The sequence below is a fragment of the Catellatospora bangladeshensis genome (assembly GCF_016862575.1).
Taxonomy (GTDB): Bacteria; Actinomycetota; Actinomycetes; order Mycobacteriales; family Micromonosporaceae; genus Catellatospora; species Catellatospora bangladeshensis.
The window spans coordinates 112,646-168,392 of sequence record NZ_BONF01000030.1; the positions used below are offsets into that span (position 1 = coordinate 112,646).

At 74.2% G+C, this 55,747-nt stretch carries 41 protein-coding genes and 1 tRNA gene (1 of these 42 only partly in view); 17 read left to right on the forward strand and 25 right to left on the reverse strand.

Translation table 11 applies throughout. The annotated features are described in order from the left end of the window. Both larAH and Cba03nite_RS24950 read left to right on the forward strand, forming a co-directional pair. Positions 1 to 1,353: the 3' portion of an NPN-dependent hydroxyacid isomerase, LarAH14/15/16 family gene (gene larAH, locus Cba03nite_RS24945; RefSeq protein ID WP_203750832.1), read on the forward strand. 225 nt of this gene lie to the left of the window's left edge; the window shows 1,353 of its 1,578 coding nt (coding positions 226-1,578); its start codon lies beyond the left edge, outside the window; the stop codon is at positions 1,351 to 1,353. Positions 1,354 to 1,363: 10 nt separating this feature from the next. Beyond that, positions 1,364 to 2,281 carry a lysophospholipid acyltransferase family protein gene (locus tag Cba03nite_RS24950; RefSeq protein WP_203750833.1) on the forward strand — a complete coding sequence of 306 codons (918 nt, stop codon included), beginning with the start codon at positions 1,364 to 1,366 and terminating at the stop codon, positions 2,279 to 2,281. Positions 2,282 to 2,509: 228 nt separating this feature from the next. On the opposite strand, the gene larE is transcribed toward Cba03nite_RS24950, so the two are convergent. Beyond that, positions 2,510 to 3,343 (reverse strand): ATP-dependent sacrificial sulfur transferase LarE, encoded by an 834-nt coding sequence (gene larE / locus Cba03nite_RS24955; RefSeq protein WP_203750834.1) that lies wholly within the window; start codon positions 3,341 to 3,343, stop codon positions 2,510 to 2,512. Positions 3,344 to 3,419: 76 nt separating this feature from the next. Between larE and larB the strand changes: the two genes are divergently transcribed. The 5 genes from larB to Cba03nite_RS24980 all read left to right on the forward strand — a co-directional run bounded on the left by larB (position 3,420) and on the right by Cba03nite_RS24980 (position 6,793). Further along, the gene (gene larB / locus Cba03nite_RS24960; RefSeq protein WP_203750835.1) at positions 3,420 to 4,088 is read left to right on the forward strand and encodes a nickel pincer cofactor biosynthesis protein LarB; all 669 of its coding nucleotides are present in this window, start codon (positions 3,420 to 3,422) and stop codon (positions 4,086 to 4,088) included. Next, positions 4,085 to 5,323 (forward strand): nickel pincer cofactor biosynthesis protein LarC, encoded by a 1,239-nt coding sequence (gene larC / locus Cba03nite_RS24965; protein ID WP_203750836.1) that lies wholly within the window; start codon positions 4,085 to 4,087, stop codon positions 5,321 to 5,323. The genes larB and larC overlap by 4 nt, the downstream gene beginning before the upstream one ends. 56 nt (positions 5,324 to 5,379) lie before the next feature. Beyond that, positions 5,380 to 5,526 (forward strand): hypothetical protein, encoded by a 147-nt coding sequence (locus Cba03nite_RS24970; RefSeq protein WP_203750837.1) that lies wholly within the window; start codon positions 5,380 to 5,382, stop codon positions 5,524 to 5,526. Then, positions 5,523 to 5,993, forward strand: a complete 471-nt coding sequence (locus Cba03nite_RS24975; protein WP_203750838.1) for a MaoC family dehydratase — start codon at positions 5,523 to 5,525, stop codon at positions 5,991 to 5,993. The genes Cba03nite_RS24970 and Cba03nite_RS24975 overlap by 4 nt, the downstream gene beginning before the upstream one ends. Before the next feature lie 188 nt (positions 5,994 to 6,181). Next, positions 6,182 to 6,793 (forward strand): TetR/AcrR family transcriptional regulator, encoded by a 612-nt coding sequence (locus Cba03nite_RS24980; RefSeq protein WP_203750841.1) that lies wholly within the window; start codon positions 6,182 to 6,184, stop codon positions 6,791 to 6,793. Here Cba03nite_RS24980 and Cba03nite_RS24985 read toward each other — a convergent pair. Continuing rightward, a complete protein-coding gene (locus Cba03nite_RS24985; RefSeq protein WP_203750842.1) occupies positions 6,790 to 7,401 on the reverse strand; it encodes a TetR/AcrR family transcriptional regulator in 612 nt (203 codons plus the stop codon). The two genes, Cba03nite_RS24980 and Cba03nite_RS24985, sit on opposite strands and share 4 nt — an antisense overlap. A 67-nt stretch (positions 7,402 to 7,468) precedes the next feature. Between Cba03nite_RS24985 and Cba03nite_RS24990 the strand changes: the two genes are divergently transcribed. Beyond that, entirely contained in the window at positions 7,469 to 7,993 is a 525-nt protein-coding gene (locus Cba03nite_RS24990; RefSeq protein ID WP_203750843.1) for a methyltransferase family protein, read from the forward strand. A 2-nt stretch (positions 7,994 to 7,995) separates the two neighbouring features. Here Cba03nite_RS24990 and Cba03nite_RS24995 read toward each other — a convergent pair whose 3' ends face one another. The 7 genes from Cba03nite_RS24995 to Cba03nite_RS25025 form a co-directional block, all read right to left on the reverse strand. Further along, complete coding sequence (locus Cba03nite_RS24995; protein WP_203750844.1) at positions 7,996 to 8,466, reverse strand: hypothetical protein; 471 nt, start codon at positions 8,464 to 8,466, stop codon at positions 7,996 to 7,998. A gap of 170 nt (positions 8,467 to 8,636) precedes the next feature. Beyond that, positions 8,637 to 10,085 (reverse strand): DHA2 family efflux MFS transporter permease subunit, encoded by a 1,449-nt coding sequence (locus Cba03nite_RS25000; protein WP_203750845.1) that lies wholly within the window; start codon positions 10,083 to 10,085, stop codon positions 8,637 to 8,639. A 125-nt stretch (positions 10,086 to 10,210) separates the two neighbouring features. Next, complete coding sequence (locus Cba03nite_RS25005; RefSeq protein ID WP_203750846.1) at positions 10,211 to 10,858, reverse strand: TetR/AcrR family transcriptional regulator; 648 nt, start codon at positions 10,856 to 10,858, stop codon at positions 10,211 to 10,213. Then, the gene (locus tag Cba03nite_RS25010) at positions 10,855 to 11,736 is read right to left on the reverse strand and encodes a bifunctional riboflavin kinase/FAD synthetase (RefSeq protein ID WP_203750847.1); all 882 of its coding nucleotides are present in this window, start codon (positions 11,734 to 11,736) and stop codon (positions 10,855 to 10,857) included. Before Cba03nite_RS25010 ends, Cba03nite_RS25005 begins: the two co-directional genes overlap by 4 nt. Before the next feature lie 6 nt (positions 11,737 to 11,742). Next, positions 11,743 to 13,335 carry an FAD-dependent monooxygenase gene (locus tag Cba03nite_RS25015; RefSeq protein WP_203750848.1) on the reverse strand — a complete coding sequence of 531 codons (1,593 nt, stop codon included), beginning with the start codon at positions 13,333 to 13,335 and terminating at the stop codon, positions 11,743 to 11,745. Between the two features lie 20 nt (positions 13,336 to 13,355). Continuing rightward, positions 13,356 to 20,006, reverse strand: a complete 6,651-nt coding sequence (locus Cba03nite_RS25020) for a type I polyketide synthase (protein WP_203750850.1) — start codon at positions 20,004 to 20,006, stop codon at positions 13,356 to 13,358. Beyond that, positions 20,003 to 28,069, reverse strand: a complete 8,067-nt coding sequence (locus Cba03nite_RS25025) for a type I polyketide synthase (RefSeq protein WP_203750852.1) — start codon at positions 28,067 to 28,069, stop codon at positions 20,003 to 20,005. The genes Cba03nite_RS25020 and Cba03nite_RS25025 overlap by 4 nt, the downstream gene beginning before the upstream one ends. A 190-nt stretch (positions 28,070 to 28,259) precedes the next feature. On the opposite strand from Cba03nite_RS25025, the gene Cba03nite_RS25030 reads away from it, so the two are divergent. The 3 genes from Cba03nite_RS25030 to Cba03nite_RS25040 all read left to right on the forward strand — a co-directional run bounded on the left by Cba03nite_RS25030 (position 28,260) and on the right by Cba03nite_RS25040 (position 32,157). Next, entirely contained in the window at positions 28,260 to 29,039 is a 780-nt protein-coding gene (locus Cba03nite_RS25030; protein ID WP_203750854.1) for a thioesterase II family protein, read from the forward strand. Positions 29,040 to 29,076: 37 nt separating this feature from the next. Next, complete coding sequence (locus Cba03nite_RS25035) at positions 29,077 to 31,428, forward strand: beta-ketoacyl synthase N-terminal-like domain-containing protein (RefSeq protein WP_203750856.1); 2,352 nt, start codon at positions 29,077 to 29,079, stop codon at positions 31,426 to 31,428. A 192-nt stretch (positions 31,429 to 31,620) separates the two neighbouring features. After that, positions 31,621 to 32,157: a TetR/AcrR family transcriptional regulator gene (locus Cba03nite_RS25040; protein WP_203750858.1), complete on the forward strand. Its 537-nt coding sequence runs from the start codon at positions 31,621 to 31,623 to the stop codon at positions 32,155 to 32,157. Positions 32,158 to 32,229: 72 nt separating this feature from the next. On the opposite strand, the gene Cba03nite_RS25045 is transcribed toward Cba03nite_RS25040, so the two are convergent. The 4 genes from Cba03nite_RS25045 to Cba03nite_RS25060 are packed head-to-tail and all read right to left on the reverse strand — an operon-like array spanning position 32,230 to position 36,775. Further along, positions 32,230 to 32,742, reverse strand: coding sequence for a flavin reductase family protein (locus Cba03nite_RS25045; RefSeq protein ID WP_203750861.1), 513 nt, complete (start codon positions 32,740 to 32,742; stop codon positions 32,230 to 32,232). Continuing rightward, a complete protein-coding gene (locus Cba03nite_RS25050; RefSeq protein ID WP_239126000.1) occupies positions 32,742 to 34,196 on the reverse strand; it encodes an amino acid adenylation domain-containing protein in 1,455 nt (484 codons plus the stop codon). Before Cba03nite_RS25050 ends, Cba03nite_RS25045 begins: the two co-directional genes overlap by 1 nt. Beyond that, positions 34,196 to 35,332 carry an acyl-CoA dehydrogenase family protein gene (locus Cba03nite_RS25055; protein WP_203750866.1) on the reverse strand — a complete coding sequence of 379 codons (1,137 nt, stop codon included), beginning with the start codon at positions 35,330 to 35,332 and terminating at the stop codon, positions 34,196 to 34,198. The genes Cba03nite_RS25050 and Cba03nite_RS25055 overlap by 1 nt, the downstream gene beginning before the upstream one ends. A gap of 24 nt (positions 35,333 to 35,356) precedes the next feature. Then, a complete protein-coding gene (locus tag Cba03nite_RS25060) occupies positions 35,357 to 36,775 on the reverse strand; it encodes an acyl-CoA carboxylase subunit beta (RefSeq protein ID WP_444542257.1) in 1,419 nt (472 codons plus the stop codon). A 119-nt stretch (positions 36,776 to 36,894) separates the two neighbouring features. On the opposite strand from Cba03nite_RS25060, the gene Cba03nite_RS25065 reads away from it, so the two are divergent. Next, on the forward strand, positions 36,895 to 37,455 hold the full coding sequence (locus Cba03nite_RS25065) for a TetR/AcrR family transcriptional regulator (RefSeq protein WP_203750870.1): 561 nt from the start codon (positions 36,895 to 36,897) through the stop codon (positions 37,453 to 37,455). A gap of 74 nt (positions 37,456 to 37,529) precedes the next feature. Here Cba03nite_RS25065 and Cba03nite_RS25070 read toward each other — a convergent pair whose 3' ends face one another. From Cba03nite_RS25070 to Cba03nite_RS25125, 12 genes are all read right to left on the reverse strand, one after another. Then, positions 37,530 to 38,879, reverse strand: coding sequence for a cation:proton antiporter (locus Cba03nite_RS25070; protein WP_239125999.1), 1,350 nt, complete (start codon positions 38,877 to 38,879; stop codon positions 37,530 to 37,532). Positions 38,880 to 38,957: 78 nt separating this feature from the next. Continuing rightward, the gene (locus tag Cba03nite_RS25075) at positions 38,958 to 40,301 is read right to left on the reverse strand and encodes an NAD(P)/FAD-dependent oxidoreductase (protein ID WP_203750871.1); all 1,344 of its coding nucleotides are present in this window, start codon (positions 40,299 to 40,301) and stop codon (positions 38,958 to 38,960) included. Between the two features lie 29 nt (positions 40,302 to 40,330). Further along, positions 40,331 to 40,612, reverse strand: coding sequence for an acyl carrier protein (locus Cba03nite_RS25080; RefSeq protein ID WP_203750872.1), 282 nt, complete (start codon positions 40,610 to 40,612; stop codon positions 40,331 to 40,333). Positions 40,613 to 40,854: 242 nt separating this feature from the next. Next, positions 40,855 to 41,655, reverse strand: a complete 801-nt coding sequence (locus Cba03nite_RS25085; RefSeq protein WP_203750873.1) for an alpha/beta fold hydrolase — start codon at positions 41,653 to 41,655, stop codon at positions 40,855 to 40,857. A gap of 89 nt (positions 41,656 to 41,744) precedes the next feature. Then, a complete protein-coding gene (locus tag Cba03nite_RS25090; protein WP_203750874.1) occupies positions 41,745 to 43,352 on the reverse strand; it encodes an AMP-binding protein in 1,608 nt (535 codons plus the stop codon). 9 nt (positions 43,353 to 43,361) lie between these two features. Beyond that, positions 43,362 to 44,276, reverse strand: a complete 915-nt coding sequence (locus Cba03nite_RS25095; protein WP_203750875.1) for a serine aminopeptidase domain-containing protein — start codon at positions 44,274 to 44,276, stop codon at positions 43,362 to 43,364. 30 nt (positions 44,277 to 44,306) lie between these two features. After that, the gene (locus Cba03nite_RS25100) at positions 44,307 to 44,660 is read right to left on the reverse strand and encodes an acyl-CoA thioesterase (RefSeq protein WP_203750877.1); all 354 of its coding nucleotides are present in this window, start codon (positions 44,658 to 44,660) and stop codon (positions 44,307 to 44,309) included. A 19-nt stretch (positions 44,661 to 44,679) separates the two neighbouring features. Then, positions 44,680 to 45,156: a holo-ACP synthase gene (locus tag Cba03nite_RS25105; protein WP_203750880.1), complete on the reverse strand. Its 477-nt coding sequence runs from the start codon at positions 45,154 to 45,156 to the stop codon at positions 44,680 to 44,682. Continuing rightward, positions 45,132 to 46,070 (reverse strand): acyl-ACP desaturase, encoded by a 939-nt coding sequence (locus tag Cba03nite_RS25110; protein ID WP_203750883.1) that lies wholly within the window; start codon positions 46,068 to 46,070, stop codon positions 45,132 to 45,134. Before Cba03nite_RS25110 ends, Cba03nite_RS25105 begins: the two co-directional genes overlap by 25 nt. Further along, positions 46,067 to 46,360 carry a hypothetical protein gene (locus Cba03nite_RS25115; protein ID WP_203750884.1) on the reverse strand — a complete coding sequence of 98 codons (294 nt, stop codon included), beginning with the start codon at positions 46,358 to 46,360 and terminating at the stop codon, positions 46,067 to 46,069. Before Cba03nite_RS25115 ends, Cba03nite_RS25110 begins: the two co-directional genes overlap by 4 nt. Before the next feature lie 177 nt (positions 46,361 to 46,537). Beyond that, positions 46,538 to 46,609 (reverse strand) — tRNA-Lys (locus Cba03nite_RS25120). Positions 46,610 to 46,629: 20 nt separating this feature from the next. Next, positions 46,630 to 47,121 carry a helix-turn-helix transcriptional regulator gene (locus tag Cba03nite_RS25125; RefSeq protein ID WP_203750885.1) on the reverse strand — a complete coding sequence of 164 codons (492 nt, stop codon included), beginning with the start codon at positions 47,119 to 47,121 and terminating at the stop codon, positions 46,630 to 46,632. A 342-nt stretch (positions 47,122 to 47,463) separates the two neighbouring features. Between Cba03nite_RS25125 and Cba03nite_RS25130 the strand changes: the two genes are divergently transcribed. The 5 genes from Cba03nite_RS25130 to Cba03nite_RS25150 all read left to right on the forward strand — a co-directional run. Beyond that, the gene (locus Cba03nite_RS25130; RefSeq protein WP_203750886.1) at positions 47,464 to 48,462 is read left to right on the forward strand and encodes a hypothetical protein; all 999 of its coding nucleotides are present in this window, start codon (positions 47,464 to 47,466) and stop codon (positions 48,460 to 48,462) included. Positions 48,463 to 48,771: 309 nt separating this feature from the next. Continuing rightward, positions 48,772 to 51,684, forward strand: a complete 2,913-nt coding sequence (locus Cba03nite_RS25135; RefSeq protein WP_203750887.1) for a helix-turn-helix transcriptional regulator — start codon at positions 48,772 to 48,774, stop codon at positions 51,682 to 51,684. Positions 51,685 to 51,787: 103 nt separating this feature from the next. Next, entirely contained in the window at positions 51,788 to 54,376 is a 2,589-nt protein-coding gene (locus Cba03nite_RS25140; protein ID WP_203750888.1) for a caspase family protein, read from the forward strand. Continuing rightward, positions 54,373 to 54,603 carry a hypothetical protein gene (locus Cba03nite_RS25145; RefSeq protein WP_203750890.1) on the forward strand — a complete coding sequence of 77 codons (231 nt, stop codon included), beginning with the start codon at positions 54,373 to 54,375 and terminating at the stop codon, positions 54,601 to 54,603. Before Cba03nite_RS25140 ends, Cba03nite_RS25145 begins: the two co-directional genes overlap by 4 nt. A gap of 382 nt (positions 54,604 to 54,985) precedes the next feature. Then, the coding region (locus Cba03nite_RS25150; RefSeq protein ID WP_203750893.1) for a cellulose binding domain-containing protein at positions 54,986 to 55,747 on the forward strand (762 nt) is incomplete at its 3' end.

Consider the following 55,747-nt stretch of genomic DNA (forward strand, 5'->3'; position numbering starts at 1 on the left):
CTGACCATCGTGTTCGACGACATCTCGCTGCCGCTGCCGCAGATGCGCCCGCCGGACATCCGCGGCCGCATCATCGAGCACGTGCTGGAGCTCGCGGCGGCGGCCGGGGTCGACGACGTCGAGCTGCTCGCGGCCAACGCACTGCACCGGCGGATGACCCCGGCCGAGCTGAAGCGGGCCGTCGGCGACCGGGTGTTCCGTGCCTTCTTCCCCAAGCACCTGCGCAACCACGACGCCGAGGACCCGGACGGCATGACCCACCTGGGCCTGACCCGGCACGGCGAGGACGTCGAGATCAACAAGCGGGCGGCCGAGAGCGACCTGCTGGTGTACGTCAACATCACGCTCACCGCGATGAGCGGCGGGCCGAAGTCGGTGGCGGTCGGGCTGGGCTCGTACAAGAGCCTGAAGCACCACCACAACGTGCACACGCTGCGGCACTCGACGTCGTTCAACGACCCGCCGAACTCGGCGATGCACCACTCCTACCACCGCATGGCGAAGGTGGTGGAGGACCACGTCAAGGTCTTCACCATCGAGACCACGCTGAACGGCGACAACTTCCCCGAGGCGACGAAGTTCCTGCAGAAGCGCGAGTGGGAGTGGAACCTGCGCGACCAGGCGTCGCTGCTGGCCTTCAAGAAGGCCAACGAGATGACGCCGCTGAAACTGCGCCGCGAGATCTGGCAGCGCAACGACGCGCCGTTCGGGGTGACCGGCATCCACGCCGGCGACCCGAAGGAGGTGCACCCGCTGACCCTGGCCAACGTGCACCGGCAGCAGCTGACCGAGATCGACGGGCAGGCCGACATCGGGGTGTGGGGGCTGCCGTTCCTGTGCCCGTACAACGTGAACTCGATCATGAACCCGATCCTGGTGATGAGCCTGGGCCTGGGTTACTTCTTCAACCTGTACCGCAACAAGCCGATCGTGCGGCAGGGCGGGGTGGCGATCTTCTACCACCCGATGCAGAACGACTTCCACCAGATCCACCACCCGAGCTACATCGACTTCTTCGAGGAGGTGCTGACCCAGACCACGGACCAGCAGGCCATCGAGTCGAAGTTCGAGAAGCAGTTCGCCGAGGACCCCTGGTACACCCACCTCTACCGCAACAGCTACGCCTACCACGGCGTGCACCCGCTCTACATGTGGTACTGGGGCGCGCACGCCATGGAGCACCTGGGCGACGTCATCTTCGTCGGCGCGGACCGCAAGGCCGCCGCGCGGATGGGCTTCCGCAGCGCGTCCACGCTGGCCGACGCGCTGGAGATGGCCAAGGACACGGTGGGCGGCAGCCCGTCGATCACCTACCAGCACACGCCGCCGGCCACGCTGGCCGACGTGCGGTGAGGGGGAGACGATGAGCCTCAAGAGCGACTTCCGGGAGCTGGTGTCCGGGCGGGACTGGCGGGGGCGCTCGCGTACGCCGCGCTCGGCCGTGCAGTATCGCGAGCCCAGCCCCGGGCTGACCTTCCCGACGGCGTGGACGCGCAGCAAGCCCGCCCGCACCGTGCGGCGCGGCCTGCACAGCGGCGTGCTCAAGCCGCTGGTGTGGGCGCAGACCCGGCCCACCGTCGAGGGCACCGAGTACCTCGACGGGCTGACCGGCCCGGTGATCTTCGCGGCCAACCACGCCAGCCACCTGGACGCCCCGCTGATCCTCAACACGCTGCCCAAGCACTTCGCGGGCCGGGTCGCGGTCGGCGCCGCCGCCGACTACTTCTTCACCGCCCGCTGGCGTGCGGTGCTCACCACGCTGGCGTTCAACGCGTTCCCGGTGGAGCGCTTCGGCGGCTCGTCGAAGCAGAAGCAGGCCAGCCTCGCCCCGGAGCTGCTCGACCGGGGCTGGAGCCTGCTGCTGTTCCCGGAGGCGAGCCGGTCGCAGGACGGCTGGATGTCGCCGTTCCGCATCGGCGCGGCGTTCCTGGCCTGGTCGCGCAAGGTGCCGGTGGTGCCGGTGGCCATGCGCGGCACGTACGCGGCGATGCCGCGCGGCGAGTGGGCGATCACCCGCGGCCGCCCGTCGCTGGTCGTCCGCTACGGCCGCCCGATGTTGCCGCACGAGGGCGAGCCGGCCCGGGACTTCAACGTCCGCGTCGCCGACGCCGTCCACCGGCTCTGGGCCGAGGAGGACCTGGGCTGGTACCGCGCGCTGCGCGAATCCCACGCCGGGCGCATCGAACGCCCCGCCGGCCCCCAGGGCGCCCCCTGGCGCCGCCTCTGGGAGGCCACCCGCCCGCTCCGCTCCTCCTCCCGCCCGAACCGCATCTGGTCCTGACCCGCTTTCCGCGAAGCTCCCGCCCCGCTGTTCCGGCAGCGTGACGGGAGCTTCGATCGTGGCGGGCGAGCGGGCGGGCGGGGCGTGCGGGCGCGGCGGGGGCCCGCAGTTTCCCCGAAACTGCAGCCTGCGGCCCCGACCGGCCTGCAGTTTCCCCGAAGCTGCAGCCTGCGACCCCGACCGGGGTGCAGTTTCGGGGAATCTGCAGGCGACCGCCCGGGAGCGCGGTCAGGCGGCGACCGGGAGTTCGTTGAGGGAGCCGGAGCGGAAGGGGGTGACCTCGACGGGGAGGTCGCCGAAGCCGGATTCGCGGACCAGGTTGCGGACCTCGACGTCGCGCTCGATCCAGAAGAGGGCGTCCGCGTCGACCTCCACCCGCACGGACTCGCCGAGGTCGCGTACCCGCAGGTCGCGGTTGCCCAGGCCGCTCAGGTGGCGGCGCAGCACGGCCTCGGCCCGCTCGACCCGGGCCAGCCGGGCGGGAGTGATGGTGATGCCGTACGCGATCCGGCTGGACAGGCACGCCGCGGCCGGCTTGTCCCAGGTGCGCAGGCCCCAGTGGCGGGCTACGGCGCGCACCTCGTCCTTGGTGATGCCGAGGTCGGCCAGCGGGGTGCGCGCGCCGCGCTCGCGGGCGGCGGCGATGCCCGGGCGGAACCGGTCGCCCAGGTCGGTGGCGTTGGTGCCGGTGGCGATCGTGGTGTAACCCTCGGCGGCCGCCGTCTCCAGGGCCGCCTCCAGCAGCGTGCTCTTGCAGAAGTAGCAGCGCTGTCTGCCGTTGGCCGCGTACTCCGGCAGGTCGAGCTCGCGGGTCGCCGGGGTGTGGTGGACCACGCCCAGCTCGGCGGCGATCCGGCGGATCTCGACCAGCTCGTCGCCGGGCAGTGACGCCGAGACGGCGGTGAGCAGCCCGACGCGGTCCGGGCCGAGGGCCCGCACGGCCGCCGCGGCGACGACCGTCGAGTCGATGCCGCCGGAGGCCGCGACCAGGGTCCGCCCGTATTCGGCGATCTCCTGGACGAGCAGGTAGGCGAGTTCCTCCTCGGTGCGAATTCCGTTCATGCGAATCAGATCTCCCTTGCTGACGCATAGCCATGTATGGTTTGAGCATAAACTCAACAGACGAGGAAATCATCAGATGAAGCTGGGTTATGCGACGCTTGACGTCGACCGCCGGGCCCGCACCGGTGACGCGGAGGTCGTCTTCGGACACGGCAAGACGCCTGAGCAGGTGGTCGGCGCGCTGCGCGGCCTGCACGCGGCCAATCCCGACGGACCGGTGCTCGCCACCCGGGTCGACGAAGCGGGTCGCGAGCACTGCCGCCGCAACCTGCCACGTGCCGTGATCGACGACATCGGACGGACGGTGGTGCTCGGCCCGCCGCGACCGGCGCGCGGCCGGGTCGCCGTGGTCAGCGCGGGCACCTGTGACCTGCCGGTGGTGCGCGAGTGCGCCACCACCATCGCCGTCTTCGGCTCCGCCGCCGACCAGATCGTCGATGTCGGGGTGGCTGGAATTCACCGCCTGTTCGACCAGCTCGACCGGATCAAGGCGGCCGACGTGGTCGTGGTCGTCGCCGGGATGGAGGCAGCGCTGCCGTCCGTGGTCGGCGGCCTGATCGGCACGCCGATCGTCGCGGTGCCGACCAGCGTCGGCTACGGCTGGCACCTGGAGGGCGTCACCGCCTGGCTGGCCATGGTGAACACCTGCGCGCCCGGGATCACCACGGTTAACGTGGACAACGGCTTCGGCGCCGGGGTGGCCGCCGCCCGGATCGCGCGGGCGACCGCGAGGGCCGCCGGATGAGGACACTGTGGATCGACCCGGGCCAGGGCTGCGCGGGCGACATGCTGCTCGCGGCGCTGCTGGACGCGGGCGCGTCGGTCGACGCGGTGCGCAAGGGGCTCGCCTCGCTGCGGGTGGAGCCGGTCACCGTGGACCCGGTGCAGGTGCGCCGGCACGGCCTGCGGGCGACGTACGCCCAGGTCCAGGCGCCGGAGACGGAGACCGAGCGGCACCTGTCCGACGTGCTGGCCGTCATCGGCGGGGCCGAGCTGCCGCCCCCGGTGGCCGCCTTCGCCACCGCGGTCTTCCAGCGGCTGGGCGAGGCCGAGGCGCGGGTGCATGGCGTCGCGATCGAGCGGATCCACTTCCACGAGGTGGGCGCGCTCGACGCGATCGCGGACATCGTGGGCTGCGGGCTGGCGTTGCACGACCTGGACCTGCTGGGCGACGGCGTGGTCCGGGTGGTCGGGCCGATCGCGCTGGGCTCGGGCACCGTACGCGCGGCGCACGGGCTGATCCCGGTGCCGGTGCCCGCGGTGCTGGAGCTGGTCGCGGCCGCGAAGGCGCCGGTGGCCGAGCACCCCGCCCGGATGGAGCTGTGCACGCCGACCGGGGCCGCCCTGCTGGCCGCCCTCGCCACCACCTGGGGTCCGCCGCCCGCGGGCACCCCGGTCGCGGTGGGCGTCGGCGCGGGCACCCGCGATCCGCAGACCCACCCCAACGTGGTCCGCATCGTGCTCGGCGACGCGGCGGAGGGGGCCGCGCAGGACGGCGGCTGGCTGGACGCGCGGCTGCACCGGGTCGACGCGACGGTCGACGACCTGGACCCCCGGGTCTGGCCCACCCTGCTGGACCACCTGCGCGCGGTGGGCGCGGCGGACGCCTGGTGCACCCCCGCGCTCGGCCACAAGGGCCGCCCGGCGCACGTGCTGAGCGTGCTCGTCGACGCCGACCGGCTGGACGCGCTGTGCCGGGCCGTCTTCGAGCACACCACCACGCTCGGCGTGCGGGTCTCCCCGGTGGAGCGCCGCAGCCTGCGCCGCGACCAGGTGCGGGTGCGGGTGGGCGCGGCCGAGGTCGGGGTGAAGCGCGGCTTCCTGGACGGCCGGGTGGTCACCGCGCAGCCGGAGTACGACGACGTCGTCGCCGCGGCCCGCGCGAACGGGCTGCCGGTGACCCGGGTGCTGGCCGCGCTGCACGGCTTCGCGGCCGCTCAGGGCATCGACGGCCTTGACCAGGCACTGCGTCCGGAATAGAATTCATCAAAAGAGGAGTTATTCCGTTCCGCGAACCCCCGGAGAGGGTGGATACCGTGCTCAAGCGGTTGGTCATCGGCGCGATCCTGGTCGGCGCCGTGTACACAGTGGTGCGCACGATCAGCGGCCGGCAGGAGGCCGCGGCGCCGCAGATCGAGGGCTGGCGCATCAAGGCGTTCGGGCCCGAGGGCGGTGGGCGATGAGGGTCATCGAGGACGTGGCGACCCTGCCGGACACGATCGGCGAGGTCTGGGGCCCGACCGACTGGCAGACCGTCGACCAGGACCGGGTGACGTCCTTCGCCGACGTCACCAACGACCACCAGTGGATCCACGTGGACACCGAGCGCGCCGCGGCGGACAGCCCGTTCGGCGGCACCATCGCGCACGGCGCGCTCACCCTGTCCCTGTGCACCGCGATGGTCGCCGACCTGGTGCGGGTGCGCAACGCCAAGAGCGTCATCAACCTGGGCTTCGACCGGGTCCGCTTCAGCGGCACCGTGCCCACCGGCTCGCGCCTGCGCGGCAGCGCCGAGGTGCGCGACGTGCGCCGCATCCCCGGTGGCTACCGGGTGGTGGCCCGCATGACGATGTCCTCGGACCGCAGCGTCCGCCCGGTCTGCGTGGCCGATCAGATCTTCGCGGTCTTCCCCGACGAGGCGGCCGCCTGACCCGCGCGCTCGGCGTCGAAGCTCCCACCTCGCGGCACGAGGTGGGAGCTTCGACTATCAGGGCGACGAAGCGCGTGAATCGCGCATTCGCTCCACTTCGGACTCGATGTGGCACAGACTTGTTACACCCTCGCTGCGCTATGATGACGGCGGTGTCATCGTTGACGACCGGGATGAGGGTGTGCCCCATGGTTGCGCGAGTGCAGACGGTGGCAGACGCCGGCGAGACGGCTCCCGGGGGTGTGCGCCAGGCGATCCTGGAAATGGCCCGCCGCGAGATCGCCGAGCACGGCTGCAGCGGCGCCAGCGTACGCAGCATCGCCCGTGCCGCCGAGGTCGATCCGCGGCTGGTCCGCCACTACTACGGATCCCGCGAGAACCTGCTCTGGAACGCGCTGTCCGGCGACCGCGACCCGCTGGAGCTGGCCGCGCGGCTGCTGCGGCAGAGCGCGTCCACCATCGGCCGCCGGGCCGCGGCGGCCGTGTTCGCGCCGTGGGAGGACCCGGCCACCGCCGACCTGCAGCGGGCGCGGATGGCCGCGTCCCTGGAGGGCACGGAGGCGGTGGGCCGGCTGGAGTCGGAGTTCCTCAGCCAGCTGTTCGGGACCATCGCGGCGAGCGTCAGCCCGGACCGGCCGCGGCTGCGCGCCGCGCTCGCGGCGACCCACCTGACCGGGGTGACCGTCTGCCGCTACCTGGTCGGCGGCCCGCTGGCGGAGACGGACCTCGGCGAGCTGGTCCGGGGCACCGGGGCGGCGCTGCAGCGCCTGCTCACCGGGCCGCTGCCCGAGCAGGCCTAGAGGCGGCCCACCAGCAGCCGCTGGAACACCTCGCCGAGCAGCACCGCGGCCTGCTGCGGGTCCAGCGACGCGACCGGCTCCAGCCGGTACACGTAGCGCACCGTGGCCAGGCCGACCAGCTGCGCGCCGACCAGCGCCGCGCGCCGCTCCACCGAGGCCACGCCGAGCTGCCGGATCACCGGCGCCAGCACGCCCTCGCCGAGCAGGTCCCGCACCGCGTCCGCGGCCAGCGCGGAGGTGTGCACCGAGCGCAGCACGCCGCGCAGGCAGTCGTTGACCTCTGGCTGCGCCCAGTGCCGCAGGAACGCCGCGACCAGCCGCTCACCGAGCTGCGCCCGGTCGCCGTCGATCTGGGCGGGCAGGTCGTCGCAGCGGAACGCCTGGCCGACGGCGGCCTCGAAGAGCCCGTCCTTGGTGAGGAAGAAGTGGTGGATCAGGGCGGTGTCCACACCCGCCGCGGTCGCGATGCCGCGCGTGGTGGTGCCCTGGTAGCCGTGTGTGCCGAACTCCCGCCGGGCGGCCGCCAGGACCGCCTGATAGCTGGAGACCGGGCCGGGGCGGCGTCCCGTCTGCTTCGGCGCCGGGCCCTCGCCCCGCTGCTCGGACATCGCTCCTCCTCGTCCGGTAGCTTCGACATCCATTGACGCTTGAAGATCTCTATGTAGAATGATCCGAATGCGGAAAGCGAAGGCGGTCCTCGGTAGCCTGGTGTTTCTCTGTGTCGCTCCGGGGACGGTGGTCGGTCTGCTGCCGTGGTGGATCAGCCACTGGCGACCGGGCCCGGCTGTGCCGGCTCAGGGCCTGCTCACCGCGGTGGGCTGGGTCCTCATCGTCGTCGGCGTGGCTACCCTACTGCACTCCTTCCTGCGCTTCATCGTCGAAGGGCTCGGCACGCCGGCCCCGGTCGCCGAGACCGAGCACCTGGTCGTCGGCGGGCTCTACCGCTTCGTCCGCAACCCGATGTACGTCGCGGTGGACATGGCCATCCTGGGCCAGGCGGCCGTGCTGCGCAGCACCTCGCTGCTGGTCTACTGGGTCGTTGTGTCGCTGGGCCAGGCGGCGTTCGTGCACTTCTACGAGGAGCCCCGGCTGCTCGCGCGCTACGGCGAGTCGTACGCGGAGTACCGGCGCCAGGTGCCGGCCTGGTTCCCGCGGTGGGGCCGCCGCGAGCGGTCGGCGGCCGACGAGAGCGCGAGCTGAGCTCATAGCAGGTCGGTGGCGCACGAGGAGACCGGCCGCAGCCGGGCCAGCGGCAGCTCGGAACGGGTGAACGCGGCGCGGGTGGTCACCGTCATCTCGGCCGGGGTGCCCTCGATCGTGATGGACAGCTCGCCGCGCGCGTCGTCCTCGCCGCCCGGCATGCCCCAGATGGTGACCGTGCGCTGCGAGACGCCCTCGGGCAGGTCGAAGCGCACCATCCGGACGTCCGGCCGGGTCCGGTCGCTGCGCCCGCCCAGCGTGGTCAGCTCCATGGACGCGTCGCCCTGCCCGCCCCCGCCGCCGGTCTGCACGTACGTGAGCACGCCGCCGGTGCCGAGGTAGGAGATCTGCAGGGTCAGCGCGTGCCATACGTGCTGCGCTCCCAGCGGGAGCATGCTCGCGGTGACGAGCAGGCCGTCGGGCTCGAAGTGGACGATGCTGGCTCCGTTGCAGGACAGGCGGACCGCGTTCATGGTTGAGGGGACCCTTCCATCGATCGATGGCCGTAGCTCGACCCGTTACACAGTAGGTCCATTTAAGACCTACGCGGGATGTCCGATCGGCCAAAGAGCGGATATGCGACGGTCGCCGGGGAAGGCACCCATAGGGGGCAACCAGGAGTGCCTCCCCGGCGTACCGGGCCTCAGCCCTTGACTCCGGCCAGCTCCGGCGCGGGGGCCGTGCTCTGCTCGCCGGCGCCGTGCCCGTGACCATGCCCCTGGGGGCGCGAACGCGGGATGAAGATGGCCACCAGCAGGCCGATCGCCAGGGCGACCGCGGCGACCTTGTGCGCCGCGACCAGGCCGTCGACGAACGACTGCGGGCTGCTGAAGCCGCCGTACTCGGCGAACATCACGCCCGCGACCGCCACGCCGAGCACCGTGCCGACCTGGCGCACCGCGTTGGTGACGCCGGAGGCGACACCGTCGAGGTTCGCCGGCGCGAAGTTGATCGCCAGCGCGGCCACGGCCGGCATGAACAGGCCCAGGCCGAAGCCGGCCAGGATGAACGGCGGCACCAGGTCGCCGTAGGGCAGGTCCGGCGTCGCGATGAGGCCGATCCAGCCGATGCCGGACGACAGCAGCGCGAGGCCGAGCACGACCAGCGGCTTGCCGCCGATCTTGTCGCTGAGCCGGCCCGACAGCGGGGCGGCGATCAGCGGCATCGCGGTCATCGGCAGGGTGCGCACCCCGGCCTCCAGCGGCGAGTACCCCATGATGGTCTGCAGGTACTGCGCGCCGAGGAAGACGGCCGCGAACGCGCCGAACGGCATGATCATGGCGATCACCGTGGTCAGCGTGAACCCGCGGCTGCGGAACAGGCTCGGCAGCACCATCGGCGCCGCCGCGTACCGCTCCCAGACGGCGAAGGCGAGCACCAGCACGCCGCCGCCGATCAGGCCGGTCAGGATGGTCGGGTCGTCCCAGCCCAGCTCCGCGCCGCGGATGAGGCCGTACACCACGCCGAACAGGCCGACCGTGATGAGCAGCGTGCCCAGCGGGTCGAGGCGGCCCGCGCCGCCCCGGCTCTCCCGCACCAGCGGCATGATCAGCAGCAGCAGCACGCCGATCGGCACGTTGATCCAGAAGATCCACTGCCAGGACAGCGCCTCGGTGATGGAGCCGCCGACGACCGGGCCGAGCGCGATGCCCAGACCCACCATCGCGCCCCACAGGCCGAACGCGTGCCCGCGCTTCTCCGCCGGCACGACGCTGGCCAGCAGCGTCATGGTCAGCGGCATGATGATCGCGGCGCCGAAGCCCTGCAGCGCGCGCGAGCCGGCCAGCGTGCCGAGGTTCGGCGCGGCGGCGGCGAGGGCGGAGGCCCCGGTGAAGATGACCAGGCCCAGCCCGAGCAGCAGGCGGCGGCCGAACCGGTCGCCCAGTGCCGCGCCGACCAGCAGGAACACGGCGAACGTCAGCGTGTACGAGTTGACGATCCATTCCAGGCCGGAGATGCCGACGTTCAGGTGACGCTGCATCTCCGGGAGCGCGGTCGTCACCACCAGCGTGTCGACGGCCACCATGAAGACGCCGACGAGTGCCGCAACCCAGGTCCAGGCGGTACTGGGTTGCCTCCTTCCAGTTTCCACGTGACTACTCCCATCGGTCCGTGGCGATGGCTTCGACCGAAGTCATCGAGTGACGAAATCATCGTACGTTCAATTAGGCCGGTCGGTCCAGCGTGATCCATGCCAAAGGGTCGATATGGCGTGGCTCACCCCGGTCTGCGCAGCCGGGCGACCGGTCCGGCCAGGTACATCTCGGTCACCGGTCCCGCCGCGGCGGCCGCCCGCTCCACCGGCAGGCTCGCCAGCGGCTCGGAGCGCAGCACGTACCGGACGATCGCCAGGCCGATGAGCTGCGTGCCGATCAGCGCGGCGCGCTCGGCGGCCCGGTCCGCGCCCGCCCCGGCCAGCGCCGCCGTCAGGTGCTGGTCCAGGCAGTCCCGCATCAGCCCCGCCGCGACGGGGCTGGACGGCACCGAGCGCAGCACGGCCAGCAGGCGGGGCCGCACCTCCGGCAGCTCCCAGTGCGCGAGGAACAGCGCGACCAGGGACCCTCCCGCCCCCGCCAGCGGCTCGTGGAGCAGCTCGGCCAGGCCGGGCGGCACCGCCGCGCCGTCCACCGCGGCGGTGAACAGCCCCTCCTTCGACCGGTAGAAGTGGTGCACCAGGGCGGCGTCGACGTCGGCACGGGCCGCGATGCCCCGCACCGTCACCGAGTCCAGCCCGGACTCCGCGAACATGGCGAGCGCGGTGTCCAGGATGCGGTCGGCGGTGTGGTGCGCGCCGGGACGCCGGCCCGGCCGCCGCCAGCCCGGGGCGACCGGCAGGTCGGACACGGCCTGCCCCTGTGCGCTCACGGCAGGATCCCGGCCGGCCGCAGCGAGCCGGCCGCGGGCGCGGCGATGCGGGCCAGCAGGTCCAGCGCCACCTCGCCCGCCGCGGCCAGGCCCGCGCCCTCGTCGGATACCTCGACCTGCACCTCGCCGGGCTCGCCCGCGTCCGGCCGCACCAGGATCCGGGCGGGCAGCGCGACGTCGTCGAGGTGCAGCGTGCCGCGGTAGGTGCCGGGCGTGGGCAGCGCCGCGTACGGCGCCACCCGCACCGTGAACCGTCCCCGGCCCGCCGACGGGTGTCCGGCCCGGCCGGCCACCCCGGTCACCCGGTGCGGCCGGCCCAGCACCTCACGGGCGCCGGTCAGATCGCCGGCCGCGATCAGGCCGCGGGCCAGCGTCGAGGAGTACGCCGCACCGGCGTACCCGCCGGCTGCCTGCAACTCCAGCACCTCGACCGAGAAGCCGTGGATGATGCCCATGGCCGCCAGGTCGTCGACCCCGCCCGCCGCGAAGCGGCCGAACCGGAAGTCGGCCCCCTCCACGACGAGGCTCGCGTTCAGGCCGTCGACCAGCACCGACTGCACGAAGTCGCCCGGCGCCAGCGCCGCGAAGCGCTCCGTGAACGGCTGGGTGACCAGGTAGTCCACGCCCAGCCCGGCGATCAGGCGGGCCCGTTCCGCCGGGGTGGTGAGCTGCGCGGGCGCCTGGTCGGCACGGACCACCGCGCGCGGGTGCCGGTCGAAGGTGTACACCACGACCGGCAGGCCCAGGCTGCGGCCGCGGGCCACGGCCAGGCGGAGCACCGCCTGGTGGCCGCGGTGCACGCCGTCGAACGAGCCGATCGTGACCACGCAGCCCGTCCAGCCCTCCGGCGGCCGCGCCGCCGACTGCCAGTGCTCCATGGCCGCTCACCGCTCCGGGACGGTGATCGCGAGATCCGCTTCGAGCACCGCGGACGGCGCCTCCGCCGGGAAGTCGTGCGGCCAGCCCTCGGGCACCCGCCGCCCCGGGTACGGCGTGCCGCACCAGGTGGTGATCGCGGCGGCGGTCTCGGCCGCCCGGTCCTCGTCGTCCACGGTCGTCGTCGACCACGCCACGTGGCCGTCGGGCCGGATCAGCACCGCGGTCGCCGCGCCCCAGGGGCCGGGCGCGACGAGGCGGCCCGCCACCGGCGTCACCAGCTCGCCCCAGTCGGCGGTGTCGGCCGGCTCGGTGCCGCGCAGTTCCAGGTGCACGAAGGTGCCGTTGCGCAGCAGCTCGTGCACCTGCACCGGGATGCCGCCGATGGTGTGCAGGGTCAGGCCCGGTGTCCGGGTGCCGGCCAGCGGGCCCTCCCCGGGCCCGTCGACGTAGCTGTTGCTCAGACCCGCGATGCGCGCGGCGACCGCCCGCTGCATCCGCGGGCTGCGCAGCACACCGCCGGTGACGAGCTGGCGCATGCCGCGCACCCGCGACGACGCGCTGGTGACCATCTGCGTGGCGCGCTCGGTCATCCGGATGGTGGCCGCCGCGACCGGCCGCCGCTCGACCTCGTACGAGTCCAGCAGGCCGGGCGGCGCCCAGCCGGCGATCTCGGCGGCCAGCTTCCAGCCCAGGTTGAACGCGTCGTGGATGCCGAGGTTCATGCCCTGGCCGCCGAGCGGCGAGTGCAGGTGCGCGGCGTCCCCGGCGATCAGCACCCGGCCCACCCGGTAGCGGTCGGCCAGCCGCTCGTGCACCTTGAACCGGGCCAGCCAGCGAGGCGAGTGCAGGCCCGCGTCGTAGCCGACGATGCGCGCGAACGTCTGCTGCAGCACCTCCATGGTCAGCGGCTCGTCGCTCCACGGCTGCGACCGGTCCAGGCAGGCCAGCCGGTACCACCCGTCGCCGTAGGCGATGCTGACGCCGACGGCGCCCGCGGCGGGCGTCAGCCGGACCTTCTCCAGCGGCGCCTTGGCCAGCCGCACGTCGGCCAGCATCGCCGCGTACTGGTGGGTGCTGCCGCCGAAGTCGATGCCGAGCTGCTCGCGCACCACGCTGTGCGAGCCGTCGCAGCCCACCAGGTACGCGCAGCGCTCCTGCCGCTGCACGCCGTCGGTGCGCAGGGTGACGGTCACCCCGGTCTCGTCCTGGGCGAACTCGACCACCTCGGTGCGCCGGACGATCTCGACCCCCAGCTCGCGGGCGCGGGTCTCCAGGATCTCCTCGATCACGCTCTGCGGGATGACGTTGAGGTACGCGTACCGCGACGGCAGCGCGGACAGCTCGACCGAGCCGCCGGTGCTCAGCGTGATCCGGTCGGCCGGGTTGCCGAACTCGGCGAAGGTCTCGGCCAGGCCCCGCGAGTCGAACAGCTCCATGCTGCCCGGGTAGAGGCCCATGGCCCGCGACTCCTTGGTGCGCCAGGCCCGCCGCTCGATCACACGCGTGGGCACCCCGGACAGGGCCAGCTCGCACGCGAGCGTCAGGCCGACCGGTCCCGCGCCGACGATGATGACCTGCTGTGACAGTCCGTTGGACATCTCGACCTCCGTAGCCGTTCTCAACGTGTCCGGCGCGACCGGGACCGCGCCGGCGGGGTGGACTGGGGTGCGGGCTCCGGCGCGGGCAGGTAGCCGCTGTCCCGGAGCCAGACCAGGTAGGTGTGCAGCAGCTCGGCGTCCAGCGGCGGGCAGCTGATGCCGGTGCCGGCCAGGGCGGCCTCGGCCTGCGCGGTGCCGTAGTCGATGGCCTCCTCGCCGCCGACCACGAACTCCTCGACCACGCCCATCACCGCGTGCAGCTCGTTGGGGCGGTTGCCGTACGAGTCGCGCAGCACCGACCACCAGCGCTCGACCGGGACCACCTCGACCGGCCAGCCGTGCTCGCGGATGATCCGGATCAGGTCTAGGAAGCGCATCTTCACCGGGTTGATCAGGTGGTACGTGTCGCCGAAGGACTGCTTGCCCAGGGCGATCGCGACCATGGCCCGCGCCGTGTAGTCGACCGGCGTCATCTCGATGTCGATGTCGATGTCCGGGGCCAGGCCGAGCTGCACGCAGCCCTTGATGACCCGGGTGGTGAAGTGCGTGGTCAGGCACGCGCCGGTGCGCGAGTCGCCGAGCACCCGGCCCAGCCGGTGCACGTCCACCGGCAGGCCGCGCTCGCGGGCCTGCTCGACCAGCCGCTCGGCCGCCCACTTCGTCTGCACGTAGCCGGTGACCAGGCGGCCGGCCGTGCTGATCGGCTCGTCCTCGGCGATCGCGTGGCGGCCCTCGGCGGGCACGCCCCAGATGCCGTACGTCGACACGTGGTGCACCGGGATCGTCCGGCCCCCGTGCACCGCCAGGCGCAGCAGTTCCTCGGTGCCGGTCAGGTTCGCCGGGCGCAGCTGGTCGTAGGTGTAGCTGAAGTGGACCCAGGCGCCCGCGTGGTAGATCCCGTCGCAGTCCGCGGCGAGCGCCGCGAAGCGCTCCTCGCCCAGCCCCAGCAGCGGCGCGGCCAGGTCACCGGGCACGATCACCACCCGGGCGTCCGCCTCCGGCCGCCACGGCAGGTACTGCTCGACGTTGGCGCGCACCCGGGCCAGGCCCTCGGCGGCGTCGTCGCAGCGCACCAGCGTGTGCACCGTCGCGTCCGTCCGGGCCAGCAGCTCGTCCAGCAGGTACGCCCCGACGAAGCCGGTCGCCCCGGTGAGCAGCACGTGCCGGGGCTGCTCCGTGACGACCACCGGCCCTTGCGGCACGATCGCCGGGTCGAGCCGCACGTCGGCGTCGATCCAGGCCGGATCGGTCTGGTCCGCCCGCTCCGCCGTCTCGGCCGGGCCCTCGCCGCCCCAGTGCGCCCGCGCGAACTCGTCGCGCACCAGCACCGCCCAGTCGGTGACCGTGGGGTGCTCGAACAGCGCGCTGGCCTTGACGCTCACCCGCAGCTCGCGCTTGAGGGCCCGGACGACCTCCATCGCCATCAGCGAGTCCAGCCCGCAGCGCACGATGTCGTCGTCCGGCCCGATCGAGGTGCCGCCGAGCACCCCCGCCAGCACGTCCTCCAGCAGCGGGGTGATGAGGTCACGCGCGGCGTCGGCGGCGTCCGGGGCACCGGCCAGCGCGGCAAGGTCGGCGTACGCGCCGCGCTCGGCGGAGTCCGCCTCGTCGTCGTCGACGTGCACCGTACGCAGCACCGGCCGGTCGGTGCGGGCCTCCATCACCGACTTGTAGACCGACCAGTCCGCGGCGCAGACCACCGCGGTCGGGCGCTCGCTCGCCAGCAGCGGCCCGAGCAGCCGCAGCGACTGCGCCGCGTCCAGCGAGCGCAGCCCGGTGGCGTGCAGGAACGCCATCACCTCGGCGTCGAACAGCGCCGAGGGCAGATCCCACGGTCCCCACGCGACGGTCAGCGCGGGCAGCCCCTGCCCCTTGCGCAGGTGCGCCAGCCCGTCCAGGAACGCGTTGCCCGCCGAGTAGCTGGCCAGGTGCTGCGACCCCCAGGTCGCGGCGACCGACGAGAACGACAGGAACAGCTCCAGCTCGGCCGAGGCCCCGCTGAGCTGGTGCAGCAGTGCGCCGCCGACCACCTTCGGGGCCCAGACCGCGCGATACTCCGCCGGGGTGACGTCGCGGACGAACGCGGGGCCGGAGACGCCCGCGGCGTGCACGATGCCGCGCAGCGGCAGCCGGTCCTCGGCCAGCTCGGTGAACAGCCGGGCCATGCCGGTGTCGTCCACCACGTCGACGGCGGCCGTGGTCACCTGCGCGCCCAGCCGCTCCAGCCGCCGCACCAGGTCCACCCGGGCGCGGTCCGCCGCGGACAGCTCGCCGTCCCAGGTCTCGCGCGGGGGCAGCGGGGAGCGGGCGGACAGCACGATCCGTCCCGCGCCGGCCACCGCCAGCCAGACCGCGATCTCCTGGCCGATGCCGCCGAAGCCGCCGGTGATCAGGTAGCTGCCGTCGGCCCGCACGGGCGGCTCGCGGTCGGCCTCACCGGGGTGCAGCGGGCGCGACATCAGGCGGGCCACCAGCGCGTTCGTGCCGCGTACCGCCTGCTGGTCCTCGGCCGCGGTGCGGCCCAGCGCCTCGATCAGGCGGCCGCACTCGCCGCGCCGGTCGTGCGGGTCCAGGTCGATCGCGCCCGCCCAGCGCTCCGGATGCTCCAGCGCCACCACCCGGCCCAGACCCCACAGGGTCTGGCTCACCGCGTCCACCTCGGACCCCTCGAACCCGGTCGCCGCCGCGCCGCGGGTGACCAGGACCAGCCGGACCCCCGGCAGGCTCTCTCCGAGCACCTGCACCAGCGCGGTGACCAGCAGATCGGAGACGGCCAGGTGCTCGTGCAGGCCGCGGGAGTCGGTGTGGCTGAGCCGCGGCGCGGCGAGCCCGGTGAGCAGCACGATCCGGGACGGCGCGGCGGTGGTGGCGGCCCACGCGGCGAGCAGTTCGCGCAGCGCGTTCAGGTCGGGCTCGCAGTCCGCGCCGACGCCCCGCACCGGGGGCGCGGCGACGACCGCGTGGGCGCCGCGGGCGCGCAGCTCCTCGGCGAGCTGGTCGGCGAAGGCCAGCTCGGTGGCGAGCAACAGGTGCCCGGCGCCGGCCACGGGGGCGGGAGCCGGGGTGCCGGGCGGCAGCGGCTGCCAGACCAGGTCGTAGAGCAGGCTCGCCGGGTCCTGCCAGGCGGTGCGGACCAGCCCGGCGGGCAGCGGGGCGGGCGCCGCGACGGTCGCCGCGCCGCCGATCCAGGCCCCGCCCTCGGCGTACAGGCGCACGCTGCCGGTGACGGCCCCGGCCGCGTCGCGGCTGCCGGTGGCATACACATAGCGCACCCGGGCCGGGTCGGCGCAGACCAGCCCGCCCAGCCGGGTCCCGTCCACGGGGGCGGCACCCTCGGTCCGGCCCGCGGCCCAGTGCACCGCGGCCAGGGTGGCGTCGACGACCCGCGCGGCGGTGATGTCCGCGGCCGGATCGAGCGCGAACAGCACGCCGTCGCCCTCGCGGCGCACGTGCGCGACCACGTCGCAGTCCAGCACCCGGCGCGCGTTGGCCGCCGCCGCCGCATCGAAGTCGTGGGTGACCAGGCGATCCGCCTCGATCGCCATGTGCTGCTCGGCGGTGGGCCGGGTGCGCACCACGGCCTCGGCGAGCAGCCGCCACGGCGCGCCCGCGGACTCGGCCGCCGGGTCGGCCGCGTGTACCGCGAACCGCACCCCGGCCTCGTCCACCCGGGACAGCGTCACCTGCGCGCCCCGGGCCAGCTCGGCCGCGCCGAGCTGCTCGTGCACCACCAGCTCCTCCAGCACGGTGCACCGGCGGCCGTACCCGTCGCGGGCCAGCTCCAGCGCGAGCCCGGCCAGCGCGCCGAGCGGCAGCGCCACGTCCGTGCCGTCGGCCGGGGGGCGCAGCTGGTAGACGGGGTGCGCGCCGGGCACTCGCAGCACGGTGACCGGGTCGGTGAGCACCGTCTCGCCGGCCGGGGCCGCGGCCACGGCCGCCACCGGCGCCGCCTCGCGGAACCAGTACGACTCGCCGTGCCACGGTGTCGTGGGCAGCGCCACCCGCCGCACGTCCCGGCCGGCGTGCACGGCGGCCCAGTCGATCGCGGCGCCGCGCAGGTGCAGCGTGGCCAGGGCGCGGGGCAGCTGCTGGCGGTCGCCGCCGCGGCGCAGCGAGGCGGTGAACACGGCCTGCTCGTCGTCGACGCAGCGCGCGCCGAGCGTGGACAGCACCGGCTGCGGTCCCAGCTCCAGGAACGTGCGGAAGCCGTCGGCGTGCAGCGTGCGTACGCCGTCGAGGAAGCGCACCGCGCCCAGCGCGTGGTCGATCCAGTACTGCGGGCCCGCGTCGGCCGGGGTCCACCAGGTGCCGGTGACGTTGGAGACGATCGGCACCCGGGGCGCGTGGAAGGTCAGCCCGTCCAGCACCCGGCGGAACTCGTCCACCATCGGCCGCATCAGCGGCGAGTGGAAGGCGTGCGAGACGGTGAGCAGGGTGCCCGCGATGCCCTCGGCGGCCATCGCCTGCTGCACGGCGGCCACGTCGTCCGCCGCCCCCGCGACGACCACGTCGTTGGGGCTGTTCACCGCGGCCAGCGACACGGTGTCCGGGTAGGGCGTGATGAACCGGCGCGCGGTCTGCTCGTCGCAGCGCACGGCGAGCATCACGCCGCCCGCGGGCAGCGCCGACATCAGCCGGGCGCGCGCCACCACCAGCCGGGCCGCGTCGGGCAGCGAGAGCACCCCGGCGACGACCGCGGCGGTGATCTCGCCGATGCTGTGCCCGGCCACCGCGGCGGGCTTCACGCCCCACGAGCGCCACAGCGCGGACAGCGCGTACTCGATCGCGAACAGCGCGGGCTGGGTGTAGCGGGTGTCGTCGAGCGGGGTGGGGGTGCCCGCGGCGGGCCAGACCACCTCGCGCAGCGGCCGGTCCAGCCCCTCGTCGAGCAGCGCCGCCACCTCGTCGAACGCGGCCTTGAAGGCGGGCTCGGCGAGCAGGCCCGCGGCCATCCCGGCGTACTGCGAGCCCTGGCCGGTGAACAGCCAGGCCGTCTTGCGGTGCTTGTGCGCGGGCAGGCTCGCCTCGACGACCCGGGTGTCGCGGGCGCCGCGGGCGTACGCGGCCAGCGCGTCGGCGACGCCGTCGACGCTGTCGGCCACCACGGCCACCCCCTCGGGCTGGCGGCTGCGGCCGACCTGGGTGGTGAAGGCGACGTCGCGCAGCGCCAGGCCGGGCTCGCGGCGCAGGTGCCGGGCGAACCGGTCGGCCAGCTCGGTCAGCGACTGCCCGCTGCGCGCGTGCAGGAACACGGTCTCGAACCCGGCCTCGGCACCGGCCCGGTCCGCCACCGGGGCCGGGCCCGAGGTGAGCACGGCGTGCGCGTTGGTGCCGCTGACGCCGAAGCTGCTCACGGCGGACACCCGGTGCTCGCCGCGGGACGGCCAGTCCTGGTGCGACGCGGTCACCTGCACGTTCAGCCGGTCCCAGTCGATGTTCGGGTTGGGCTGGGTGAAGTGCAGGTGGGGCGGGATCTCGCCATGCCGCATGGCCAGCACGATCTTGATCAGCCCGGCGATCCCGGCGGCCGACTCCAGGTGCCCGATGTTGGTCTTGGCCGAGCCGACCAGCAGCGGGTCGCCGCCCGCCCGGTCCGCGGCCAGCACGTCGTGCAGCGCGCGCAGCTCGATCGGGTCACCCAGGGACGTGCCGGTGCCGTGCGCCTCGACGTAGTCCACCCGGTCCGGCGCGATCCGGGCCTGCGCCAGCGCCCGCTCGACCACGTCGCGCTGGGCGGTCGGGTTCGGCACGGTCATGCCGCTGGAGCGGCCGTCGTGGTTGATCGCCGAGCCGTTGACGAAGGCCAGGATCGTGTCGCCGTCGGCCAGCGCCTCGCTCGCCCGCTTCAGCACGATGACTCCGGCGCCCTCGCCGCGGGCGTACCCGTCGGCCGAGGCGTCGAAGGTCTTGCACCGGCCGTCCGGCGCCAGCGCGCCGAACTTGCTCATCAGCACGAAGCCGTACGGCGCGAGCATCAGGTTGACCCCGCCGGCCAGGGCCAGGTCGCACTCGCCGGAGCGCAGCGCCTGGCACGCTTCGTGCACCGCGACCAGCGACGACGAGCAGGCGGTGTCGATCACCTGGCTCGGCCCGCGCAGGCCGAGGGTGTACGAGATCCGCCCGGCCAGGAAGCTGGGCTCGCCGACGAGCTGGTACGCGTCGATGTCGGCCGGGTCGCCCACCTGCTGGCGCAGCCGTACGTAGTCCGTCGTGGACACGCCCAGGTAGACGCCGGTGCGGGTGCCCTCCAGCCGGTCCGGGGCGTACCCGGCCCGCTCCAGCGCCTCCCAGGTCACCTCCAGGGTGAGCCGGTGCTGCGGGTCCATGCCCACCGCCTCGCGCGGCGAGATGCCGAACACGGCCGGCTCGAACCGGTCGATCCGGCCGAGGAAGCCGCCGCGCATGGTGTGCGCCTTGCCGGGCGCGTTCGGGTCCGGGTCGAAGTACGCCGCGGTGTCGGCGCGCTCGGCGGGGAACTCCCCGGTCGCGTCGACGCCGTTGCGCAGCAGTTGCCAGAACTCGTCCGGCTCGGTGACGCCGCCGGGCAGCCGGCAGCCCATGCCGATGACGGCGATGGGCTCGGCGGTCTGCGGCTCGGCGAGCCGGGCCTGCAGCTCCTCGATGGTGCGCAGGGCCTCCACGAGGTGTGGCCGGTAGTCGATGTCGGTCATCTCTGCCCTTTCTCGTCCAGCAGGCGGCGGGCTCCGCTCAGCGCCAGGGCCAGTCGGGTCATCAGGTCGTCGTCCGAGGCCTCGTCGAGGCCGTCCGAGGCGGTGGGGGCGGGGCCGGCGACCGGGAGCGCGGGGCCGGCGGGCGTCGCGGCGGCCGGGGCGGGGCCGGGCCGGGCGGCGGGCGCGCCGCCGATCTGTTCGAGCACGTGCGCGGACAGCGCCCGGCTCGTCGGGTACTCGAAGGTCAGGGTCGGGGTGAGCGAGCAGCCGAACTCCCGCTCGACCGTGCTGCGCAGCGCCATCGACATCACCGAGTCCATGCCGAGCTCGAAGAAGCCGACGTCCGGGGCGACGTCCGTGTCGCCGAGCGCCTCGGCCACCGCCCCGCAGACCGCCGCCAGCACCCGGTCCAGGCGCTGGTCGGCGTCGAGCGCGAGCACCTCGGCGGCACGGGGCGCGGCGGCGATCGCGCCGGTCGCGCCGTCGGCGGCCATCGCCGCGGCCACCGAGCGCCGGGCGGCCGCGCCGTACGCCCGCACGAACGCGGGCTCGGCGATCACCGCCCGGTCCACGTGCGCCACCCCGGACCGCAGCAGCAGGCCGAACGCCTCGTGCAGGTCGGCGGCGTCGGCGGGGGTCACCCCGCTCACCGCCATACCGGCCGCGTCGCGTACCGACAGGTCGCCGGTGTCCGCGCGGGGCATCCAGCGCAGCAGCTGGGCCGGTGTCCCCGCGGCGCGGCGGGCGGCGGCGAGCGCCAGCAAGGCGCCCTCCGCCGCCGCCCGCCCCGCCGCGCCCACCGCGCCGAAGTGCGCCGCCGCCGAGCCGGTGACGACGAACATCGGGGTCGAGGTGCCACGCGTCGCGGCGTCGAGTTCCGCCGCGATGCGGTAGCGGTCCAGGTCGGCGGCGGCCTCCGCCGGATCGAACTCGGCCAGCGCGCGCAGCGGCGCGGGCTGCGCCAGGTGCACCACGCCGGCGACGGGCAGCTCGGCCAGCGCCCCGCCGATGCCGATCGGAGGGACGATCCGCACCTCGACGCCCTCCTCGGTCAGGCGCGTGACCTGGGCCGTGTCGGCCGTCGCGGTCACCGCGGCCAGGCGGCGCATGCCGTGCTCGCGCAGCCAGCCGACGAAGGTCTCGTTGCGCGGGTCCAGGCCGTCGGTGACCACGTACCAGCGTTCGGGGTCGAGCCGGGGCGCCGGCAGCGGGCCGCGCAGCGCGCCGAGATGCTCCAGGCGTGGCGCGTGCCAGCCGCCTGCCGTATGCGCCAGCTCGTCCTCCGGCAGCTCCGGGGCGGTCAGCGCGAGCGCGGCGTCGGCGGCGCCGGTGGCGGGCACGTCGACGAGCAGCCCCCACGCGGTGCCGATCTCGGTCGCCACGACCCGCGCGGTCGCCGCGGCGGCGGCCGGGCCGGGCCGGGGCACGGCGCCCGCGGCGTCGCTCGCGCCGCTGGTCACCACGGACAGCCGGGCGCCGGTGGCGACCGCCTCCCGGCCCGCGGCGACCAGCGCGGCGGTCACGTCGGCCTCGGGCTCCTCGCCGCCGGTCACCAGCACGATCCGGTCGGCCCGGCCCTCGGTGATCTCGGCACCGCGCGTGGCCAGGGCCGCCGCGACCGCGACCGCGAGGTCCTCGGCGATCGGGGAGGCGGGCCGCACCGCCCAGGTGCCGGTCGGCGTACCGGCGGGCACGTCCACCCGCTCCCACCGGGTCCGGTAGCCCGAGGCGGTCCAGCGCGCCGCCTCCTCGGGGCTGACCAGCGTCTGCGCGGTCCGCACGAAGCGCAGTCCGCGTAGCGCGCACACCTGCGTGCCGTCCAGGGCGTACGCCGTCGCGTCGACCGTGCCGTCCGGAGCCACCGCCGCCAGGACCGTCACCCGGTCCGGGGCGGCGGCCCACCAGTCGACACCGTCCAGCGTGGACAGCTCGACCGGGTGCCCGCCGAGCGCCTCGGCAGCCGCCGCCAGCAGCGCGGCGATCGTGTCCGGCGCGAGCAGCAGCCCGCCGGCGGGCTTGACCTCGACCACCGTCCCCGCCGCGGCACCGTCCGGCTCGGCGGCGGCGCCGGTTCCGGCGGCGTGCGCGCCCGAGGCCGAGGGCCCGGCGTGCAGGCGGGCCGTGGGCGGCGAGCCGTCGGCGGGGTGCAGCGTCACGGCCAGCCCGGCGCCGTCGGCGGCGAGCCGCAGCTGCGGGCCGCGGTCGCCGGAGCACAGGCGGCCGGACAGGTCCGCCGCGGCCAGGCCGGTCAGCGTCAGCGGCACACCGCCGAGCGCGTCGCGGGCCGCGGCCAGTGCCGTCTCGGCCAGGTCGAACACCGTGGCGGTGCCGTCGGCGGCGAGCGGGCCGCGCACCCCGTGGTAGCGCACGTCCGGCTGGTCGGCGGGGACGAACGCCGGGGCCAGGTGCGGGTGCGGGCCGCCGTGCCCGGCGACCTTCGGGTCGTCGGCCAGCAGCACCGGCACGTCGATCCAGTGCCGCCGCCGCTGCCAGGGGTAGCGGGGCAGCGAGACGACCCGGCCGCGCGGCGTGACCTGGGCGAGGTGCAGACGCGCGCCGTGCACGAAGAGCTGGGCCACGGCGTCGGCGAACGATCGGGGGACGGGATCGCCGCCGAGCGCCGTGACCAGCTGGGGGGCGTGCCCGGCGAGCTCGCTCGCCGCCGGGCCGCCGGTGACCGCCACCGCGAGCACCGGCCCCGACCTGGTCAGCGCCGACGCGGTGGCACCTGCCCACGCGTCGGAGCCGTACCAGGGGGCCAGCGGGTCGCCGGTGCGCGCGGTCGCCGAGGTCGAGTCGAACAGGACGGTGGCGGTGCCGCGGGCGGTGGGCGTGCCCCGGCCCGCCGCGACCCGTATGCCGTCGGCCAGGTCCAGCGCGCCGCCGCACACCGCGGCCGCCACCTCGCCGAGACCCCGGCCCACGTGCACGTCGGGGCATACGCCCTGGGCCTGCCACAGCCGGGCCAGCGCGACCTGCACGGCCAGCGCGGCGACCCGGTCCCCGGCGACACCGCCGCGCAGCCGGGTCCGCAGGTCCTGGCCGAGCTGGGCGGCGATCTCCGCCGCCCACTCGTCGAGCGCGGCCGCGAACACCGGCTCCCGCTCGGCAAGGGCGAGCCAGTCCAGGTCGGGGAGGGTCGCGCCGTACACGAACGCCGTGCGCGGCTGCGTCCCGGCGGGCACCACGCCCGCGTACGGCGGCGCGGCGAGCGCCTCGGCCAGCTCGGCAGCGGTGCGCCCGACGACGGCCCGGCGGTGCTCGTGATGCGCCCGCCGGAAGGCGGTGTACGCGAGGTCGCGCAGCCCGCTCCCGTCCAGCCCGGACACGTGCCCCCGCAGCCGGTCGAGCGCGTCGGCGGCCACCGCCTCGCCCGCGCCGGACACCGGCAGCACGTAGTAGCGGCCCGCGTCCGCCGGGGCGGCGGGCGCTTCGGCCGGGGCCTCGCCGAGCACGACGTGGGCGTTGGTGCCGGTGAAGCCGAACGCGCTCACCCCGGCCAGCCGGGGCCGCTCGCCCGCGGGCCACGCCGTGCCCGCCGCGCTGACCCGCAGCGGCAGCCGGTCCCACGCCACCTGTCCGGTCGGGTCGGTGAAGTGCAGGTGGGGCGGGATCTGCGCGTGCCGCAGCGCGAGCACCGTCTTGATCAGACCGGCGATGCCGGCGGCCGCCTCCAGGTGGCCGATGTTCGTCTTCGCCGAGCCGACCAGCAGCGGCCGGGCCGGATCACGCCCGGTGCCGTACGCCGCGGCCAGCGCGCGCAGCTCGATGCCGTCGCCCAGCCGGGTGCCGGTGCCGTGCGCCTCGACGTAGCCGACCGCGCCGGGCTCGACCCCGCCGCGCTCCAGCGCGGTCCGGATGACCTCGGTCTGCGCCTCGGCGCTGGGCACGGTCAGCCCGCCGCTGGCGCCGTTGTGGTTCACCGCGCTGCCGCGGATCACCGCGTACACCCGGTCCCCGTCGGCCAGCGCCCGGCTCAGCCGCTTCAGCACCACCGCGCCCGCGCCCTCGCCCCGGCCGTAGCCGTCGGCGGCCGCGTCGAACGTCTTGCACCGCCCGTCGGCCGACAGCGCCCCACCGGCCGACATCGCCAGGTAGACGGTCGGGGTGGCCATGGCGTTGGCGCCGCCCGCGACCGCCAGCTCGCACTCGCCCGAGCGGATGCTCTGGCAGGCCAGGTGGACGGCGGTGAGCGAGGCCGAGCAGGCGGTGTCCACGGTCAGGCTGGGCCCGCGCAGGCCGAGGAAGTACGACAGCCGCCCCGACGTGCCGGAGAACGAGTTGCCGGTGCCGTAGTAGAGGTCGACGTTGCCCGTGTGCCGGGTGACCAGCTGCTGGTAGTCGGTGGTGTTGAGCCCGGCGAACACCCCGGCCCGCCCGGCGGCGCCGCCGCGCGGGTCGACCGCCGCGTCGTCGAGCGCCTCCCAGGCCACCTCCAGGAAGATCCGCTGCTGCGGGTCCATGCTGCGGGCCTCCCGGGCGGACACCCGGAAGAACTGGTGGTCGAAGGTGTCGATGCGGTCCAGGAACGACCCGCGCGACGTGGCGACGGTGCCCGGCGCCTGGTCGGTGGAGAGCAGCTCGGCCGCGGGCCAGCGGTCGGCGGGCACCTCGCGGGTGGCGTCCACGCCGTCGCGCAGCACCCGCCAGTAGCCGTCCGGCCCCTCGTCGCCGCCGGGGAAGCGGGCGCCGATGCCGATGATCGCGATGGCGTCGTCGTCCGGATCCGGGGCCGGTGCGGCGGGTGGGGCGGCCGCGGCGACCCCCACCGCCGCGGCCGCCTGCGGCTCTGCCGGGCCCACAGCCTGCGGGAAGGGCACCGCGGCCGCCGTCTCCGGGACCTGCTCGGCAGGAGCCGCCGCCGGCGGCACCGCCACCGCCGGGGTAAGGGTGAGTACGAGATCCGTCAGCTGGTCGAGGCTCGGGTGGTCGAGCAGCTCGCCGGGGCCGAGGTCGACGCCGTAGCGCCCGCTGACCTCGCGGGCGAACCGGCCCAGCGTGAAGGAGTCCATACCCAGGTCGAAGAAGCCCTGCGCGCGCGGCAGCCGCCGCTGCGGGTCGTGCCCGAGCAGGACGGCCGCCATCCGGGTCAGCTCGACGGCGACGTCCTCGCGCGACAGCGCGGGCAGCCCGTCCGGTATGCCGACGTCCACCGCCGCAGCGGCGGGCGCCGCTCCGGAGACCGGGGTGCGGGGCGAGGGGATCCGAGCATCAGGCAGCGTCGCCGAAACGGCCGCCGGCGCGGACTCTCCCGGCACGACTGCGCTCGGCTGCCCGGCGATGCCCGGCTGCCCCGTGGGGGCCGGTCCGTGCCCGGTCGCGCTCGGCTGCGCCAGGGTCACGGACTGGCTGGTCGCCGTCGCCGAGGTCGTGTCCTGCGGGCCCGCGACCTGAGCGCCCTGGGCTCCTGCGGGCACTCCGGCGAGCCAGAACCGTCGGCCCGCCAGCTCGGTCGGCGGCAGCGGGGTGAACGTGCGTGGGGGGGTGAACACCCGGTCCCACTCCACCGGCGCGCCGGTGACGTACAGCGCGGCGAGGGTGTCGGCGATCGCGGCCACGGCGTCGGGCGCGTGGTTGAGTGCCGCGTAGGCCCGGCTGGTCCGCTTGCGGTGCCGGCCCGCCTCGACCAGCTGCGCCGCGAGCACCGGACCGGGGCCCAGTTCGAGGAAGTGCACGGCGCGCTTGCCCAGGAACTCGTCGACGGCGGGCCACAGCCAGTCCGGGCCGAGCACCTGCGCGATCCGGTCCGCGTCGTTGACGTGGTCGGCGGGCAGTCCCAGCATCGGGACGGCGGGCGCGCGCACGGTGAGCCCGGCGGCCAGCTCGCCCGCCTCGGCCGAGCCGGGGCTCAGGTCGAACGCGCTGAGCGGCCGCGCCGGACCACTGGTGATCCCGGCGGCGCGCAGCGCCGCGGCCGCCTGGCGGACGGCGCGGGCCGATCCGGCGAGCACGACGGCGGCGGGGCCGGTCACGTCGAGCACACGCACCCCGGCGATGTCGCTGACGGCCGCGGTGACGTCGTCCACCGAGCCGTCGGCGGTGATCAGCCGGTCGGCGGCGGCGGCGGGCCGCGCGGCGGCGCGCAGGGCGAGCCGCATCGCGTCGGCGGCGTCCAGCACACCCGAGGCGGCGGCGGCCGCGATCCGGCCCGGCCCGTGGCCGAGCACCGCGACCGGCGGCAGCCCCCATGACGTCCACAGCCGGGAAAGCGCGAGCTGCACGGCGACCAGCACCGGCAGGTTGATCTCGGGCTGCCGGGACCAGGCGGCGTTGCTGCGGCCCAGCTCGGTCAGCAGCGACCAGCCCGCCTCGGCCGCGATCACGGCGGCGCACTCGTCGAGCGCGTCGCGGAACGCCGGCTGCGTGCGGTAGAGCCCGAGGCCCATCCGCGGGTGCGCGGCCGCGCCGGAGAAGACGTGCACGAACGGCAGCGGCCGGGCGTCGGTGGTGTCGCCCGCGCGGATCGCGGGGTGCTCGGCGCCGAGGGCGTACGCGTCCAGCGCGGCCCGTGCCTCGGCGGCGCACGCGGCGCGCACCGCGATCCGCCCGGCGAAGTGGGTACGCCGCACCGCGGCGGTGGCGAACAGGTCACCGGCGTCCGGCGCGTCCGGGGCGGCCAGCGCCGCGGCCAGCTCGGCCACGTGCCGGCCGAGCCGGACCTGGTCCGGGGCGGACAGCAGCAGCAGCGGCATCGCCGCGGCCGGGCGGCCCTTGCGCGCCACGGGACGGCGCGGGACCCCGGCCCCGAGCGCGGGCGGCGAGGCGAGGATGAGGTGCGCGTTGCTGCCGGACAGGCCGAACGCGCTGACCCCGGCGTAGAGCGGGCCGTCGGCGGCGGCCAGCGGCGTGGCCTCGGTGGCCACGGTGAGGCCGGAGGCGCGCAGGTCGTCGATCGGCCGGTCGAGCTTGATCTGCGGCGGCACCTCCCGGTGCCGGACGATCAGCATGGCCTTGAGCAGGCCGAGGATGCCCGCGGCGGAGTCGAGGTGGCCGAAGTTGGCCTTGATCGACCCGATCGGCAGCGGCGCGTCCGGCTCGCGGCCCGCGCCCAGCACGGCGGCCAGCGCGGCGACCTCGATCGGGTCGCCGAGCGGGGTGCCGGTGGCGTGCGCCTCCACGTAGGACAGGTCGCGCGGCTCCAGCTTCGCGGCGCGCAGCGCCTGGGCGAGCACCGCCTGCTGCGCCTCCGGGTTGGGGGCGGTGAGCCCGGCGCTGCGGCCGTCGTGGTTGGTGGCGCTGCCCGCGATGACGCCCAGGATGCGGTCGCCGTCGGCGATGGCGTCCTGGGTGCGCTTGAGCACGACCATGGCGGCGCCCTCGCCGCGCACGACGCCGTCGGCGGTTACGTCGAAGGGGCGGCAGGTGCCGCTGGGCGACAGCGCGCGCACCTTGCTCATGAACACGCTCAGCTCGGGCGCGAGCAGCAGGTTGACCCCGCCGGCCAGGGCGGTGTCGCACTCGCCGGCCCGCAGCGCCTGGCAGGCCAGGTGCACCGCGATGAGCGAGGAGGAGCAGGCCGCGTTGACCATCATGCTCGGCCCGTGCAGGCCGAACACGTAGCCGATGCGCCCGGCCGCGAAGCTGAACTCCTTGCCGCTGGCGTAGTACGGGTTGATGCTGCCGATGCCCGCGGTCTTGCTGTGCAGCAGCGTGTAGTCCATGGCCAGGATGCCGGCGTAGACGCCGGTCCGGCTGCCGGACCACTTCTCGCGCGGGCGGCCGGAGTCCTCCATCGCGGCCCACGCCGTCTCCAGCAGCAGCCGCTGCTGCGGGTCGATCTCGCCGGCCTCCAGCGGGGAGATGCCGAAGAAGTCGGCGTCGAACGTCTCCACATCGGAGAGGAACGACCCGCGCGGGCAGTAGCTCGTGCCCGGTGCGTCCGGGTCGGGGCTGTGGAACTCGGCGCCCCAGCGCTCGGGCGGCACCGCCCCGGTGGTGTCCACCCCCTGGCTGAGCACCTCCCAGAGCCCGTCGAGGTCGGTGACTCCGCCGGGCAGGCGGCAACCGACGCCCACCACGGCGATGTCGCCGACCGGTCCGGCATCGCGCTGTGGAGTCTCCATACGATCCGCGCCTCCTGCCGCTCATCCCGCTGTGACCTGCACATCCGTGGCGGCTGCGCGGCCTGCGATCTAAGTCATCAAAAGATGAGTTCTCCTTTTGATGAAGTCTACGTATGATGACATCCATGTCAATGGACATCGCGGGCGCGGTTCCGCACCGGCCGCGGATTACCAGGAAAGGCGGAACGCGATGACAACCTCCGACGATCTCGGTCGCCTTCTCGCCGCTGCGCAGCAGCCGACGCAGGACCGCGGCGCCCTGCGCGTCCAGGTGTTCTGCCTGCCGCACGCGGGCGGCGGCGCGATGCACTTCCAGAGCTGGCAGGGCTGGCTGCCGCACGCGAGCGAGGTGATCCCGATCGACCTGCCCGGTCACGGGCGCCGCTTCCGGGAGCGCCTGGTCGAGGACTGGCAGTGCCTGATCGACGACCTCACCGGCCAGATCGTCGACCGGATCACCGGGCCGTACATCGTGGTCGGGCACAGCCTCGGCTCGCTGCTGGCGTACGAGGTGGCCCGCAACCTGCAGAACCGGCGCAACTCACCGGCGCTGCTGGTGGTGGCCGGGCGCAACGGGCCCGCCGCGGCGCTGTCCCACCGGCCGATCCACGAGCTGCCCGACTCGCAGCTGCTGGCCGCGCTCAACCGCCTCGGCGGCACCCCCGCCGACGTCGACGAGCACCCGGAGCTGCTGGAGATGTACCTGCCGATGCTGCGCACCGACCTGCGGCTGGCCGAGACCTACCGGCGCGAGCCGGGGCCGCCGCTGTCCTGCCCGATCGCCGTGTTCGGCGGCCGGCAGGACCCGATGGCCGACTCGCTGGGAATGCTGGCCTGGGAGCGGGAGACCACGGAGTCGTTCGACATGACGATCTTCGAGGGCGGCCACTTCTTCCTCACCGCACGCGCCTTCACCGCGGCCCTGGCCGCCCGCCTCGACAGACTCGTCGAGGAGCTGGCGGCGGTGTGACCGCCGCTTTTTCATACACAGACCTGGGGGAACAGGGATGCGACTCAGTCGGGGACGCAACGAGCAGGAGTCCATAGCGATCATCGGGATCGGCTGCCGCTACGGCGGCGGCATCGTCGACTTCGACTCGTTCCAGAGGGTGATCGCGGCCGGAGTGGACGCGGTCGGCACGGTGCCACCGGACCGGTGGAGCGCCGCGTTCGACTCCGGCGACCGCACCACCGCGGGCGCCGGGTACTGCGGGTTCGGCGCGTTCCTGCCGGACGTCGGCCGGTTCGACGCGTCCTTCTTCGGCATCCGGCCGGAGGTGGCGCGGGAGATCGACCCGCAGCACCGCCTGCTCATGGAGGTGGCCTGGGAGGCCGCGGAGCACGCCGGGCTCGGCGACGACGTGGCTTCCCGCCACCGGACCGGCGTGTTCTTCGGCATGCTGGCGATGGACTACCTGCTGCTGCACGCGCAGGGCGGGGGCACCAACGCCATCGACCGGCACTTCGCCAGCGGCCGCGAGTTCAGCTTCGCCGCGGGCCGGCTGTCCTACCTGCTCAACCTGAGCGGTCCGGCCATGACGGTGAACACCGCGTGCTCGTCGTCGCTGGTCGCGGTGCACCTGGCCTGCCGCAGCCTGATCAGCGGCGAGTCGGACGTGGCGCTGGCCGGCGGGGTGAACGTGCTGGTCGCGCCGGACCTCAACATCTACCTGACCAAGCTGGGCGCGCTGTCGCCGACCGGGCACTGCAAGCCGTTCGACGCGCAGGCCGACGGCCTGGTGCGCGGCGAGGGCGTCGGCGTGGTGGTGCTCAAGCGCCTCGCCGACGCGGAGGCCGACGGGGACCGGGTGCTCGCGGTGATCCGCGGCAGCGCGGTGAACCACAACGGGCGCTCCATGACCCCGACCATGCCCAGCATGGAGGCGCAGGTCAGCCTGCTCGCCGACGCGCTGCACGACGCCGGGGCGCACCCGGACGACGTGCGGTACGTCGAGGCGCACGGGCCGGGCACCCCGGTGGGCGACCCGGTCGAGGCCGCCGCGCTCAGCAGTGTCTTCACCCCGCACCGCCCGGCGGGCCTGCCGCTGTACGTCGGCTCGGTGAAGGCCAACCTCGGCCACACCGACGCGGCGGCGGGCGTGGCCGGGCTGCTCAAGGCGGTGCACGTGCTGCGCAGCGGGCAGGTGCCGCCGCAGCTGCACCACCGGACGCCGAACCCGGCCATCGACTGGGCCGGGTCCTGCCTGCGGGTGATGCCCGACGGCGCGCCCCTGGACCTGCCCCGGCACGGCCTGGTCGGGGTCAGCTCGATCGGCCTCAGCGGCACCAACGCGCACATCCTGCTGGGGCGGCCGGACGAGGCGCCGGCCCCGATGCCGGTGCCGCCGCGCTGGCACGCGCCCCGGCTGGGCACCCGGCCGAGCCCGGTACGCCCGGCGGCGTACCCCCGGCACGCGGTCACCGAGCCGGGACCGCACCGGCGGCGGCCGCTGCTCCTGCTGCTGTCCGGGGCCGACGGCGAGGGCCTCGCGGCGGCCGCGGGCGACCTCGCCGGCCTGCTCGCCGAGACGCCGGCGCCGGGCCTGCTCGACATCCAGCACACCCTGGCGCACCGGCGCTGGCACCTGAACCGCCGTGCCGCCGTGCTCGCCCCGTCGCTGCCCGCGGCGCTGGACTCGCTGCGCGCGCTGGCAGACGGGCGGCCCGCGGACCACGTGCTCACCGGCAACGCGGCCGCCGCGCCGGACGAGGCGGTGGGCCTGCGGCTGGTCGGCGAGCCGCTGTCCACCCTGGCCGCGGCGCGTTTCCTCTACCAGAGCGAGCCGGACTTCCGGCAGGCGTTCGACGAGTGCCGGACGGCCGTGGACCGCTCGGCGGGCCGGGGCGTGCGGCTGCTCTCCGACACGGTCTTCGCCGACCGGAGCACCCACGTGGCGGCGCAGATCTCCGTCCAGATCGCACTGTGCGAGCTGTGGCGGCTGTGGGGCCTGCCGCCGCAGGACGTGACCGCCGACGGCGTCGGCCGCTACGCCAAGCTCGTGGTCACCGGCGCGGCCGGCCTGGACGAGGTGATGCAGGCGGTGAACCGGCGCTACACCGGCCGGGGCCGCCGGATCGCCGAGCGCTCGCGCTGCCGCCCCGTGCCGATCGTGCCCGCCCGGGGCGCCGCGCGCGCCGAGGTGCCCGGCGCCCGGCTGGACATCCGGCCGAACACGACGGTCGGCGAGCTGATGACGGGTGCGGCACACCTGTTCTGTCAGGGGGTTCCGCTGGACTGGTCGCGGGTGCTGCCGGGGCGGCACCACGCGCTGCCGCGGCGCCGGTTCGGTGGCGAGGTGCTCTGGAGCCCGCATTCGGCAGCGGTGAGTGAGGTGCCGGTGGGCGTTCAGTCACATTGAGCGGACCTCATTGTCAAGCAGATTCCGGATGGTATGCTGATGAATAATCAGCACTCGATGAATTCTGCTGTGAATGGGATCAAAATGGTAAATCAGTCAGCTGACCGAGAAGAAGCGGCTGCCACCAAGACGGTGCGCCGTACCCGTACCGGTCGGCGTCCCGGAGACAGCCGGACCCGCGAGGACATCGCCGTGGCGGCGCGCGAGCTGTTCGCCGAACGCGGCTACGCCGGCACCACGATCCGCGCCATCGCCGCGCGCGCCCGGGTCGACGGGGCGCTCATCCACCACTTCTACACGGACAAGGCGGGCGTGTTCGCCGCCGCGGTCTCCGACATCGTGCCGCTCAGCAACGGCGTCGCCGACGTCGTCGCCGAGGCCGGCGACGATCTGCCCGAGGAGCTGCTGCGGCTCTACCTCGACCTGTGGGAGTCCGACTCCGGGGACGCGGTCAAGGCGATCTACCGCTCCTCGCTGGCCGACCCGACCGCGTCCGGCCTGCTGCGCGAGACCAGCAGCGACAAGCTCAACGCCACGCTGGCCCAGGCCATCGACGACCCCGACGCCGACCTGCGGGCCGCCATCGTGGGCGCGATGATGTTCGGCCTCGCCGCCTCCCGGCACATGCTGGCCCTGCGCCCGCTGGCGACCGCCAAGCTCGACTCGGTCATCGACATCATGGCGCCCGCCCTCGCCGCGATCATCACCCCGCCCAAGCCCGCCGACTGATCCGCCGCGTACGCCCATGCCCGGCGGTCCGCCAGGCGCGCCGCGGCACCGCGGCGCGCCCGGGATCCGCGGTCAGACTCGGGCGATGCGGAAGACGCGGACGTAACTGCCCCGCCAGTAGCCGAGCGGGAAGCGGTTGCGGTGCGCCTCGCCCTCGACCATCCGGCCGAGCACGATGACATGGTCACCCGCCTGCACGGTGTCGTGCACGATCAGCTGCGCGGTGGCGACGGCGGCGCGCAGCTGTGGCATGCCGCTCGCGTCGTCCCACGCGACCGAGCCGAACTTGTCCTCCACCGGGCTGGCGAACAGCGCCGACACCGCCTGGGCGTCCGCGTCCAGGAAGTTGACCGCGAAACGCTTGCGGGCCAGGATCGCGTCCAGCGTGCGGCTGGGCGCCTTCACGCAGGCCAGCAGCATCGGCGGGTCGCCGGACACGCTGCACACGGCCGAGCAGGTGAGCCCCTGCGGGCGCCCCTCGTCGTCGACCGAGGTCACCACGCATACCCCGCTCGGCAGGGAGCCCATGACCGCGCGGAACGTGTCCATGTCCACGCTGGCCGGGTGCTGTCCTGTCGATGTCATCAGATCCTCCCCTCGACGATCGCCGCGGCCAGCGCGGTGCGATCCTTCTTGCCGTTCGCGGTACGCGGCATCGCGTCGACCACGTGCACGGTGTCGATGATCATGTATGTGGGCAGCCCGGCGGCGCAGTGCCGCTTGAGGCTCAGCAGGGACGGCCGGGTGTCGCCGGCCGCCACGACCACCGCGTGCAGCCGCGCCGCCAGGCCGTCGCCGGTGGTCAGCACCAGCACGTCGTCCACGGCGGGGTGCGCGGCCAGCACGGCCTCCACCTCGCCGAGCTCGACCCGGTGCCCACGCACCTTCACCATGTGGTCGAAGCGGCCGACGTACTCGAACACCCCGTCCTCGGCGCGGCGGCCCAGGTCTCCGGTGCGGTACGGGCCGAGCTGCGGCTCGCGGCCCCAGTAGCCGGTCATCACGGTCGGCCCGGCCACCACGATCTCGCCCTCGCCCCCCTCCGGGTCGAGGTAGACCTCGTCGCCGCTGGCCGCCTCGCCGATCGGCAGCGGGCGGTCGCGCTGCAGGTCCGCGTCGGTCACCTCGTACGAGGTGCACACGTTCGTCTCGGTGGGGCCGTACCAGTTCCACAGCCGGATCTTCGGCCACGCCTGGCGCAGCTCCTTGACCTGAGGCATCGGGAACGGCTCGCCGGCGAACACCACGGCGCGCAGCGCGGGCGGCGGGTCGGCGGCGAGCAGCGCACCCTGGTGCATCATCAGCACCAGAGCTGAGGGCACCGAGTACCAGACCGAGATGTCCTGCTCGCGGAGGAACTCGACGAGCTGCGCCGGGGCGTACGCCATCTCGTGCGGGATCAGGTGCACCGAGGCCCCGGCGTGGAACGCCGCGTAGAGGTCGAACACCGACAGGTCGAAGTTGAACGGCGCGTGGTTGGACAGCCGGTCGACCGGGTTGACCCCGACCAGCTCGACGGCCCAGTCGACGAACGCCAGCGCGTTGCGGTGACTGATCGCGACGCCCTTGGGGGTGCCGGTGGACCCGGACGTGTAGAGGATGTACGCCACGTCGCCGGGCGCCGCGTCCAGCACGGGCAGCGGCCCGTCCGCCGCCGAGTCGAGGTGCTCGAAGGCCACCACCGGGCAGCCGCCGGGCACCTCGGGACCGGCCGCGGCGCGTTCGGCGTCCGCCGCGACCAGCGTCGCCGTGCAGTCCTCGGCGATCCGGCCGACCCGGGCCGCCGGGTTGCCCGGCGCCACCGGCACGTAGATCGCGCCGATGCGCAGCGCCGCCTGCATCAGCGCCACGGCGGTGCAGCTCTTGTCACTCCAGATGAGAATGCGGTGCCCGGCCTCGACACCGGCGTTGAGCAGGCCGCGCGCGTACCGGTCGGCGGCGCGGTCCAGCTCGGCGTAGGTCAGCGTGCCGTCCGGCCCGGCCACGGCCAGGCTGTCCGGGTATCGGGCGGCGGATCGGGTGAGCAGTTCGTACAGCATCACAACCCCAATTCCTTCGCGATGATGTGCCGCTGGATGTCGGAGGTGCCGGAGAAGATCGTGGCCGGTACGGCGTCGCGCAGCGCGGCCTCGATGCCGTCCTCGCGCTGGTAGCCGCGCCCGCCGAAGACCCGCACCGCGTCCAGCGCGGTGGCCAGCACCCCCTCGGAGACGGCGAGCTTGGCCATGGCGACCGACATCGGCCGCGGCCCGCCCTGGTCCATCTCCCAGCAGGCGCGGTGCAGCAGCAGCCGGGCCGTGTCGGCCCGGAGCTTCATCTCGGCAATCCGGTGCGAGACGGCCTGGAAGTCGGCCAGCGCGCGGCCGAACTGCCGCCGCTCGCGGGCGTGCGTGACGGCCCGCTCCACCAGCCGGTCGAGCAGGCCCAGGTAGCCGGCGAACAGGCAGGTGCGTTCCCAGCTCATCGACTGCTGGAAGATCGCCCCGCCCTGGCCCTCCACCCCGAGGACCCGCTCGTGCGGCACGAACACGCCGTCGAACCGGACCGGACCGGCCGGGCAGGAGCTGAGGCCCATCTTGTCGAACGGCTCACCGGCCGTCAGGCCGGACGAGCCGCGGTCCACCACGAACCCGGTCACGCCCAGATGCCCGGCGTGCGGATCGGTGGTGGCGTACGTGACGTACACGTCGGCGGCCGGGCCGTTGCTGACGAACGTCTTCTCGCCGTGCAGCACCCACCCGCCGTCGGTCTCGGTGGCGGTGACCGCGAGCCGGGACACGTCCGATCCGGCGTCGGCCTCGGTCATCGCGTTGCCGGCGATCAGCGTGCCGTCGCACAGGCCCGGCAGCAGCTCACGCTTGGCCTGCTCGCTCGCGAACTCGGCGATCGGCGCGGCGCAGGCGAACTGGTGGGCGCTGGACGCGAAGACCAGGCCCGTGTCGGGGCACCCGTAGCCGAGCGCCTCGATCTGTCGTGCCGTGTCGAGGGCGCCCAGCCCGCCGCCGCCGTACTCGGTGGGCAGGCTGCAGCCCAGCAGGCCCAGCTCGCCCAGGCGCAGCCAGTCCTTGCGGGTGTAGAAGCCCTCGCCGCGCGGTGCCTGCGCGAACGCCTCGCGCACGGCGGTCACCGTGTCCGCGTGCCGTCGCTGCTGTTCAGGGGTCCAGCCGAACTCCACGGTTCCTCCTCGGGCGCGCCGCGGTCACAACGGGATGTTGGGCAGCCGGTGCGGCACCGAGCGGCGCCGGCTCAGTGCGCGGATCAGGGTGGTACGGGTGTCCGCCGGGTCGATGACCGCGTCGACGATGCCGTCCCGCACCGCGGCGGCCAGGCCGTGCTCGGTCTGCCGATACTCCGCGACCAGCTCCGCCTCCAGCGCGGCGCGTGCGCTGTCGTCGTCGACCGCCTCCAGCCGCCGCCGGTTGGCCACCCGCACCGTCGACTCGGCGCTCATCACGTCCACCTCGGCGCCGGGCCAGGCGTAGACCGCGTCGGCGCCGAGCGATCGGCTGTTCATCGCGATGAACGCGCCGCCGAACGCCTTGCGGGTGACCAGGGTGACCCGGGGCACCTGGCAGGCGGCGAACGCGTGCAGCAGCTTCGCGCCGCGGCGCAGCACCCCGTTGGTCTCCTGGCTCACCCCGGGCAGGTAGCCGGGCACGTCCACGAGCACCACCAGGGGCACGCCGTACGAGTCGCACAGCCGCACGAAGCGGGCCGCCTTGTCGCCGGCCTCGGCGTCCAGGCAGCCGCCGAGCTTCAGCGGGTTGTTGGCGACCACCCCGACGGTGCGCCCGCCGAGGCGGCCCAGCGCGGTCACCACGTGCGGCGCCCAGCGCGGGCTCAGCTGCACCGCGGGCGCGTCGAGCAGCGCGTCGACCAGCTTGGTCACGTTGTACGCCTGGCGCGGCGACTCCGGCAGCAGCGCGCGGTAGTCGGCGCCGTCCAGCGTGTTGCCCGGCCTGCCGAAGGCGCGCTGGTCGCCCAGCAGCGTCACCAGCTCGCGGGCGGCGTCCAGGCACTCGGCCTCGTCGCGCCGGATCAGGTGGGCCACGCCGCTGTGCCGCGAGTGCACCGCCGCGCCGCCCAGCTCCGCGAAGCCCACCTCGACGCCGGTCGCGTCGCGCACCACGCGCGGGCCGGTGACGAACATCGACGCCTCTTCGGACATGATCACGAGATCGGTGAGCGCGGAGCCGTACGCCGCGCCGCCCGCCGCCGAGCCGAGCACCACCGAGATCTGCGGGGTGCGCCCGGACGCGGCGACGATGGCCCGGAACACCCGGCCCACCCCGTCCAGCGCGCCGACGCCCTCGGTGAGCGAGGCGCCGCCGGACTGCCACAGGCCGACCACCGGCAGCCCGCGCAGGTCGGCCTGCTCGATGACCTCGGCGATGCGGGTGCAGCCCTCCTGGGTCATCGCGCCGCCGCGGCGGGCCGGGTCGGTCGCGTACGCCGCGGAGGGGACGCCGCCGATGGGGCCGTAGGCCACGGCGACCTCGCTGTCGCGGGCCGGGAGCAGCAGCTCCGGGTTGCCGCCGTCGAAGAGCCCGAGCAGTCGCGCGCTGGCGCGGTCTGCCGTCCCGGCGCCCGGTGCGGGCCCGGCGGGCAAGGTCTCGATAACCGTCATCTGCCGCCCCCGGAAACATGTGGAAGAAAACTCATCTGAAGATGAGTATCCGGTCTACACTGGACTTGTCAAGCGTTGAATTCCCCACCTGTTGAGAAAGGTGAGCGTCCATGGAGATGACGACCCGAGATCTGATCCTGGAGGAGACCCGGCGGCAGATCGCCGAACACGGGCTGGACGCCACCACCATCCGCGGGGTGGCCCGCCGCGCGGCCGTCGATCCGGCGCTCGTCCGGCACTACTTCCACTCGCGGCAGGAGCTGATCGACGAGGCGACCGAGCTGGACCTCGACATCCGCCGCATGGTCCGGGTGGTGGTGCACGGCTCGCCCAAGCTCGCGGGCCGGCGGCTGGTGGGCACGGTGCTGCAGGTCTGGGACCATCCGGAGGCGGGGCTGGTGCCGATGGCGCGCCTGGCCGCGGCCCTGACCGACCACAACGCGGCGCAGCTCGCCCGCACCGACCTGATCGAGCAGTTCCTGGGCGAGGTGGTGACCCGGCTGGGCGCGGACCAGCCGCGGCTGCGCGCCCAGCTCATCGCCTCCCAGCTGCTGGGGCTGGCGCTGTTCCGCTACCTGGTGAGCGAGCCGGTGCTGGCCGGAGCGACCGTGCCGGGGATGACGGCGGTGCTCGGTGACGCGGTGGGCCACTACCTGGCCGAGCCCGTGTGACCTCAGACCGAAGCTCCCTTCATGTCGTCAGCAGCATGAAGGGAGCTTTGATCGTGAGGTGGCGACCGCGGGCGTCAGCGGGCTCCGGCCCGTTCCGCCGCCGGGTAGACGGGTGTCGACCACGCCTCGTGGGCCAGCCGGCGCGCGTGCTCCTCGGCGCTCTGGTTGACCCGGCGCATGGCGTAGCGCAGCACCGGGGGCGCCATCAGCGAGGTCACCACCGCGACCAGCACGATGATGGTGTAGGACGTGGTGTTCAGTACGCCCACGCGCAGCCCCACCATCGCCACGACGACCTCGACCACGCCGCGGGCGTTGAGGCCGGCGCCCAGGGCGAGCCCCTCCCACCGGTTCAGCCCGCTCATCCAGGCGCCCAGGTAGGCCCCGATGAACTTGCCGAGGATCGCCACCGCCAGCACGGCCAGGGCGATGAGGAACATGGTGGGATCGCCCAGCACCGTCAGGTCGATCCGGAGACCGGCCGTCGCCAGGAAGATGGGGGCGAGCACCGAGAGCACGACGGTGCGCAGCGGGGCCAGCCGTTCCGGATCGACGACGCCCGGGCGGCCGACGATCATGCCGACCACGAAGGCGCCGAAGACGGCCTCCAGGCCGAGCAGGTGAGTGACGGCGCCGCCGAGCACCATGAGCCCGGCGACCACCGCGGGGGTGGTGCCGCGGTTGTCGGAGCGCCCGGCCAGCCGCAGCGCGCCGGACACCAGTGGCCGGCCGAGCACCGCGGCGAACGCCACGAAGCCGACCAGGAAGAGGACGGACCGGGTGACCTGCCAGGCGCTGAGGCCGATGGTCGCCATCGCCGACACGACGGAGAGCAGCAGCCAGCCGACCGCGTCGTCGACGGTCCCGGCGGCGATGGTCAGCTGGCCGATGTCCCGGTGCAGCAGCCGCATGTCGGTGAGCGTCTTGGCGATCACGGGGATCGCGCTGACGCACATGGCGACCCCGAGGAACAGGGCGAACACTGTCCGGGACACTCCGTCGGGCACGATCGCCGCGGGCAGCGCGAAGCTGAGCGCGATGCCGAAGCCGAGCGGGAGCAGCAGTCCACAGAGGCTGATCCGGACCGCGGTGACCCCGCGGCGGCGGATGAGCCCGAGGTCGAGATGGGCGCCGGTGATACCGACCAGCAGCATGACGCCCAGCAGGCCGACGGCGTCCAGCAGGTGGACCTGACTGGCCTCGTTCGGCAGCAGCCAGGCGGAGAAGCCCGGTGCGAGTGCGCCGAGCAGGCTGGGGCCGAGCAGCACGCCGGTGAACAGCTCACCGACGATCGCGGGCATCTTCAAACGTTCCGCCAACCGGCCCAGGACGACGGCGACCAGCAGCAGGGTCGCCACCTGGAGCAGGAAGAGCAGCACCGCATGGGCGGGGATGGGGGGAGCTGGCTCGAATGCGAATGTCACGCTGGATCCTCCTGACCGTGGACGGCACGGAAGAGCGGCATCGTGCCGGGCCGGAGCCGGGCACGATGCCGCGATCCGTCAGAACGCGGGTGCCGCGGTCGGGGCCTTGAGCTCCCCGAGGTACGGCCGCCACAGGTGGGTCTCGTCCTCCTCGACCGCGCGCACGATCTCGCGCATCTCGGCGAGCGCCGCCGGCTCGTCGTCCTCGTAGACGTCGCCCTGCAGCAGCTTCAGCACGTCGAGCCGGTAGCGCGGGTCCTGGACGAAGGCGGTGAACAGGATGTTCAGGCGGTAGTAGATGGTGATGAACTCGTACCAGTTGCTCACGCCGCGGCGCAGCTTCGTCTCGTAGATGCTGAACCGCTTCTTGGCGAAGTCACCGGCCTCGGCGGCCGCGATGATGTCGGCGCACGCGATACGCGCGCTGTTCATCGCGACGCTGACGCCGCTGGAGAAGATCGGGTCGACGAACCGGGCCGCGTCGCCGATCAGCACGAAGTTGTCGCCGCAGATCTGGCTGACGCTGTAGCTGTAGTCGCCCTCGGACTTGAACGGCTTGACCTGCTCGGCCTCGCGCAGCGCACGGGCCAGCTCCGGCCGGCTCTCCACCGACTCCCAGAAGAACTCCTCGCGCTCGCTCTTCGAGGCCGCGAAGCGCTTCTTCTGGGTCACCACGCCGATCGAGGTGACGGTCTCGTTGATGGGGATCTGCCACACCCAGGTGTCGGTGAGCGGCAGGAAGTGGATGAAGATGTAGTCGGTCTGCTCCGGGTTCAGCGCCAGCGCCTTGCGGTCGAAGTTGTCGAACCACGTGTGGATGGCGTACTGGTTGAACACCGGGTCGGAGATCTTGGTCTTCATCTGGTTGGCCAGCAGGGTCCGGCGGCCGGAGGCGTCCACGACCATCCGCACCGGGATCTGCTGCGCCTCGCCGTCGATGCGCACGTGGACCACGGGGAACTCGCCCTCGAAGTCCACCTTCTGCACCCGGGCGTTGTAGCGCACGTCCGCGCCGAGGCTGGCCGAGTGGTCCAGCAGGATCTGGTCGAAGAGCCCGCGGTCGACGTGGTAGGTGTGGTCACGGTCGACGCCGGGCTGGTCACGCTCGTGGAACAGGATGTCCGCGGCGCGGAAGTCGTGGGTCAGGCCGGTGAAACCCATGTGGTCGATGGGCCGGGACTCCGCCGAAGTCCAGGCCGCGCCGTACTTCTTCGGGAAGTTCGCGGCCTCGATCTTCTCCATCGCGCCGATCTCCAGGAGCACCGGCGTGGTGGCGGGCACGAGGGACTCGCCCACGTGCTCACGGGGGAACGTCTCGCTCTCGAGGACGACCACCGAGAGGCCGGCCTTCGCGAGGTAGGACGCCGCGGTCGAACCGGCGGGGCCGCCGCCGATAACTGCGATGTCGAACGCTGGTTGCACGATCGCCTCCTTGTCGTTGGGCGTGGGCTTCAGGCGCTTGCGACCTCGGTGGGCAGCAGCGACCGCACGAGGCTGGTGATGGTGTTGATGCTGCGGAAGTGCCGGCCGGTGATGGCCGTCGGCGGCACCGAGACGTGCAGCTCTTCGCGGATGAACGTGAGCAGCCGGGCCGTGTTCATCGAGTTGAGGACGCCCCACTCCAGCAGCGGGGAGTCCGCGTCCAGCTCGCCCGCCGACTCGCTGCCCAGCAGGTGGTCGACGATGAACGAGGTGACGCGGGCCTGGATCTCGTCGGTGTCGATGGTGGTCACTTCGTGTGCTCCTCGGGTTCTGGCTACGTGCGGCTCCATAGCGGACGGTCGGACAGCAAAAGTCATCTTGTGAGGAACTCTACAAGCGATGAACTGTCTCGACAAGGCGCATCTTCCCGATCACCGCGCGTAGCGGGTGTGACCAGGGAAGATCTGACGGCGGAGACGCTGCTGCGGGCGGGGGTACGCCGCATCCCGCCGGCCCGGAGGCGGCTCGGCGGGATGCGGTGGGGAATCCGGAGCTAGAAGCCCGTGGCGTCCAGGAAGGAGCGGACGGCGGCGGCGAAGCCGGCCTCGTCGTCGTCGTACACGAAGTGGCCGCCGGTCAGCACGGTCAGCGTGGCCCGGGGCGCCTTCGCCGCCATCTCGGCGGCGTGGTCGGCGGCGAGCACGAAGCTGTCGCTGCCCGCGATCAGCAGCGTCGGGCAGGACACGGCCAGCCAGTCCGCCCAGTGGTCGCCGTTGAGCCGGTCCTGCGCCGCGAGGGCGTCCTCCACCCGGCAGGCCAGGCCCCAGCCGTCGGCGTGCTCGCGTACGCCGTCCACCAGGTACGGCCCGAGGAAGCCGAGGGCGTCGAGGAACTGCTCGCGGCTCGGCGCGCGCTCCGGCCAGGCCCGCGCGAACGACAGGTCGGCCTCGATCACGGCGCCCACGTCGGCCACCACCAGCGCGCTGACCCGCTCGGGCCGGCGCGCGGCGAGCTGGTACGCGTTCGCGCCGCCCAGCGAGTGCCCGACCACGGGCAGGCGGTCCAGGCCCAGGTGGTCGAGCAGCGCGACGAGGTCGCTCAGGAAACCCTCACGGGTGTACGGCGGTGCGGGGTCCGACGACCCGTGACCGCGCTGGTCCGGCGCGATGACCCGGCGGCCGGGCAGGGCCGCGGCCAGCCGGGCGAACGCACGGCCCTCGCTGAACAGCCCGTGCAGTGCGAGCACGGGCTTTCCGGTGCCGAAGTCGCGATAGGCCAGCCGGCGGCCGCCGAGGTCCAGGTACCGCGGTGAGGGGAGGTCCGGCCACCGCCCCATGCCGCCATCACCAACCACGAATGGATGTTCTTAGTTGTTTGCGCCCGCAGTCAACCGCACATCCGGCAACGATACGTAGCCGTGATGCTACTTATGGGTAGTTCAGGTCAGCCGGCCGGCGCGGGCGGCTCCTCCGTACGGGGCCGGGCCTCGGTGAAGTCGCCGCGCTCGTACGCCGCCACGATGGCCCGCCGCTGCAGCTTGCCGCTGCTGGTGCGCAGCAGCCGCCCCGGCCGCAGGAAGTGCACGTCCTCCGGCCGGACGGTGACGCCGGTGGCGTGCACCAGGTGCTCCACGATCCGGGCCCGGCACCCGCCCGGGTCGGCCCGCGCGGTGCGGTCCGCCTCGGCCAGCACCACGATGCGGCCGCCGGACTGCGCCACGGCCACCCGCCGGATGAACGCCAGCTGCTCCAGGGCCTGCTCGAAGTCGGCGGCGAACAGGCTCTGCCCGTTCACCTTGATGCGGTCGCTGATCCGGCCGGTGATGAACAGCTCGCCGCCGTCGACGAAGCCGATGTCCCCGGTCGCGTAGAAGCCGTCCGTCCCGGTCAGCGGCCGCGGGTCGTCCAGATAGGAGTCGGCCAGCGTGCCGCCGGCCAGCTCGATCTCGCCGAGCTGGCCGTCCCGGCACACGCGGCCGTCCTCGGTGCGCAGCCGCACCGTGAACCCCGGCATCGGCGGCCCGACCGAGATCGCGGGCAGCCCCGAGGGCGAGCGCACGATACGCACCCGCCCGGCGCGCGGCCGGCTCGTCACCACGAGCACCGTCTCGGCCATGCCGTAGCAGGGCATGAAGACGTCGTCGCGCAGCCCGGCCGGGGCCATCAGGGCCAGGAACTCCTCCAGGTTGCGGATGTTGATCGGCTCGCTGCCCAGGTAGATCACGTGCAGCCGGGACAGGTCCAGCTCGGCCAGCTCCTCCCGGTCCAGGTCGCGCATCAGCCGCAGCGAGTAGTCGACCGCGAAGTTGGGCACCACCGTGCCGCAGACACCCTCCCGCGCCATGTGCGCCCACCAGCCGAACGCGTCGAACAGGAACGTCGACGGCTCGGCCAGCAGCAGGTCGCTGCCGCTCGCGAAGGAGGACAGCAGGCCGCCGACCAGGCCCATGTCGTGGTAGAGCGGCAGCCAGCTGCTCACCCGGTCCTCCGGGTTGCGGCCGTCGGTGCCCAGGATCATCGCCAGGTTGGCCCGCAGCCGCCCCTGCGTGATCGGGATGCCCTTCGGGAACGAGGTCGAGCCCGAGGAGAACTGCACGAAGGCCAGCTCGTCGTCGGCCGGCACGCGCAGCCGCGCGCCGGGCAGCCGCAGCTCCGGGTCGGGCAGCGGCAGCCGGGCCAGCGGCAGGTCCACCGTGGCAAGGCTCGGCGTCTGCAGCACCGCCGCCGCGCCGAACTCCCCCGCCACCCGGCCGAGGAAGTCCTCGTAGCCGGCCTTCGGGCTGTGCGGCAGCAGCGGCTTCACCGACAGCGGCAGCGCGCCGGCCTCCATCAGCGCCAGGAACGACAGGATCACCGCCGCCGAGGTCTCGAACGGGACGATCACCCGGGTGCCCGGTCCGATGCCGTGCGCGCGGAAGTGCTCGGCGTACGCCGCGATCCGCGCCGGGAACTCGCGGTAGAGCACCGTCTCCGGCGGGTCGGCGAACTTCTCGTACAGGTGCAGGCCGTGCTCGGGCACGGTGTCGTGGTTGCGCTGGACGTGTTCGAGCACGGCGGGCTCCTACTCCTCGGTCGCCGGGACGGCCCCGGCGCGTTTCATCCAGCCGGCCACCCCGGGCAGCACCTCGGCCTCGGCCCGTGCCCCCCGGATCACGTCGTAGTGGCCGGGATCCCAGCTCAGGCCGGTCTCCCGGCCGTACACCCGGAAGTCCACCGGGCCGCCCAGCCGGTCCGCGAGCTTGCGGCCGCGCGCCGGTGAGGCGTGGAACGTGTCGGCGGCGCCGATGGTCACCAGCGCGGGCACGGTCACCCGGGACAGCGCCTGCCAGTAGTCGGTCGCGCCGTCGGCGCTGCGGAACTCGCCCCGGGGCGCCCAGTCGGCGAACTGCCGCATCAGCCCCGCGGGCTCGTCCCAGCGGCCCTGCCGCAGCGCCTTCGCGGGGAAGCGGCCGGCCAGCCGGGCCAGCATCGACGCGCCGCGCAGCTGCACGCGCTTGCCCAGCCCGCCCTCGGAGTAGTCGTTGACCGCGGACGAGATGGTCACCACCCCGGCGAGGTGCCGCTGCAGCGACGGGTCGGCGCCGAGCGCGGCCAGCAGCGCGTACCCGATCATGCTGTGCGCCAGCACGAACAGCGGCCCCTGGTGGCTCGCGGCCACCCCCCGGATCAGGTCGGGGATGTCGTGACGCACGTAGGTGTCGAAGTTCCAGTCGTACGCGCGCCGCCGGGGCCAGCGGCTCCGGCCGTGCCCGCGCAGCGACGCGACGTACGCGGTGAACCCGCGCTCCACGAACACCGTGGCGGGGCCGCGCCCCGCCGAGCTGAGGAAGAACCCGCCGTCGGAGAACAGCCCCGGCAGGAAGAGCACGCCGGGGGCGGCGCCGCCCTGCGGCGGGACCTGCCTGACGTGCAGCTCGTGACCGCCGGACGTGGGCACCCAGCGCTCGGACCCGGTGACAAGGCCGGACGTGCTCATCTGCACTCCACTCGGTAGTAGGCGGCGCCGTCAGCGGGGCGCGGCGGCCGCCAGGAAGTCCTGCATCGAAACGAGACACCGCAGCTCGGTGTCCAGGAACGCGACCGTGACCAGCGCGTCCACCGCCGGGCCGGGCACCTGCGGCAGGTGCAGCCGCTGCCGGAAGCGGGCCCGGAAGGTGAGGTCGTCGTCCGCGATCTCCGCCTCGGTCGGCGACTCCAGCCGGGTGCGCACCTCGACCTCGCCGCGCGGGATCTCGGCCAGGTAGTCGAGCTGGATCGACGCGACCACCGCGACGACCCGGTCCCCGTGCACGATGCCCTGGCGGCCCATCCAGTCCCAGCGGCCGGCCTCCAGATACTCCAGCGCCACCGCGTTGTTCACGTGGCCCAGGGCGTCCAGGTCATTGGGCCGGACGGGGAGCGTAAGCCGTGATTCGCCGAAGAACATCGCGGGCCTTCCGATCGATCGTGCCGAAGAAGCGCTGGTAAACCGAGGTCCGGCCGGTCACCACGACCACGGAGGAGACGAAACCGCCGCTGTGCGAGATCGAGACGTTCACCCGCAGCCGGTGCCGGGCCAGGTGGCGGGCGAGCGAGCCGCGGATGTCGAACTCCGGTCCCCCGTGCGGGTCGTGGACCACCTCGGCGTCCGTCCAGAACCAGGGCTCCCGGGCCGGTGGCAGCGCCTTGAACAGCGCCTCCTTGGCCGCGAAGGCGCCCGCCAGGCTCTGCAGCGGCCCCACCGCGCCGGCGAACCGGCGCAGCTCACGGTCAGTGAAGAAGACATCGGGCTCGCGCAGCCCGGAGGCGACCTCCAGCTCGCTGATCAGCTGGAGGTCGTGCCCCAGGCCGATCAGCTGCCCAGCAGGTCCAGCCAAGTGTCCTCGACCTCTTCCCGCGTGTGCACCTCGATGCCGGTGATCTTCTTGAGCGCGCTGCACACCAGCTGCTCCTTCTTCTCGATCGCCTCCGGGCGGAAGTCCATCTCCTTGGTCTCCAGCTGGTCCCACCAGTTGACGTGGGTGCCCCGCTCCTCCAGCTTGTCGCGGGCGCTGCCCTGCAGCTCCCCGTCCTCGCGCAGGAACAGGTGCGCCACCGCGAACGCGTCCTTGGCGTGGTACTCCCCGCTGTCGACCAGCGCCTTGGCGAACGCGATGAAGTAGTTGCGGTGCTGGATCTCGTCCGCGGCCACCTGCTTGAAGATGCGGCGCAGGCCCGGGTCGGCGACCACGTGCTGGCACTGGCCGTAGTTCACCGCGGCGGTGATCTCCGAGATGGCGAGCAGCACCAGCGTGCGCAGCATGTCGTCGTCGGGGAAGACCTGCCGGAAGTTGATGAACGTCTCGTCGTCGATCGGTTCCATGCCGGAGAGGTCGGCGAGGCGGTTGAACACCGTCTCGTGGTGCGCCTCCTCCTCGTTCCAGTAGCGGCTCCAGGTGCCGCAGGCCTCCATGGCCGAGGCCAGCGCCGGGTTGGTGTCCCGCCACCGGTTGCACTCGGCGTTGGCCTGGCGCTCCAGCCGGTCGGCGCCCGGCTTGGTGGTCAGCTCGGCCCGGCCCGCGTTCCAGACCAGCATCCGGTCGGTCGGGGTCAGGCTGTCCAGGTCCACCGCGGCGAGCATGTCGACCACGCTCCACCGGCGCGACTCGTGCAGCCGCTGCTGCTCCCAGGTCACGTCCACCAGCGACATGCCGCGCTCGGTGAGCGCCGCCCACAGGTCGGTGATGATGGCGGGCGGGCCCGCGGGCACGGTCGACCGGCGGATCCTCGGCTGCACGTCCATGACGGTCATGCCACGGCCTCCCTCTGGCGGTCGAACTCCTCCTGGAAGACCTTCAGCACGGTCGTGGTCGGGGTGTCGAGCGGCATCGCGGGCAGGCGCACGCGGGCGCCGTACTCCTTGCGCAGCGCGTTGGCGGTGCGCGCGAACGCCTCCATGAGGTCGATGCTGTTGGTCATCCGAGGGCTGCGGGCGATCACGGTCGCCAGCGTCACGTCGTCGCCGAACAGCTGGTCCTCCGGCAGGCCGGCGTGTTCGGCGAACTTCTCCCTGAGGTAGGACTGCACGTCGGTCTTCATCATGCGAGGAATTCTACAAGCGATGAGTCTGACTGCCAAGAGGGTCGATGTCCCGTGGCACGCAGGCCCCGCCCGGGTGCCGCACCGGGTGGGGGTGGTCAGGCGGGGAAGGAGAGGCGCCGCCGGACAGCCGAAAGGCCCTTCCGGGGACCGGAAAGGCCTTTGACGTGGGGTGTGCGGTGGGCCGCCAGGGACTCGAACCCTGAACCTACGGATTAAAAGTCCGCAGCTCTGCCATTGAGCTAGCAGCCCGTGCCTGCCAGGCTACCGGATCAGGCGGCACCGGTCGCCGGGGTATCCGCCCAGGCGCGCTGCCCTTCGCCCAGCGGCAGCAGGAGGCCCTGCTGCTGCGCGCGCAGCACCGTGGTGAGGCGGTCGCTGGTGCCGAGCCGCCGGTACACCCGTTCCAGGTGCTTGCCGACGGTACGCGGCGACAGCCCCAGCCGGCGGGCCATCGCCTGGATGGTCAGGCCCTCGCGCAGCAACGCGACGACCTGCCGCTGCCGTTCGGTGAGCGCGGGCGGGCCGGCCGCCGCCGCGTGCAGGCGCTCGTCCAGCGCCGCCGCGACCAGCCGGTGCGCCCTGGCCCACGTCTCGGTGAGCGCATGCAGCGCGACCAGCCGTTCGGTGGGCAGCTCCCGCAGCAGGCCCGCGTCGTCGCCCGCGGCGGCCCGCAGGCAGCCCAGCGTCAGGTCGGCCGTCAGCAGCAGTGGCCCGGTGCCGTCCGTCATGGGTGCGGTGGGTGAGGTAGTCGTTACGGACATCGCGGATCCCCTCGGGTCATGGGCGTACTGCGGGCTGCCTCCTCGATGGACGGAGGTACGGGGCCCTTAGGGCGGCTGCCGGAAACCCTTAGCCGCGTTGCGCGATCGGGCGCGCGGGGCGCCCGCCCGTGGGTGCGAGTAAGGGAACTGGTCGTCATCAGTTGCGGCCATACCGCTTGTGAGCAGGGCGGATATAGCGTTCCCGGCATCAGGTCGCCGCGACGCGCGGCGGGTCCGGATCCCCTCAGGCGCGGCCGTTCGGGCGAGTTCGACTCCGAACGCGACGGCCCGGCGGGCGGGGCCCGGCGGCGCGGTGCAGGAGCCGAGGAGAGGGAACGGGACATGACGGCCGGCGAGAACGACAAGCACGACGACCTCCCGGGCCTGCGGGAGCTGGCCCGGCGCGGCCTGCTGGCGGCGTACGTCGCCGCCGCCTCCGCGCAGGAGCGCCGACGGCTGCGCGTGGAGGCGTACGACCTGCTGCTGGTCCTGGTCTTCGGGCAGCTGACCCGGAACCTGGAGCTGCGCCGGGGGCACCGCGGGTGCGCCCGCGGGGTGCGCCACCTGGCCGACGAGTGCCTCGACCGCTTCCACGACGACATGAACGCCGTCCTCGACGACCTCTTCGCCAACGCGCGGATCCCGATCCAGAACCTGGAGGGCTGGGTGCGGCGGCGGCTGACCCACGCCACCGTCGACGCGTACCGGCGCCGCCGGGGCGAGCGCGGTGCGCTGCAGCGGCCCCGGGTGCCCGGCTGGCTGGCCGAGCGGCTCGGCGGGCGGGCGGACCTGGCGGCGCTGGCCGTCGAGATGCTGGAGTGGGTGGGCGTGGAGGCCACCGCGGGCGCGCAGGACTGGCCGGTCGACGCCTGGGCGCAGGCGCGGGCGGCCCGCACCGGTGAGGACCTCGACAAGGCCCGCCGGGCGGTGACCGAGGACGTGGCGCTGGTGCTCACCGCGATGCGCGGCCGTCCCCGGTGGTTCGCTGACTATGTCGAGCGGCCCCTGGGCCGCAAGCGCCCGGCGCCGGCCACCGGCGATGCCGACGCGCGCTCCACGGAGGAGGGCGGGCACGGTGGGCAGGACTCCCTGCGGGACCTGGCCGCCCTGGCGTTCGCCGCGCTGGAGCTGCGCCTGGCCCGGGGCGAGGAGCCGCGGGCGGCGGTGTCCGAGGTGCTCCGCACGGTGTTCGCCGCCGGGTCCGGCCGGGAGAGCCTCGACCGGCTGCCGGGGGCGTCCGCCGGGGCCGACGAGTGGGTGCTCGCGCAGCTGGCCGACCCGGCCGCGGTCGCCCGCATCACCGATGCGGTGCTGGCACTGCTCCCGGGGCAGCCGGGCTGACCCGCCGGCCGGTGGCCGGGGCGGGCCGCCGCGCCGGTGCGCGGCCCGGTTGTCGGCGATCACGAGCAGTCCTTCCGTGGCGGTACGAGGTCGGTTGAGGGTCTGACGGACCGGGCGCGGCCCGTCCGGCGCGGGCGGCGCCGCACCGCACCCGGCGCGCCGCGGGGTGGCCGTGCACCGGCCGGGCGGGCACCCGGGCGGCCCGCTCGGACGGCCTGCCCGGCCGGCCGGTTCGATCGTCCTGGGTCGATCGGCCGGGCCCGGCGTGAGTGCTTGGGCGGGCTGCCCGGCGCCCGGGAAGATGACGGCATGGCTTCCGCCTTCATCGGGCGTGCCGCGGAACTCCGCCGGCTCGCCGACCTGCTGGCCGCGGCACGCGACGAGCGCCGCCCCGCCACCGTCCTGATCGGCGGCGAGGCGGGCGTCGGCAAGAGCGAGCTGCTCAACCTGTTCTGCGAGCAGGCCGCGGCAGCGGGGGCTCAGGTGCTGTCCGGCGCGTGCATCGAGCTGGGCTCGGGCGCCATCCCGTACGGACCGCTGATCGAGGCGCTGCGCCGGCTGGTGCGCGAGCGCACCGAGGAGAAGGCGCGGGAGCTGGCCGGCCCGGCCTGGACCGAGCTCGCCCCGCTGATCTCGGACTTCACCGGCGCGGAGGCGCCAGTCGGGGGCCAGGGCTCGCAGCTGAGCGTCTTCGGCGCCGTCTCCCGGCTGCTGGACCACATCGGCCGGACCGCGCCGCTGGTGCTGATCTTCGAGGACGTGCACTGGGCCGATCCGTCCACCCTGGACCTGATCGCCTACCTGACCCGCATGGGCTCCGACGAGCGGCTGCTGCTGATCTGCACCCACCGCAGCGACCTGGAACGCGGTCACCCGGTGCGCCGGGTGCTGGCCGCCCCGCAGTTCAGCCGGGGTATGCACCGCATCTCGCTCTCCCGCTTCACCACGGCCGAGATGCGGGAGCTGATCGCCGCGCTGGCGGCCGAGCAGGCCGGCCCGGAGCGGGTGGCGCGCTGCGCCGAGCTGGCCGACGGCAACCCGTACTTCGCGTCGCAGCTGGTGGCCGCCGGTTACCTGGCGGACCCGGACCGCCTGCCGGAGACGGTCGCGGACATGATGGCGGTCCGGCTGGAGCAGCTCAGTCCCACCGCGGCCAAGGTGGTCGAGGTCGCGGCGGTGGCGGGCCGCCGGGTCGGCGACCGGCTGCTGGGCGCGGTGAGCGGACTCGACGCCGGGTCGCTGGCCGACGCGCTGCAGGAGTGCCTCGACCAGCTCGTCCTCGTCGAGGACCGGGCCGAGCGCGGGTATGCCTTCCAGCACGCGCTGCTGCGCGCGGCCGCCTACGAGCGGATCGCCGAACTGCGGCGCAGGCTCCGGCACGAGGCGGTGGCGCGGGCGCTGGCGGCGGAGGTGGGCAGGCGGCCGGAGCTGCTGCCGGAGCTGGCGTACCACTGGTTCGCGGCCGAGCGGGAGCCGGAGGCGCTGGCCTGGGCGGTGCGCGCGGGGGACCTCGCGGTGCGGATGCGGGCCTTCCAGGAGGCGGAGACGCAGTACCGGCGGGCGCTGGACCTGTGGCCGGGGGTGCCCGACGCGGCGGCCGTGGCCGGCACGGCCAAGCTCCGGGTGCTGACCGTGGCGGCCGACGCGGCTCGCTGGGCGGGGCACGTGGACCAGGCGGTGCGGTGGGCGCGCGAGGCCATCGACGAGGCCGCCGGGGCGGACGGCGACCGGGTCGGGGAGCTGTACGAGCGGCTCGGCAGCTACCTGTGGGAGGCCCGGGCCGTCGACGAGTCGGCCGCGGCGTATCGCGCGGCGGAGCAGCACCTCGCGGACGGACCGCCGTCGGCGGCCGGGTCGCGGGTGCAGGCGGCCCTGGCCACGGTGGCGGTCCGGGACGGGCAGCACGTCGACGGCCTGGCGCGGGCGAAACGGGCGGGGGAGCTGGCGCGTGCGGTGCGGGCGCGCGCCGAGGAGGGCCGCGCCCTCAACAGCGAGGGCCTGGCGCTGACCATGCTCGACGAGCCGGACGAGGGGGTGCGGGCGCTGCGTCTGGGGTTGGAGATCGCGATCGAGGTCGACCACCTGGAGGACACGCTGCGCGCGTACGCGAATCTGGGGTTGTGCCTGGAGCACGCCGACCTGCTCGCCGAGTCGGTGGAGGTGCTTCTCGACGGGCTGGCGAAGGCCCGGGGACTGGGCCTGCTGCACACCCGGCAGGGCGGGGTGCTGGCCAACAACGCCAGCGCGACGCTGACCCTGCTCGGCCGGTGGGACGAGGCGGTGGCGCTGCTGGACGAGGCGCGGCCCGAGCCGCCCGCCACCGAGACCGCCTACCAGCTGCTGAACCGGGCCGAGATCGCCACCGCCCGCGGCCGGTTCGACGAGGCCGAGGGACTGCTCAGGGAGGTGCGCAGCCGGCCGAACACCGACGCCCGGTTCGTCGGCCCGCTCTACGGGTGCCTGGCCGAGCTGGCGCTGTGGCGGCACGACGGCGGCCAGGCCGCGGAGGCGGTCACGCGTGGCCTGGAGGCGATCGCGGGCAGCGAGAACGTCCTGGTCCGCCTGCAGCTGTACGCGATGGGGCTGCGGGTGGCCGCCGACGGCCACCTGTCCCGGACCGGCCCGCAGGAGCAACGGCCGACGCCGGCCGACGTGGCGGCGCTGCTGGACGCGGCGCGGCAGGCGGTCGCCGGGCACCCCGGCTCACCGGGCACCAGGCTGCTGCTCGAACAGTGCGAGGCGGAGCACGCGCGGGCCGCCGGGGAGGACGCGGCGGCCGCCTGGCGGCGGGTGGCCGACGGCTGGGAGTCGCTGGAGCGGCCCTACCCGATGGCGTACGCGCGGTTCCGCGAGGCCGAGGCGGAGGCGGTGGCGCGGCACCGGCGCGCCACGGCGGCTGCCGGCGGCGCGTTCGCGGCCGCCGAGAGGCTGGGCGCCGGGCCGCTGCGTGAGCAGATCGCGGCACTGGCCTCGCGATACCGCCTCGATCTGGTGAAGCCGCTGCCCGCGGCGCGCCCGCCGCTCGGCCTGACCGACCGGGAGTTCGCGGTGCTGCGCGGGATCCGGACCGGCCGGACGAACCGCGAGATCGGGCAGACCCTGTACATCAGCGACTCCACGGTGAGCGTGCACGTCACCAACCTGATGCGCAAGCTCGGGGTGCGCAACCGCGCCGAGGCGGCCACGGTGGCCCTTCGCGAGGGCTTCTTCGCAGGTGACTGAGGGGGTTACGTAATTCGACGTAAGGCCGGACCGGTGTTCCCGGGCGCCGGGCCGCCTACGCTCGCGAGCAGCGGACGACGTCGATGTACACAAGGGGGATGCCGTGGCACGCAACGCGCTGCTGATCGGCCCGCGCACCGGGGACCTGCAGGGCGTCGGCAACGACGTCCAGGCCATGGCGACGGCGCTGCGGGCGTGGGACTTCGGCGTCACGCCGTGCGTGGGCGACGACGCCACCCGGGCCGGGATCCTGGCCGCGTACGAGCAGCTGATCGCCGAGGCGGAGCCGGACGACGCGATCGTCGTCTTCTACAGCGGGCACGGCGGCTACTGCCTGCCCCCGGAGCACGAGCGGACGGCGTCGCTGCCGTCGCGGATCCAGTTCATCGTGCCGTCCGATTTCGACGAATCGCAGCCCGGCGACTTCCGCGGCATCACCGACCTGGAGCTGTCCGGGCTGCTGGCCCGGCTGACCGAGCGGACCCGCAACGTCACCGTGGTGCTGGACTGCTGCCACGCCGCGCACATGTCCCGGGACCCCGACCGCACCGTCAAGGCGCTGTCGGTGCCGGCGTCGTACGCCCTGCTCTCGGCGCACCTGGACCGGGTCGGCCGACAGGACCCCGATCTCCGGCGGCGCCTGGCGCCGGAGGGCAATCGGGACGCGGTACGGGTCGTCGCCTGCGCGCCCGAGCAGTCGGCCTACGAGTACGCCGTCGCGGAGGGGCGCTCGATGGGGATGCTGACCGAGGCGCTGACCGGCGCGCTCACCGAGGCGCGGGACGGCGGCCGCACCGTCTCCTGGGCGACCGTGGTCGAGCGGGTGCGCTCGCAGGTGCTGACCATCATGCCGACGCAGCGCCCGGAGGTGGAGGGCCCGGCACAGCGCCTGCTGTTCGAGCGTACGGAGACCGACACGGTGGCCACGCTGGCGGTGTCGGCCGAGGGCAGCCGCCTGCGGCTGGCCGGCGCCCTGCTGCTCGGGGTGCGGCCGGGCGACGAGTTCGTGGTCATGCCGCCGGACAGCACCGGCCCGGACGAGCGGACGAAGCTCGGCGACGTCCAGGTGGAGAAGATCGTGGACGGTGCGGCGTGGGGCCGGTTCCGGCCACGGCAGCCGGACACCGCCGTGCCGCTCGGGGCGTGCGCGCACCGCAGCCGGATGGCGGCCCCGGCCCTGCCGGTGCGGGTGCCCGCCTCCGATCCGCGCAGTGCGGACCTGGTCCGGGCGATGGGCGCGGCGACGCTGGTGCGGGTGGCGGAGCCGGACGAGCGGGCCGACGTCGAGGTGCGGATCGACGAGGCGGGTGCGCTGACCGTGCACGACCGCGTCGGCCCGCTGCATCCGGCGTCGCCCCCCGACGCGCCCGGGATCGCGCGGGTGGTGCAGGACCTCAAGCGCCTGGCCCAGGCGCACCTGCTGCGCCGCCTGGCGGAGGAGCCGGGCGGCGGCATCGCCACGCCGCTGGAGATCGAGTTCGGGGTGGTCCGCGGCGGCACGGCGCATCCGGCCACGCCGGACCGCCCGCTCTACCTGGACGAGCCGATCTACGTGAAGGTGCGCAACGGCGGCCCGGACGTCGTGTGGGTCTCGCTGCTCGACATCGGCGTGGCCGCCCGGATCACGCTGCTCAACACCTCTTCGCCGTCGGGGGTCCGGGTGGAGCCGGGCGGGGAGTACGTGTTCGGCCGCGACGACCGTACGGGCGAGCTGCCCGGCGCGCGGCTCGAATGGCCGGCCGGCCTGGACCGGGGCAGTCCCCGGCCGGAGACGATCGTCGTGCTGGCCACGTCGGAGCCGGTGGACATGCGCGTGCTCGAACAGCGAGGGCTGGTGCGCGACGCGGCCCGGCGCGGCGGGTCCTCGCTGGAGAACTTCCTCGACCAGCTCCGCACCGGGCTCAGCCGGGACGTGGTGCCGCCGGCGCCGAGCGGCCTCCGGTTCGCCGTGCGCACCATCGACTTCGAGCTGGTGCCGGTGCTCGCCCCGCCGGGCGAGGAGGCCGTCTTCCAGGTGGACGAGCGGCCCGGGGTGGCCGGCCGGTTCTGGCGGCAGCGGGGGGCGGCTCCGGCGGCGGTCGCGGTGCGGCTGTCGGACCTGGTGGTGCACCACAACCGGGCCTTCCGGGAGGCCGACATCCGGATCGACACGGTGCTCACCACCGCCGGGCCGGGCGGCCGGCCCGCCTACCAGGCGCACACCGAGCGGTTCCGCGACATCCGGGACGGCCAGCGGCTGCCGCTGGACGACCTGCAGGTCTTCCACGGGCCGGTGGACGGCTACCTGGACGTCGCCGTGTGGGTGTCCCGGGACGACCGGGACAGCCTGGCGCTGAGCGACCTGCTCAAGCAGACACTGACCGACGCCGAGCTGCAGGCGGCGATGGGCCAGGTGGGCACGCTGCTGGTCGCGGCACCGCAGGCGGCCGTCGCGATCGCGGCCGTGGGCGCCGGAGCCGTCATCGTCAACGCCGCCTACCGGCTGCTGCGCGGCGCCCACGGCAACAGCATCGGGCTGTACCGGACCACGTTGCTGGCCGGGGAGAACTTCGGCGTCGGCCGCCCCGCGGGCCGGACGGCGGTGCGCGCACAGGACTTCTCGTTCCGCTACCGGGTCGAGGAGATCGCCGCGCCGTCCGTCAGTCCACGGCAGGAGTCGGGTCGCGACGTCAAGGAAGGAACCCGGGTATGAGCCGCAAGCGCGTCATCATCGGCCAGGCGGAGTTCGGCATTCCTGAGAACCAGGTCAGGGAGGTCGCCGCGCAGGTCAAGTCGGCGATGGAGAACGGCGAGACCGCCACGCTCCAGCTGCTGGACGGGGCCGGCCGCGAGGTCACCGTCTACCTGAACGGCAAGGCGGCGGCGCTGGTCGTGGTCGACCTCGACCCGGGCCCGCGGCCGAGCGAGATCTCGGGCTGAGCCCTCCGCCACAGCCCGGACCGAGCTCCCTCCACCGCCGTCGAGGCGGCCCGGGGGGAGCTTCGTCGTGTCCGGGTGAAACTTCCACACCCGACAGAGGCGGTATCGGTGGATCGAGATCGGGTGTTGTGTCGCGGGCCACGACTGTGCAAACATGGCACCCGTTCGCGTTTGGGAGCGCGCCCACGCGATCTTGCCGCCGAGGGCAACCCGTTGAGGGACGGCGGTTTCACCGGCCTTGACCGGCCGTTTTGGCACGCTGTTCCGCCCGCCGGGTTCGGGCGTCCGTACCGCCTCATCGGCATGCCGCCGTGGCCCCGCCACGGCTCGATGCCGACGCCGTGTCCCCGTCGGGGGACGCGTCACCGCCCAAGGAGATGGCATGAAATTCCCGATCAGGCTGTCCGCGCGGCGCAAGGCTGTTGCGCTGAGCGGCGCGACCACCCTGGTGGTCGCGGGCCTCATCACGCTTCCCGCGACCATGGCGCACGCCGCGCCGGGCTGCGACATCACGTACACCACCAACGACTGGTCGGAGGGCGCCGGCACCGGCGGCTTCACCGGCACCGTGGTCGTCAAGAACACCGGTGACGCGCTCACCAACTGGCAGCTGAAGTTCGCCTTCCCGGGCGGCCAGACGTTCACCCAGGGCTGGTCGGCCACCTGGTCCGCCTCCGGCGCCAACGTGACGGCGAACGCGCTGGACTGGAACAAGAACCTGGCCACCGGCGCGTCGACCAGCCTCGGCTTCAACGGCCGCTGGACCGGCAGCAACCCCAAGCCGACCGCGTTCACGCTCAACGGCGTGACCTGCACGACCGGCGGGGTCACCCCGAGCCCGAGCACCTCGGCCAGCCCCAGCGCCAGCCCCAGTGCCTCGGCCAGCCCGAGCGCGAGCCCGAGCAGCAGCCCCAGCGCCTCGCCGAGCAGCAGCCCGAGCGCGTCGCCGAGCCCGACCAGCAGCCCGATCCCGGGCGTCAAGGTCGACAACCCGTACGTCGGCGCGACCGGCTACGTGAACCCGAACTGGCGCTCCAAGGCCATCGCCGAGCCGGGCGGCTCGCGGGTCGCCAACACCTCGACCGGTGTCTGGCTGGACCGGATCGCGGCCATCGCGGGCAGCAGCAGCTCGATGGGCCTGCGC

Coding starts and splice junctions, on each gene's coding strand:
- Cba03nite_RS24950 (WP_203750833.1), top strand. CDS start 1,364: ATGAGCCTCAAGAGCGACTTCCGGGAGCTGGTGTCCGGGCGGGACTGG.
- larE (WP_203750834.1), bottom strand. CDS start 3,343: ATGAACGGAATTCGCACCGAGGAGGAACTCGCCTACCTGCTCGTCCAG.
- larB (WP_203750835.1), top strand. CDS start 3,420: ATGAAGCTGGGTTATGCGACGCTTGACGTCGACCGCCGGGCCCGCACC.
- larC (WP_203750836.1), top strand. CDS start 4,085: ATGAGGACACTGTGGATCGACCCGGGCCAGGGCTGCGCGGGCGACATG.
- Cba03nite_RS24975 (WP_203750838.1), top strand. CDS start 5,523: ATGAGGGTCATCGAGGACGTGGCGACCCTGCCGGACACGATCGGCGAG.
- Cba03nite_RS24980 (WP_203750841.1), top strand. CDS start 6,182: ATGGTTGCGCGAGTGCAGACGGTGGCAGACGCCGGCGAGACGGCTCCC.
- Cba03nite_RS24985 (WP_203750842.1), bottom strand. CDS start 7,401: ATGTCCGAGCAGCGGGGCGAGGGCCCGGCGCCGAAGCAGACGGGACGC.
- Cba03nite_RS24990 (WP_203750843.1), top strand. CDS start 7,469: ATGCGGAAAGCGAAGGCGGTCCTCGGTAGCCTGGTGTTTCTCTGTGTC.
- Cba03nite_RS24995 (WP_203750844.1), bottom strand. CDS start 8,466: ATGAACGCGGTCCGCCTGTCCTGCAACGGAGCCAGCATCGTCCACTTC.
- Cba03nite_RS25010 (WP_203750847.1), bottom strand. CDS start 11,736: ATGGAGCACTGGCAGTCGGCGGCGCGGCCGCCGGAGGGCTGGACGGGC.
- Cba03nite_RS25015 (WP_203750848.1), bottom strand. CDS start 13,335: ATGTCCAACGGACTGTCACAGCAGGTCATCATCGTCGGCGCGGGACCG.
- Cba03nite_RS25020 (WP_203750850.1), bottom strand. CDS start 20,006: ATGACCGACATCGACTACCGGCCACACCTCGTGGAGGCCCTGCGCACC.
- Cba03nite_RS25025 (WP_203750852.1), bottom strand. CDS start 28,069: ATGGAGACTCCACAGCGCGATGCCGGACCGGTCGGCGACATCGCCGTG.
- Cba03nite_RS25030 (WP_203750854.1), top strand. CDS start 28,260: ATGACAACCTCCGACGATCTCGGTCGCCTTCTCGCCGCTGCGCAGCAG.
- Cba03nite_RS25035 (WP_203750856.1), top strand. CDS start 29,077: ATGCGACTCAGTCGGGGACGCAACGAGCAGGAGTCCATAGCGATCATC.
- Cba03nite_RS25045 (WP_203750861.1), bottom strand. CDS start 32,742: ATGACATCGACAGGACAGCACCCGGCCAGCGTGGACATGGACACGTTC.
- Cba03nite_RS25050 (WP_239126000.1), bottom strand. CDS start 34,196: ATGCTGTACGAACTGCTCACCCGATCCGCCGCCCGATACCCGGACAGC.
- Cba03nite_RS25065 (WP_203750870.1), top strand. CDS start 36,895: ATGGAGATGACGACCCGAGATCTGATCCTGGAGGAGACCCGGCGGCAG.
- Cba03nite_RS25095 (WP_203750875.1), bottom strand. CDS start 44,276: ATGAGCACGTCCGGCCTTGTCACCGGGTCCGAGCGCTGGGTGCCCACG.
- Cba03nite_RS25110 (WP_203750883.1), bottom strand. CDS start 46,070: ATGACCGTCATGGACGTGCAGCCGAGGATCCGCCGGTCGACCGTGCCC.
- Cba03nite_RS25115 (WP_203750884.1), bottom strand. CDS start 46,360: ATGATGAAGACCGACGTGCAGTCCTACCTCAGGGAGAAGTTCGCCGAA.
- Cba03nite_RS25125 (WP_203750885.1), bottom strand. CDS start 47,121: ATGTCCGTAACGACTACCTCACCCACCGCACCCATGACGGACGGCACC.
- Cba03nite_RS25130 (WP_203750886.1), top strand. CDS start 47,464: ATGACGGCCGGCGAGAACGACAAGCACGACGACCTCCCGGGCCTGCGG.
- Cba03nite_RS25135 (WP_203750887.1), top strand. CDS start 48,772: ATGGCTTCCGCCTTCATCGGGCGTGCCGCGGAACTCCGCCGGCTCGCC.
- Cba03nite_RS25145 (WP_203750890.1), top strand. CDS start 54,373: ATGAGCCGCAAGCGCGTCATCATCGGCCAGGCGGAGTTCGGCATTCCT.